This is a genomic window from Curtobacterium sp. USHLN213 (assembly GCF_037144815.1).
GTDB lineage: Bacteria > Actinomycetota > Actinomycetes > Actinomycetales > Microbacteriaceae > Curtobacterium.
In genome coordinates, this window is sequence record NZ_JBBCYQ010000010.1 from 106,598 (window position 1) to 164,268 (window position 57,671).

50 protein-coding genes and 1 pseudogene (2 of these 51 running past the window's edge) are annotated in these 57,671 nt (G+C 72.9%); 35 read left to right on the plus strand and 16 right to left on the minus strand.

Annotated features, from left to right (window positions below; genetic code table 11):
• The 11 genes from WFH25_RS14435 to WFH25_RS14485 form a co-directional block, all read left to right on the plus strand.
• Positions 1–301, plus strand: partial view of an MFS transporter gene (locus WFH25_RS14435; protein WP_071302831.1) — the 3' portion only. It extends 1,241 nt beyond the left edge of the window; 301 of the gene's 1,542 nt are visible here — the last part of the coding sequence; the start codon falls outside the window, past its left edge; the stop codon is at positions 299–301.
• 338 nt (positions 302–639) lie between these two features.
• A complete protein-coding gene (locus tag WFH25_RS14440) occupies positions 640–1,200 on the plus strand; it encodes an MOSC domain-containing protein (protein ID WP_336698285.1) in 561 nt (186 codons plus the stop codon).
• An 83-nt stretch (positions 1,201–1,283) separates the two neighbouring features.
• Positions 1,284–2,177, plus strand: a complete 894-nt coding sequence (locus tag WFH25_RS14445) for a sulfurtransferase (RefSeq protein WP_071296072.1) — start codon at positions 1,284–1,286, stop codon at positions 2,175–2,177.
• 117 nt (positions 2,178–2,294) lie between these two features.
• Positions 2,295–3,362, plus strand: coding sequence for an NAD-dependent epimerase/dehydratase family protein (locus WFH25_RS14450; protein WP_336698286.1), 1,068 nt, complete (start codon positions 2,295–2,297; stop codon positions 3,360–3,362).
• A gap of 4 nt (positions 3,363–3,366) precedes the next feature.
• Positions 3,367–3,939: an ATPase gene (locus tag WFH25_RS14455; RefSeq protein ID WP_336698287.1), complete on the plus strand. Its 573-nt coding sequence runs from the start codon at positions 3,367–3,369 to the stop codon at positions 3,937–3,939.
• A 38-nt stretch (positions 3,940–3,977) separates the two neighbouring features.
• Positions 3,978–5,822 (plus strand): thioredoxin domain-containing protein, encoded by a 1,845-nt coding sequence (locus tag WFH25_RS14460; protein WP_336698288.1) that lies wholly within the window; start codon positions 3,978–3,980, stop codon positions 5,820–5,822.
• A gap of 19 nt (positions 5,823–5,841) precedes the next feature.
• Positions 5,842–9,702: an ATP-dependent RNA helicase HrpA gene (hrpA, locus tag WFH25_RS14465; RefSeq protein ID WP_336698289.1), complete on the plus strand. Its 3,861-nt coding sequence runs from the start codon at positions 5,842–5,844 to the stop codon at positions 9,700–9,702.
• An 18-nt stretch (positions 9,703–9,720) separates the two neighbouring features.
• On the plus strand, positions 9,721–10,494 hold the full coding sequence (locus WFH25_RS14470; RefSeq protein ID WP_336698290.1) for a CPBP family intramembrane glutamic endopeptidase: 774 nt from the start codon (positions 9,721–9,723) through the stop codon (positions 10,492–10,494).
• Positions 10,491–10,859: a VOC family protein gene (locus WFH25_RS14475; RefSeq protein ID WP_070418086.1), complete on the plus strand. Its 369-nt coding sequence runs from the start codon at positions 10,491–10,493 to the stop codon at positions 10,857–10,859. The genes WFH25_RS14470 and WFH25_RS14475 overlap by 4 nt, the downstream gene beginning before the upstream one ends.
• A gap of 6 nt (positions 10,860–10,865) precedes the next feature.
• Positions 10,866–12,173: an HAD-IA family hydrolase gene (locus tag WFH25_RS14480; RefSeq protein ID WP_336698291.1), complete on the plus strand. Its 1,308-nt coding sequence runs from the start codon at positions 10,866–10,868 to the stop codon at positions 12,171–12,173.
• A complete protein-coding gene (locus tag WFH25_RS14485; protein WP_071296078.1) occupies positions 12,170–12,826 on the plus strand; it encodes a CatA-like O-acetyltransferase in 657 nt (218 codons plus the stop codon). The genes WFH25_RS14480 and WFH25_RS14485 overlap by 4 nt, the downstream gene beginning before the upstream one ends.
• 22 nt (positions 12,827–12,848) lie before the next feature.
• Here WFH25_RS14485 and WFH25_RS14490 read toward each other — a convergent pair whose 3' ends face one another.
• The 5 genes from WFH25_RS14490 to WFH25_RS14510 all read right to left on the minus strand — a co-directional run bounded on the left by WFH25_RS14490 (position 12,849) and on the right by WFH25_RS14510 (position 17,932).
• Positions 12,849–13,520, minus strand: a complete 672-nt coding sequence (locus tag WFH25_RS14490) for a DUF4166 domain-containing protein (RefSeq protein ID WP_070418084.1) — start codon at positions 13,518–13,520, stop codon at positions 12,849–12,851.
• Positions 13,517–14,146: an SRPBCC family protein gene (locus tag WFH25_RS14495; RefSeq protein ID WP_336698292.1), complete on the minus strand. Its 630-nt coding sequence runs from the start codon at positions 14,144–14,146 to the stop codon at positions 13,517–13,519. Before WFH25_RS14495 ends, WFH25_RS14490 begins: the two co-directional genes overlap by 4 nt.
• Before the next feature lie 227 nt (positions 14,147–14,373).
• Positions 14,374–15,993 carry a hypothetical protein gene (locus WFH25_RS14500; RefSeq protein ID WP_092385924.1) on the minus strand — a complete coding sequence of 540 codons (1,620 nt, stop codon included), beginning with the start codon at positions 15,991–15,993 and terminating at the stop codon, positions 14,374–14,376.
• A 2-nt stretch (positions 15,994–15,995) separates the two neighbouring features.
• Positions 15,996–16,922, minus strand: a complete 927-nt coding sequence (locus WFH25_RS14505) for a carbohydrate ABC transporter permease (RefSeq protein ID WP_175496031.1) — start codon at positions 16,920–16,922, stop codon at positions 15,996–15,998.
• Positions 16,919–17,932 (minus strand): ABC transporter permease, encoded by a 1,014-nt coding sequence (locus tag WFH25_RS14510; RefSeq protein WP_254790898.1) that lies wholly within the window; start codon positions 17,930–17,932, stop codon positions 16,919–16,921. Before WFH25_RS14510 ends, WFH25_RS14505 begins: the two co-directional genes overlap by 4 nt.
• Positions 17,933–18,089: 157 nt before the next feature.
• Between WFH25_RS14510 and WFH25_RS14515 the strand changes: the two genes are divergently transcribed.
• The 5 genes from WFH25_RS14515 to WFH25_RS14535 all read left to right on the plus strand — a co-directional run bounded on the left by WFH25_RS14515 (position 18,090) and on the right by WFH25_RS14535 (position 22,560).
• On the plus strand, positions 18,090–19,112 hold the full coding sequence (locus WFH25_RS14515) for a Gfo/Idh/MocA family protein (protein ID WP_336698293.1): 1,023 nt from the start codon (positions 18,090–18,092) through the stop codon (positions 19,110–19,112).
• Positions 19,109–20,134 (plus strand): Gfo/Idh/MocA family protein, encoded by a 1,026-nt coding sequence (locus WFH25_RS14520; RefSeq protein ID WP_336698294.1) that lies wholly within the window; start codon positions 19,109–19,111, stop codon positions 20,132–20,134. Before WFH25_RS14515 ends, WFH25_RS14520 begins: the two co-directional genes overlap by 4 nt.
• A gap of 105 nt (positions 20,135–20,239) precedes the next feature.
• Complete coding sequence (locus WFH25_RS14525; protein WP_336698295.1) at positions 20,240–20,977, plus strand: class I SAM-dependent methyltransferase; 738 nt, start codon at positions 20,240–20,242, stop codon at positions 20,975–20,977.
• Positions 20,978–21,003: 26 nt separating this feature from the next.
• Positions 21,004–22,011: a LacI family DNA-binding transcriptional regulator gene (locus WFH25_RS14530; RefSeq protein ID WP_336698296.1), complete on the plus strand. Its 1,008-nt coding sequence runs from the start codon at positions 21,004–21,006 to the stop codon at positions 22,009–22,011.
• A gap of 162 nt (positions 22,012–22,173) precedes the next feature.
• Positions 22,174–22,560: a VOC family protein gene (locus WFH25_RS14535; RefSeq protein ID WP_071302846.1), complete on the plus strand. Its 387-nt coding sequence runs from the start codon at positions 22,174–22,176 to the stop codon at positions 22,558–22,560.
• Here WFH25_RS14535 and WFH25_RS14540 read toward each other — a convergent pair.
• Entirely contained in the window at positions 22,557–23,372 is an 816-nt protein-coding gene (locus WFH25_RS14540; RefSeq protein WP_336698297.1) for an esterase/lipase family protein, read from the minus strand. The two genes, WFH25_RS14535 and WFH25_RS14540, sit on opposite strands and share 4 nt — an antisense overlap.
• The gene (locus tag WFH25_RS14545; RefSeq protein WP_336698298.1) at positions 23,369–24,142 is read right to left on the minus strand and encodes an alpha/beta fold hydrolase; all 774 of its coding nucleotides are present in this window, start codon (positions 24,140–24,142) and stop codon (positions 23,369–23,371) included. The genes WFH25_RS14540 and WFH25_RS14545 overlap by 4 nt, the downstream gene beginning before the upstream one ends.
• An 89-nt stretch (positions 24,143–24,231) precedes the next feature.
• Between WFH25_RS14545 and WFH25_RS14550 the strand changes: the two genes are divergently transcribed.
• The 3 genes from WFH25_RS14550 (at position 24,232) to WFH25_RS14560 (ending at position 26,791) form a co-directional block, all read left to right on the plus strand.
• Positions 24,232–24,774 (plus strand): hypothetical protein, encoded by a 543-nt coding sequence (locus tag WFH25_RS14550; RefSeq protein ID WP_336698299.1) that lies wholly within the window; start codon positions 24,232–24,234, stop codon positions 24,772–24,774.
• A gap of 16 nt (positions 24,775–24,790) precedes the next feature.
• Positions 24,791–25,339, plus strand: a complete 549-nt coding sequence (locus WFH25_RS14555; protein ID WP_336698300.1) for a dihydrofolate reductase family protein — start codon at positions 24,791–24,793, stop codon at positions 25,337–25,339.
• A gap of 117 nt (positions 25,340–25,456) precedes the next feature.
• Positions 25,457–26,791, plus strand: a complete 1,335-nt coding sequence (locus WFH25_RS14560) for an NAD(P)/FAD-dependent oxidoreductase (RefSeq protein ID WP_336698301.1) — start codon at positions 25,457–25,459, stop codon at positions 26,789–26,791.
• 196 nt (positions 26,792–26,987) lie between these two features.
• On the opposite strand, the gene WFH25_RS14565 is transcribed toward WFH25_RS14560, so the two are convergent.
• On the minus strand, positions 26,988–27,893 hold the full coding sequence (locus tag WFH25_RS14565) for an SDR family oxidoreductase (RefSeq protein ID WP_336698303.1): 906 nt from the start codon (positions 27,891–27,893) through the stop codon (positions 26,988–26,990).
• Positions 27,894–27,988: 95 nt separating this feature from the next.
• On the opposite strand from WFH25_RS14565, the gene WFH25_RS14570 reads away from it, so the two are divergent.
• Positions 27,989–28,561 (plus strand): TetR/AcrR family transcriptional regulator, encoded by a 573-nt coding sequence (locus WFH25_RS14570; protein ID WP_336698304.1) that lies wholly within the window; start codon positions 27,989–27,991, stop codon positions 28,559–28,561.
• Positions 28,562–28,653: 92 nt separating this feature from the next.
• Complete coding sequence (locus WFH25_RS14575; RefSeq protein ID WP_336698305.1) at positions 28,654–29,865, plus strand: acyltransferase family protein; 1,212 nt, start codon at positions 28,654–28,656, stop codon at positions 29,863–29,865.
• 156 nt (positions 29,866–30,021) lie between these two features.
• Here WFH25_RS14575 and WFH25_RS14580 read toward each other — a convergent pair whose 3' ends face one another.
• Positions 30,022–30,774 carry a DUF4184 family protein gene (locus WFH25_RS14580; RefSeq protein WP_336698307.1) on the minus strand — a complete coding sequence of 251 codons (753 nt, stop codon included), beginning with the start codon at positions 30,772–30,774 and terminating at the stop codon, positions 30,022–30,024.
• Between the two features lie 108 nt (positions 30,775–30,882).
• Between WFH25_RS14580 and WFH25_RS19395 the strand changes: the two are divergent.
• Positions 30,883–30,993, plus strand: a pseudogene (locus WFH25_RS19395) (FAD-dependent oxidoreductase); the annotation flags it as partial.
• On the plus strand, positions 30,981–32,048 hold the full coding sequence (locus tag WFH25_RS14590) for an FAD-dependent oxidoreductase (protein WP_442892423.1): 1,068 nt from the start codon (positions 30,981–30,983) through the stop codon (positions 32,046–32,048). The pseudogene WFH25_RS19395 and the gene WFH25_RS14590, both read left to right, overlap by 13 nt.
• 28 nt (positions 32,049–32,076) lie before the next feature.
• On the opposite strand, the gene WFH25_RS14595 is transcribed toward WFH25_RS14590, so the two are convergent.
• The 4 genes from WFH25_RS14595 to WFH25_RS14610 all read right to left on the minus strand — a co-directional run bounded on the left by WFH25_RS14595 (position 32,077) and on the right by WFH25_RS14610 (position 36,425).
• Positions 32,077–32,946, minus strand: a complete 870-nt coding sequence (locus WFH25_RS14595; protein ID WP_336698310.1) for a UbiA family prenyltransferase — start codon at positions 32,944–32,946, stop codon at positions 32,077–32,079.
• Positions 32,947–32,986: 40 nt separating this feature from the next.
• On the minus strand, positions 32,987–33,847 hold the full coding sequence (locus tag WFH25_RS14600; protein ID WP_336698311.1) for a GNAT family N-acetyltransferase: 861 nt from the start codon (positions 33,845–33,847) through the stop codon (positions 32,987–32,989).
• A 19-nt stretch (positions 33,848–33,866) separates the two neighbouring features.
• On the minus strand, positions 33,867–35,432 hold the full coding sequence (locus WFH25_RS14605; protein ID WP_336698312.1) for a long-chain-fatty-acid--CoA ligase: 1,566 nt from the start codon (positions 35,430–35,432) through the stop codon (positions 33,867–33,869).
• An 87-nt stretch (positions 35,433–35,519) separates the two neighbouring features.
• Positions 35,520–36,425, minus strand: a complete 906-nt coding sequence (locus tag WFH25_RS14610; protein WP_336698313.1) for a DMT family transporter — start codon at positions 36,423–36,425, stop codon at positions 35,520–35,522.
• A 70-nt stretch (positions 36,426–36,495) separates the two neighbouring features.
• On the opposite strand from WFH25_RS14610, the gene WFH25_RS14615 reads away from it, so the two are divergent.
• The 10 genes from WFH25_RS14615 to WFH25_RS14660 all read left to right on the plus strand — a co-directional run bounded on the left by WFH25_RS14615 (position 36,496) and on the right by WFH25_RS14660 (position 53,875).
• A complete protein-coding gene (locus tag WFH25_RS14615) occupies positions 36,496–37,344 on the plus strand; it encodes a LysR family transcriptional regulator (RefSeq protein ID WP_336698314.1) in 849 nt (282 codons plus the stop codon).
• Between the two features lie 4 nt (positions 37,345–37,348).
• Positions 37,349–38,206, plus strand: a complete 858-nt coding sequence (locus WFH25_RS14620) for a fructosamine kinase family protein (RefSeq protein WP_442892424.1) — start codon at positions 37,349–37,351, stop codon at positions 38,204–38,206.
• A 98-nt stretch (positions 38,207–38,304) separates the two neighbouring features.
• Positions 38,305–40,467, plus strand: a complete 2,163-nt coding sequence (locus WFH25_RS14625; protein WP_336698316.1) for an ArnT family glycosyltransferase — start codon at positions 38,305–38,307, stop codon at positions 40,465–40,467.
• 35 nt (positions 40,468–40,502) lie between these two features.
• A complete protein-coding gene (locus WFH25_RS14630) occupies positions 40,503–41,225 on the plus strand; it encodes a response regulator transcription factor (protein ID WP_336698318.1) in 723 nt (240 codons plus the stop codon).
• Positions 41,226–41,287: 62 nt separating this feature from the next.
• Complete coding sequence (locus WFH25_RS14635) at positions 41,288–42,760, plus strand: sensor histidine kinase (protein ID WP_336698319.1); 1,473 nt, start codon at positions 41,288–41,290, stop codon at positions 42,758–42,760.
• A 45-nt stretch (positions 42,761–42,805) separates the two neighbouring features.
• Positions 42,806–44,254: an ArnT family glycosyltransferase gene (locus tag WFH25_RS14640; RefSeq protein WP_336698320.1), complete on the plus strand. Its 1,449-nt coding sequence runs from the start codon at positions 42,806–42,808 to the stop codon at positions 44,252–44,254.
• A gap of 126 nt (positions 44,255–44,380) precedes the next feature.
• Positions 44,381–44,650 (plus strand): hypothetical protein, encoded by a 270-nt coding sequence (locus WFH25_RS14645; protein ID WP_071302863.1) that lies wholly within the window; start codon positions 44,381–44,383, stop codon positions 44,648–44,650.
• 203 nt (positions 44,651–44,853) lie between these two features.
• Positions 44,854–46,137 (plus strand): glycosyltransferase, encoded by a 1,284-nt coding sequence (locus WFH25_RS14650; RefSeq protein WP_442892425.1) that lies wholly within the window; start codon positions 44,854–44,856, stop codon positions 46,135–46,137.
• 386 nt (positions 46,138–46,523) lie between these two features.
• Positions 46,524–52,094 carry a glutamate synthase-related protein gene (locus WFH25_RS14655; protein WP_336698322.1) on the plus strand — a complete coding sequence of 1,857 codons (5,571 nt, stop codon included), beginning with the start codon at positions 46,524–46,526 and terminating at the stop codon, positions 52,092–52,094.
• Positions 52,091–53,875 (plus strand): sulfite reductase subunit alpha, encoded by a 1,785-nt coding sequence (locus WFH25_RS14660; protein WP_336698323.1) that lies wholly within the window; start codon positions 52,091–52,093, stop codon positions 53,873–53,875. The genes WFH25_RS14655 and WFH25_RS14660 overlap by 4 nt, the downstream gene beginning before the upstream one ends.
• Before the next feature lie 255 nt (positions 53,876–54,130).
• Here the strand turns inward: WFH25_RS14660 and WFH25_RS14665 are convergent, their stop codons facing one another.
• Positions 54,131–54,517 carry a DUF7882 family protein gene (locus WFH25_RS14665; RefSeq protein WP_070418059.1) on the minus strand — a complete coding sequence of 129 codons (387 nt, stop codon included), beginning with the start codon at positions 54,515–54,517 and terminating at the stop codon, positions 54,131–54,133.
• Positions 54,518–54,576: 59 nt separating this feature from the next.
• Here WFH25_RS14665 and WFH25_RS14670 point away from each other — a divergent pair, with 59 nt between their 5' ends.
• Positions 54,577–54,951 carry an ArsR/SmtB family transcription factor gene (locus WFH25_RS14670; RefSeq protein ID WP_070418058.1) on the plus strand — a complete coding sequence of 125 codons (375 nt, stop codon included), beginning with the start codon at positions 54,577–54,579 and terminating at the stop codon, positions 54,949–54,951.
• On the plus strand, positions 54,951–55,937 hold the full coding sequence (locus tag WFH25_RS14675) for an SRPBCC family protein (protein ID WP_336698324.1): 987 nt from the start codon (positions 54,951–54,953) through the stop codon (positions 55,935–55,937). The genes WFH25_RS14670 and WFH25_RS14675 overlap by 1 nt, the downstream gene beginning before the upstream one ends.
• A 102-nt stretch (positions 55,938–56,039) precedes the next feature.
• On the opposite strand, the gene WFH25_RS14680 is transcribed toward WFH25_RS14675, so the two are convergent.
• Together WFH25_RS14680 and WFH25_RS14685 are read right to left on the minus strand one after the other, a co-directional pair.
• The gene (locus tag WFH25_RS14680; RefSeq protein ID WP_336698325.1) at positions 56,040–57,197 is read right to left on the minus strand and encodes a hydroxymethylglutaryl-CoA synthase; all 1,158 of its coding nucleotides are present in this window, start codon (positions 57,195–57,197) and stop codon (positions 56,040–56,042) included.
• Positions 57,194–57,671 carry the end of a hydroxymethylglutaryl-CoA reductase gene (locus WFH25_RS14685; protein WP_070418055.1) on the minus strand. It continues 587 nt past the right edge of the window, so only the last 478 of its 1,065 coding nucleotides appear in the window; the start codon falls outside the window, past its right edge; its stop codon occupies positions 57,194–57,196. The genes WFH25_RS14680 and WFH25_RS14685 overlap by 4 nt, the downstream gene beginning before the upstream one ends.

The following is a 57,671-nucleotide window of genomic DNA, read 5'->3' on the forward strand; positions in this document are numbered from 1 at the left end:
CTCGGCGACGGTGAACACGATGCAGCAGATCGGCGGCTCGATCGGCACCGCGCTCCTGTCGACGATCTTCGCGGACGTCGTGGCGAACAGTCTCTCGGGGCTCTCCGCGGCGCCGACGAAGCTCCAGCAGGCGCAGGCCGTGCTCGACGGGTACCACGTGGCGTTCGGCATCTCGGCGGGCGTGCTCGTCCTGGTCGCCCTGGCCGGTGGGCTCCTCATCAACCGCCAGTCGGTGCGGCTCGCGAAGCTCGAGCACGCCAGCGCGGCGACGACGGGCAGCATCCCGACCGCGGCGCACTGACCCGCACCGCTCGACACGAACGGCCCGTCCCGGTTCTCCGGGGCGGGCCGTTCTGCGTCTCCGGGCTCGGGTGCGGCGGGGCGGGGCGGGCGGGGCGGGGCGGGCGGGGCGGGCGGGGTGGGGGCGCCGAGGCCGACGCCGACGCCGACGCCGAACGACATGGTCGACGTCGCACGACATCGGCGTTGTCGCTCGTTGCGCTCGCGAGCATTCGCGGTCCGACGGGAGCGACATGATCGAGGTCGTACGACAACGGGTTTGTCGTTCTGCGTCGACACTCCAGGCACTCCGCGCGGGCCCCCCTCGCGCCCCGACCCGATCCGCGCCAGGATCGAGGGGTGACCGAACACCAGGAAGACCACGCCGCCGTCGTCTCCGTCAGCCGCGACACCGACCACCGGTTCAGCAAGCCGGTCGTGGACGAGGTCGTGCTCGTCGCCGGCTGGGGCATCGAGGGCGACGCACACGCCGGCACCACCGTCCAGCACCGGTCCCGGGTCGCGCGCGACCCCTCGCAGCCGAACCTGCGGCAGGTCCACCTGCTGCACACCGAACTCTTCGACGAGGTCGCCGCGGCCGGGTACGAGGTCGCCCCGGGCCAGATGGGCGAGAACGTCACCACCCGCGGCGTCGACCTGCTCGGGTTGCCGACCGACACGCTCCTGCACCTCGGCGACGACGCGTGCGTCCGCGTGACCGGCCTGCGGAACCCGTGCCAGCAGATCAACGACTTCGAGCCCGGGCTCCTGCGCGCCGTGCTCGGTCGCGCCGAGGACGGCTCGGTCGAGCGCAAGGGCGGCGTGATGGCCGTCGTCGTCACCGGCGGGGTCGTCCGCCCCGGGGACCGTATCCGCGTCGAGGTCCCCGCCGGCACGCCGGAACCGCTCCGTCCGGTCTGACGATCCGCCGCAGGACGCGGCCCGGTTGCGCCGTGTGTCGGTTTCCCTCGCACACGTCAGGGGTGCCGATTACCCTTTCCGGCATGGCCCCCGTCCTGACCTCGCCGCTCGTGTCGACGCAGTGGCTCGCAGACCACCTCGGTGCTGACGAGCTCGTCGTGCTCGACGCGTCCGTGCACACCGCGGGGACCGGTCTCGAGACGACGTGGCAGACGGCGCGGGACTCCTACGAGCAGCGCGGACACGTCCCGGGTGCCCGGTACGCCGACCTCGTCGAGGCGTTCTCCACGCCCGACGCCGACGTCCCGTTCACCCGACCCGGTGCCGAGCGGTTCGAGTCCGCCGCCGGCGACCTCGGCGTGACGAACACCTCCACGGTCGTGGTCTACGACGACAGCGTCGGCGAGTGGTCGGCGCGGCTCTGGTGGATCTTCCGCTCGTTCGGCTTCGACTCCGTCGCAGTGCTCGACGGGGGCTTCACGAAGTGGCGGGACGAGGGCCGCCCGGTGCGCGTCGGTGCGCTCCGATCGGCGCCGAAGCCAGCGTCGACCCCGGCGTCGCACGTGGGCGACGCGACGGCGACCACGACCTTCCTCGCGGGCGAGGAGCGTCCGCTCTGGGCCGACCACGAACGAGTCCTCCGTGCCGTCTCGGGCGAGCAGCCCGCGTCGCTGGTGTTCGCCGCGCCCGAGTCCGCCCTCGGCGCCGAGCACCCGCCGATCGTCCCCGGCAGCACCCCGATCACCGTGGACACGCTCGTGGACCCCACGACGAACGCGTACCTGCGCCGTCCCGCCCTCGAGCAGGCCTTCGCATCCGTGCTCGACGCCGACGAGATCGTCACGTACTGCGGTGTCGGCAGTGCCGCGTGCGTCGACGCCCTCGCGCTGACGGTGCTCGGCCACGAGAAGGTCCGGGTCTACGACGGGTCCCTGCTCGACTGGTGGCGGCGCGAGCCCGAGGCGCTGGCCTCCTAGCCCGACGACACCGGCCGCCGACGCCCGTCACACCGGCGGCCGACACCGGTCACACCGGCGGCCGACACCGGCGGCCGTCTCGGGTGGCCCCGCGCCCGCGCCGACTACCGTTGACCCATGAGCACCAGACGCGCGGTCGTCCTCGGCGGTACCGGCGGGATCGGTTCGGCCGTCGCGCGTGCGCTCCTCGACGCCTCCGGACGCGGCGGCGACGACTGGCAGGTGGACGTGGTCGCCCGCCGCGGTGGCCCCGTCGCCGACGAACTCACCGCGGCGGGAGCGACGTTCCTCCCGGGCGACCGTCGCGACACTGCCGTCCTCCGCGACCTCCTCCGCCCCGGCGCCGACCTGCTGGTGGACACGGTCGGCCTCACCCGCGACGACGCCCGGCAGCTCCTGCCCTTCCTCGACGACGTCGGCTCGACCGTGTTCGTGTCATCGAAGGCCGTGTACGCCGACGAGCAGGGTCGGCACGCGAACTCGCTGGACAAGCCCGTGTTCGGCGGCGCGGTGACCGAGCTGCAGCCGACCGTCGCGGCGGGCGACGGCGACCCCACCGGTCGTGACGGCTACGGCGCCGCCAAGATCGCCGCCGAACAGGTGCTGCTCGACCACGGCGCCCCGGTCACCGTGGTCCGGCCCTCGAAGGTGTACGGCGTCGGCATCGGTCGGCCGCGCGAGTGGTTCGTCGTCCGGCGGGCGCTGGACGGTCGGGAGCGCATCCTCCTCGCCGACCACGGCCGCAGCGTCGACCACACCACGGCCGCCAGCGGCATCGGTTCCCTCGTCCGCCTCGTCGCCGACGCACCGGACCGCCGCATCCTCAACGTCGCCGACGACACCGCGCCGAGCGTGCTCGAGATCGTCCGCACCATCGCCGGTCACCTCGACCACCCGTTCGACGAGGTCCTGCTCGACGCCGACGCCCCCGCGTTCGTGGGCACCACCCCGTGGACCACGCCGACGCCGTTCGTGCTCGACACCACCGCCGCACGCGCCCTCGGGTGGGAGCCGCCCGTGTTCGCGACGGCGGTCCGGCCGGAGCTCGACTGGCTCGTCGAGACGGCACACGCGGTCCCGGCCGGCAGCGACGTGCCGTGGGCCGACGACCCGTTCTGGGACCGGCTGTTCGACTACGGCCCCGAGGACGCCGCCCTCGCCCTCCTGTCGCTCAGCCGGGACTGATGCCGTGCCCCGCTCAGAAGTCCTCTTCATCGGGGGCAGGTCCGGCGTGGGCAAGTCGACCGCGGCGGAGGCACTGCACGACCTGCTCGTCGCCGCCGACGTCCGGCACGCCGTCATCGAGGGCGACTTCCTCGACCTCGCCCACCCCGCGCCGCACGTCGAACACCCGGAGGCCCGCGTCGCCGAACGGAACCTCGCCGCGATGTGGGCCCGGTACCGCGAACTCGGCCACCACCGGCTCGTGTACACGAACACCGTGTCGGTGCTGGAGCAGGACGCGTTGGCCGAGGCGATGGGCGACGATCCCGTCGTGACCGCCGTGCTGCTCCGCGCCGGCGACACGACGACCGCCGACCGGCTGCGCCGTCGTTCCGGTGGGCACCTCCCCGAGGCGCAGCTGGCGCACAGCACACGGACGGCCAGGAGGCTCGACTCGGCTGTCCGAGGCGACGTCACCCGGGTGGACACCGACTCCCGGTCGCCGGTCGACGTGGCCGCGCAGCTCGCGTCGCTCGTGGGCTGGGTCGGTCTGCGGCAGCCTGTGGACACCGCGGATCCGTCCACAGATCGCGACTGAGGGCAGCGCACCCAGGACGGTCGAGGCAGGCTGGACGCATGACCGACAACCGCCTCGGCTCCGCCGTCAGCCCGTACCTCCGCCAGCACGCCGACAACCCGGTGGACTGGCGTGAGTGGGGCCCGGAAGCCTTCGCCGAGGCCCGCGAACGCGACGTCCCCGTGCTCGTGTCGGTCGGCTACGCCACGTGCCACTGGTGCCACGTCATGGCACGCGAGAGCTTCTCCGACCCGGGCATCGGCGAGCTCCTCCGCCAGGACTTCGTCGCGGTGAAGGTCGACCGCGAAGAACGGCCGGACGTGGACGCCAGCCTGATGGCCTCGGCGAGTGCCTTCACGCAGCAGCTCGGCTGGCCCCTGACGACGTTCCTCACACCGGACGGGCACGTGTTCTTCGCGGGGACGTACTTCCCGCCGTCGCCCGTCGGGCAGGTGCCGGCGTTCCGGCAGATCCTGGCGGCGGTGCTCGACGCGTGGACCGAGCGCCGGCACGAGGTGGACGCGAACGCGAGTGCGATCGCGGCGGCGATCCGGCAGGGGGCCGAGGCGGACCGGACCGCCCGCGGTGGCGCGGACGGTGGCGGGGACGAGCCGCGCCTCCCGAGCGTCGACGACGTCCGAGCCGTCGTCGACCATCTGGCACCAGCCGAGGACACCACCCACGGCGGTTTCGGCGGTGCCCCCAAGTTCCCGAGCGCGCCGCTGCTCGAGTTCCTGTCGGACGTCGCCGCCGACGGCGACGCTCGGGCGTCCGCACTGCTCGAACGTTCCCTGCACGCGATCCGCGCGAGCGAGCTGACCGACGCCGACGGCGGGGTCTTCCGGTACGCGACCAAGCGCGACTGGTCGGTGCCGCACTACGAGCGGATGCTCTACGACAACGCGGGACTGCTCGCGGTGGCCGGGGCGGAGCAGGCCCGGGGCATCGCCGACTTCCTGCGGGACACGCTCCGGCGTGCGGACGGCGCGTTCGTCGCGGCGCAGGACAGCGAGTCCACCATCGACGGCCGGCGGGTCGAGGGCGAGTGGTACCGACTCCCGCTCGACGAGCGTGGGCGGCTCGACCCCCCGCCGCTCGACGACCAGGTGCTCACCGGGTGGAACGGCCTGGCGATCCGGGGGCTCGCCATCGCCGGGGCCCGCCACGGGGACGCCGAGATGATCGAGCTCGCACGGGGTGCGGCCGACGCGATCGTCGCCGGACACCTCTCGGACGGACACGTGTCGGTCCGGTCGAGCACTCCGCGCGGCGCGTCGACGGCGGCGCCCACCATCGAGGACGTGGGACTCCTCGCCGAAGGGCTTCTCGAACTCGCCCTCGTCACCGGGGAGCTCCCCTACGCCGACGTCGCGCGCACGCTGGTCGACGACGGCCTGGTCGGGCGGTTCGACACCGACCCGGTGCTCGCGGCAGCTGGCACCGCCACGGGCGAGCAGCCGCAGACCGCCATGCGCTCCGGCACGGTCGCACTCGCCGCGGCCGCCGCGACGCTCGCCGCGCTGACCGGCGACGAGTCGTACCGGGGGGCGGCGGTGTCGCTCGTGGCCGACCGGGCCGTCACCGGGACGGAGCGGCCGCTCGGGCACGCCGATGCCCTCGGGGTCGCGCTCGCGCTGCAGCGTCCCTCGCGCGAGGTCGTCGTGGTCGCGTCGGACCCGGACGACCCGATCCGTGCGGCGGCCCGCGGCGCTCGGCGTCCGGGGACCGTCGTCGCCACGGTGACACCGGCACAGGCGGCCGACTGGTCCACCGCGGGCTTCACGCTCTTCGAGTCCCGCGACGGACTCGACCCCGCCGGGTACGTCTGCCACGACCGCGTGTGCGCCCTGCCGGCGCGTACGCCAGAGGAGCTAGCGGCACAGCTCAGCGCCCCGGACGCCTGACGGGTATCCTGGAATGCTCATGTCTGCCACCCCCGTCATCACGTACCCGCCCGAACTGCCGGTGTCGCAGCGGCGGGACGACATCGCTGCCGCCATCCGCGACAACCAGGTCGTGATCGTCGCCGGCGCCACGGGGTCGGGCAAGACCACCCAGCTGCCGAAGATCTGCCTCGAGCTCGGACGTGAGCACATCGGGCACACCCAGCCCCGACGGATCGCTGCCCGGACCATCGCCGAGCGCGTGTCCGAGGAGCTCGGGGGCGAGCTCGGCGGCCTCGTCGGGTACCAGGTCCGCTTCACCGACAAGGTGTCCTCCGACACCCGGGTCAAGCTGATGACCGACGGCATCCTGCTCAACGAGATCCACTTCGACCGCGACCTCAAGCGGTACGACACGATCATCATCGACGAGGCGCACGAGCGGTCCCTCACCATCGACTTCCTGCTCGGCTACCTCAAGCGGCTGCTCCCCCGCCGGCCGGACCTCAAGCTCATCATCACGAGTGCGACGATCGACCCCGAGTCGTTCTCGCAGCACTTCGGCGGGGCACCGATCATCGAGGTCTCCGGCCGCACCTACCCGGTCGAGATCCGGTACCGCCCGCTCGTCGCGGAGGACGCCGACGACGCCGACCGCGACGACGAAGGCGACGAGGACGATCCGCGGACGGACGACCACGGCGGCCGCACGGCCGACGACCGCGACACGATGCAGGGCATCACCGACGCGCTCGACGAACTCGCGCAGGAGGACCCGGGCGACGTCCTCGTGTTCCTCTCCGGCGAGAACGAGATCCGCGACGCCCAGGACGCCATCGAGGGCAAGCGCTACCCCGGTACCGAGGTCCTCCCGCTCTACGGTCGCCTGTCCGCCGCCGACCAGCACCGGGTCTTCGAGCGGCGCACCACACCGGGCATCCGACGCCGAGTGGTCCTCGCGACCAACGTGGCGGAGACGAGTCTGACGGTCCCCGGCATCAAGTACGTGATCGACGTCGGCACCGCCCGCATCTCCCGGTACTCGCCGCGGGCCAAGGTGCAGCGGCTGCCGATCGAGGCGATCTCGCAGGCGAGCGCGAACCAGCGCTCCGGTCGCGCGGGCCGCACGAGCGCCGGCATCGCGATCCGGCTCTACTCCGAGGACGACTTCGAACGCCGTCCGGAGTTCACCGACCCCGAGATCCTCCGGACGAACCTCGCGGCGGTGATCCTGCAGATGATCTCGCTGGGGTTCGGCGACATCGAGGCGTTCCCGTTCCTGCAGCCGCCGGACTCCCGGGGTGTGAAGGACGGCCTCGACCTGCTCCGCGAGCTCCGAGCCGTCGACGCCGCGGGCACGATCACGAAGACCGGCAAGCAGCTGACCCGGTTGCCCATCGACCCCCGGCTCGGACGCATGGTGCTCGAGGCCGGTCGGCAGGGCGTCGGGCGCGAGGTCATCGCCGTCGTCAGCGCCCTGAGCATCCAGGACCCGCGCGAGCGCCCCCTCGAGAAGCGCGCGCACGCCGACCAGTTGCACGCCCGGTTCGCCGATCCGACGAGCGACTTCCTCACCCTGCTCAACCTCTGGAACCACATCGAGGACAAGCAGGACGAGCTCTCGTCCAGTGCGTTCCGCCGCCTGTGCAAGGCCGAGTTCCTGAACTACCTCCGCATCCGCGAGTGGCAGGACCTGTACCGGCAGCTCTCCCGTGCGGCGAAGCAGGTCGACGTCCGCATCGGGCAGGCGCGCTCCGACGACGGCGACGCGGTGCACCGTTCCCTGCTGGCCGGACTCCTCAGCCAGATCGGTCTGCGCGACCGTGAGAAGCGCGACTACCTCGGCTCGCGGAACACCCGGTTCGTGGTGTTCCCCGGCAGCGTCCTCGCCAAGAAGCAACCGGACGCGGTGATGGCAGCCGAACTCGTCGAGACGAGTCGGCTCTTCGCCCGGACGGTCGGTCGGATCGACCCGGCGTGGGTCGAGCCGCTCGCCGGAGACCTCCTGAAGCGCACCTACGGCGAACCCCACTGGGAGAAGAAGCAGGGGGCGGCGGTCGCCTACGAACGGGTCACCCTGTTCGGCGTCCCGATCGTCCAGCGCCGCCGCGTGCAGTACAAGCGAGTCGACCCGGAGCACTCGCGTGAGCTCTTCATCCGGCACGCGCTCGTCGAGGGCGAGTGGGACGCGCAGCAGGCGTTCGACCGCGACAACCGCAGGCTGCGGCGCGAACTCGAACAGCTCGAGGAGCGCACGCGTCGCCGCGACATCCTCTTCGACGACGAGCGGGTCTTCGAGTTCTACGACGCCCGCATCCCGGCCGACATCGCGACCACGCGCGACTTCGAGGGCTGGTGGCGCCAGACGAGGCGCGAGCAGCCGGACCTGCTCACGATGCGCCGGTCGGACCTGCTGGACGAAGACGCGGCCGAGGCCGCACAGGACCAGCAGGAGTACCCGACCCAGTGGCGGAGCGGCGACCAGCGCCTCGCGATCAAGTACCGGTTCGAACCCGGCGCACAGGACGACGGCGTGAGCGTGCAGGTGCCGCTCGCGCTGCTCCCCCGCATGCGCGAAGAGGGCTTCGACTGGCAGGTCCGCGGCCTCCGCAAGGAGCTCGTCACGGCGCTCATCAAGTCCCTGCCGAAGCAGATCCGGAAGAACGTCGTCCCCGCTGCCGACTGGGCCGAGAAGATCGTCGCCGAGCTCCCCGACGACGCCCCGACCGAGCCGACCGAGTCGTTCCGCGCCACCCTCGCCAAGGCGATCCAGCGCATGACCTACGTGCCGGTGTCGGAGTCGGACTTCGACCTCTCGCGGGTACCGGCCCACCTCCTGCCGACGTGGGCGGTCGTCGACGAACGCGGCCGTCGGGTCGAGGCCGGCAAGGACCTCTCGGCCCTGCAGACGAAGCTCAAGGACCGGACGCAGCAGAGCGTCGCCTCGGCGACGACGCGCGCCGCAGGGCGTCCAGGAGGCGCGGCTCGCGTCGCGTCCGCTACCTCCGGTGGCGCCGTGGAGCGGTCAGGGCTCACCGCCTGGCCGTCCGACGACCTGCCGCAGGTGCTCGACACGAAGCAGGCGGGTGGCGTGATCCGCGCGTACCCGTCCCTCGTGGAGGAGGGCGACGGCCCGAAGGCGACGGTCGGCGTCCAGCTGCTCGCGACGCCGTCCGACCGGGCCGTGCGGATGCCCGCGGGTGTCCGGCGGCTGGTCATGCACGCGGTGCCTTCGCCGGTCTCGTACATCCAGTCCCACCTGACCGCGCAGGAGAAGCTCGCGCTCGCCGCCAGCCCGTACCCCTCCACCGCGGCGCTCTTCGACGACGTCCTCGCGGCGGTCGTGGACGCCGGGATCCGCCGGGCGCACCCCGACGGGCGGGTGTTCACGAAGACCGACTTCGAGTCCGTGCGCGACACCGTGTCCGCGACCGTCGTCGACACGATGTTCACCGCCGTGTCCGAGGTCGCCGCGGTCCTCGCCGCGCACCGGGCCGCGGAACGGTCGCTCAAGCAGGCGAACTCGATGTCGCTCCTGCCGGCGCTCACGGACATGCGGCTGCAGATGGAGCGGCTCGTCTTCCCGGGATTCGTCTCGGTCGCCGGACTCGATCGTCTCCGGCGCATCCGGGTGTACCTGCAGGGCGTCGACGCACGCGTGCAGAAGCTCCTGCAGAACCCCGGGCGCGATGCCACGTGGATGCGCGAGGTCACCGTGGCGACCGACCGGTACGTCGACGCGGGCGGCACCTTCCCGCCGTCCGTCGGAGCGCACCCCGAACTCGTGCACGCCCGCTGGATGCTCGAGGAGTTCCGGCTCAGTCTGTTCGCGCAGGAGCTCGGCACCGCCGAGACGGTCTCGCTGCAGCGCATCACGAAGGCCCTGGCCGCCGCCCGCTGATCCCGCTAGCCTCGGGGCATGGTGGGGACGACGGCGGGGCCGGAACGGGTGCAGGCGCGGTACGGCAGGGCGATCGAGCGCGGGGACGGGCGGGACTTCCCGTACTACGACGGTGATCCGCTGCCGTTGTCGATCCTGCAGTGGGTGGCGGTGATCGCGGCGTGTGCCGTCGGGTTCCTCGTCCTGAGCTTCACCCCCGCGGCGGACAACGTCCAGTCGCTGGTCCCCCGGTTCCTCTTCGCCGCGATCCCCCTCGCGGTGTTCATCGCCTTCACCCGGCGGCACTGGTCGCGGATCTTCCAGCGGACCACGGGGCGGGACGTCCTCACGATGGTGGGGTTCGCGGTGGCGAACCTCATCGTGACCTTCGCGGTGGGCATCGTCGTCAAGTACGTGTTCGGCGCGAACTCGAACGGTGCGACGGACGGCATCCACGGCGCGGCCGAGGTGACGGCCTTCTACGTCGGCACGGCGATCCAGCTGTTCGGCGAGGAGCTCTTCTCGATCCTGCCGTTCCTCGCCGTGCTGTCGTTCTGCGCGCGCGGCGGGATGTCGCGGAAGGGCGCGATCCTCGTGGCGTGGCTCGTGACGGCGGTCTGGTTCGGCGCCGCGCACCTGCCCACGTACGGCTGGAACCCCGTCCAGGCGTTCCTCGTCATCGGTGTCGCACGGCTCGTCCTGACGCTGGCGTACATCCGCACGAAGAACATCGCCGTCAGCACCGGCGCGCACATCATCAACGACTGGGTCCTCTTCACCTTCGCGATCGTCACGGCGGGAGCACTCCTGTGATCGGCACACTCGACGTCATCGTCCTCGACTGCGCGGACCCTCGCGCGCTCGCCCGCTTCTACGCCGAACTGCTCGGCGGCGAGATCGTCGGCTTCGACGAGGACTGGACCGAGGTCGCGCTCCCCTTCACGGACCACCGGCCGATCCTCGCCTTCCAGCAGGTGGCGGAGTACCGCGCCCCCGAGTGGCCCGGCCAGGACGTCCCGCAGCAGAGCCACCTCGACGTGAAGGTCGACGACCTGGACGCCGGCGAGACCGCGGTCCTGGCCATCGGGGCGACGGCGACGGGCTCGGGGACGGACACGTTCCGCGTGTATCTCGACCCAGCCGGGCACCCGTTCTGCCTCATCCGTCCGAACGACTGACGGCTCGTGACGGGCATCCGCGCGGTCCTGTTCGACCTGGACGGCGTCATCCGGCACTTCCACCCGGAGCAGGTCGCGGCCATCGAACGCGCGCACGGCCTGCCACCGGGAACGATCGAGGCGGTGGCGTTCGCCGCGCCCCTGATCGACGAGGTGACGACCGGCCGGATCACCCGGGCCGAGTGGGTTAGGGCCGTCGGCGAGCGCATCGGCGACCCGGCCGCCGCCGAGGCCTGGGGCCGACAGCCGTTCACCCCGGACGCCGAGGTACTGGCCCTCGCGGACGAGCTCTGTGCCGCCGGGTACACGACGGCGGTGCTCACGAACGGCACGGACGGCATCCCGGCCGAGGTGGCCTCGTTCGGCCTGCACGACCGGGTCGACGCCGTGTTCAGCTCGCACGAGATCGGGTTCGCGAAGCCCGACGTCCGGGCCTTCCGGCACGTGCTCGACGCGCTCGACCTCGACGGACCCGAGGTGTTCTTCACGGATGACTCGGAGCGGAAGCTGGCCGGGGCGGAGGAGCTCGGCATGCGGGTCCACCACTTCACCGGGGTCGACGGACTCCGTGCTGCCCTGCGCTCGAGCGGCATCGACCTCACCGACGCCGGTGGATCCACCTACCGGGCCCGCATCGACCTGCTCGCGGAGGCGGTCGACGGGTTCGAGGCCGTGCTCCGGACGGGCGACCACAGCGCCGTGGTGCCGTCCTGCCCGGGGTGGACGCTGGCGGACCTCGCCGGGCACCTGACGGACGTCCACCGCTGGGCCCTCGGCCAGCTCACCGGGACCGACCCCGACGACCCGGAAGCGCCGGAGCCCGCCGACCTCGCCGACCGGTTCCGCGCCGGCGCGGACCGCCTCGTGGCCGCGCTCCGCGGGCGCGCCGCGGACGCCGCGTGCAGCGCGATCTACCCACCCGACACGGCCGGCACGTGGGCACGACGGCAGCTGCACGAGACGACGATCCACCTGTGGGACGCGCAGCAGGCGATCGGGGGCGAGCCGCGCCTCCAGGCCGACACGGCGGCAGACGGCGTGCGCGAGGTGGTCGCCGACCTCTACCCGCGCCAGGTGCGCCTCGGCCGCGTCGACCCGTTGTCGGAGACCGTCGTGTTCCGGTTCCCGGACGCCGACGGCGAGGCGGAGCTCGTCGGGACGGCGGGTGCCGGGCCGGCGGTCCGGGTGACGGGGCGGGCGGAGGACCTGCTGCTCGTCCTCTGGGGCCGACGCCCGCTCGACGCGGTCGCCGTGACGATCGACGGGGACCGCTCGGCACTCGACCAGGCGCTCGCGACGAAGCTGGTCCCATGACCGAGCTCCGCCCCGTCGACCTCGACCGCTGGCCCCGACGCGAACACTTCGAGCACTACCGCGACCGGGTGCCCTGCACGTGGGAGATGACCGTCGAGCTCGACGTCACGGACTTCGCCGAGACCGTGCGCGCCACGGACCGCCGCACGTACGCGTCGCAGATCTGGGCGATCGCCTCGGTGGTGAACCGGCACGCCGAGTTCCGGATGCAGCTGCTCGACGACGGGTCGCCTGCCGTCTGGGACGTGGTGCACCCGATGTTCACCGTGTTCCACCCCGACACCGAGACGTTCTCGGTGCTGACCGTCCCGTACGACGACGATCCGGCACGCTTCCACGAGGCCGCGGTCGCCACGATGGAGCGCTACCGGGACGACCACCGGATGTTCCCGCAGGAGGACCGCCCGCGGAACGTGTTCGACATCTCGACCCTGCCCGGGGCGTCCTTCACCGGGTTCGCCCTGCACGTGCGCGACGGCTGGGACCACCTGCTGCCGATCTTCACCATCGGCCGGTACCGGTTCGTCGAGGGGCGCACGCTGATGCCGCTCGCGCTCCAGGTGAACCACGCGGTCACGGACGGCTTCCACGGGTCCCGGTTCGTCGACGAGCTCCAGACGGTGCTCGCCGAGGCGGGGTGGCTCCGCCGCTGAACACCCCTGGTGGCCGCCGCGGTCAGGTCCGGAGTTCGGTCCGCCGCGGCTTCAACCGCTCGGGGGCGTCGGTCGCCGGCGTCCACTCGCAGGTGAACGTCCCGCGGTAGCCGAACAGGAACCCGAAGACGCGGTTGTGCACCTCGAGGTCGACGTGGAACGCCTGGTCGTCGTCCGACCACCACTCGTGCAGGGTCGCGCGACCGCTGAACAGCATCGGGAAACGGAACGCGATCGGCCCCTCGTAGAACCGCTGCGCGTCCGAGGTCAGGACGAGGCCACCGCGGTCGTCGACGGTCAGGTCGAGGTCCACCGCGAGGTGCTGGTGGGAACCGAGGTAGTCGAGCACCCGGCCGTCGACGAGCACCATCGTGGCGTCGAACCGAGCGGTCCGCCCGGGCTTGGTCGTGTAGGTCCGGACGAACGTCACCGTCTCGCGGCCGTACCGGTCGCGGTAGGGGTAGTTCTCGATCGTGAACGGCACGTCCGTCCCGACGTCCGGGACGAGGATGTTCCGCAGTCGCCCGATCTGCAGGAACGGCACGGTCCACCACGGTCCCCGGCGGATCGACGTCATGACCCCGCGGCCGGTGCACGCCTCGGCGGCGTCGAGACCGACGCCGAACCTGCGGCGCATCTGCGGGTGCAGCCGCTGGAAGTCGGCGCCGAGCGCCTCCTCGAACACCGAGCTCATCGGTCGCCTCCCGGGTCGGGCAACGCCGCCAGGGTGGCGGGCGCGTCGTGCAGCTGGTCGCCTCGCCGGGTGCCTCCGACGGGTGCGCGGCGGGTCCTGGAGGCGCGGGGCCGGTCCCGCCGCCACGGCTGCAGCACCGAGGTGAGCGGCCAGGCCTCCGGCTCGGCCCCGCCTTCCAGCCAGATCCGGAGCCGGTCGAAGCTCCACGCGGTCGCCCAGCCGAGGAGCGGCCGGACCACCAGGTCGAGCGGGCCCCAGCCGGAGTCGTAGTCGTAGCCGGTGACGAACCGGGTGCGCCCGTCGTCCGTCGGGACGTACCGCCAGTAGCCGCGGCCGGCCCGGATCGGCGACAGCTGGTCGTCGGTCGCGAACCGCAGCGCCGACGTGCGGGTGCCGTCCGCCCGACGTCGCTCGCCGATGCTCACGCCGGTGCCGTGCACGTCGTGCACCGGGGAGCGCCGGACGTACGTGAAGCGGGCGGCACCGTCGGCGTCCGCCGGCTCGGGGACGATCTCGGAGAAGCGGACGTCCCACCGGACGTGCTGCTCGGGGTCCTGCGTCGCCGCCCACACCCGGTCGACGTCGGCGTCGATGACTGTCTCGACGTAGATGCCGCGCTTCCCCACAGGGCTGAGCGTAGGGCACGGAGCGCGCCGGGTTCGGGCAATCCGCGCGACCCGTGACCGTTCCGGTTCGCGATCCCCGGGTTCCGCGAACCGGAACGGTCACGGCCGGAGGCGGATGCGAACGTCCGCGAGCCAGCGGGGTCCGGTGGGGGGGTGGACGCGCCGGTCTGGGGGACGGGAGGCGCGGGGCGGGGCCGACCCGCGCCTCCCGTCCGTCAGCAGCCGCGTCAGGAGGCGCGCGCCTCCAGCGCCTGCTCGTACTCGCGGCGGATCGCGTCGCCGCCCCGGCGGCGCCAGTCGCGCACCGTCGCCCGCCACGACGAGACCGTCGCCCGCCCGAGCAGCACGTCGTTGATCGCGTTCGTCGCGAACGTGCCGACCGCCGGTCCCTTCGTCGAGTTCGTCGGCGAGTACAGGCCGTAGACGGGGTTCGGCAGGCCGCGATCGAGCCAGGACGCCAGCGATTCGTACACGGTGTCGGTCATCGTCGGGTTGCCCGCGTAGTAGAGCGGCAGCGGGCACTCGGTGAAGTACTGCAGCGGGAACTCGCCGAGCGCGGTCTCGCTGTTGCCGGTCTTCGTCAGGACCGGGGCGCCGTCGCGGTACTCGAAGTCGCGCCCCTCGATGCCGAACTTGCGGTAGGTCCAGGCCTCGGTGCCGAATGGCGAGGCGCACCAGTTGAGGACCTCGAGGAGCATCCGCACCCGGGACTCAGAGCCGGCGGCCACGGACGTGATCGTGTTGTTCGGGTCGCCCAACCAGGGCTTCGCGGCGCCTCCCGACGGTCCGACGAACGGGGCGATCGTCAGCTCGAACCCGGAGCCGGGCGTGGCCTGCTGCAGGAGTCCCGGGATCGCGCTGTACGTGTCGGACAGCATCAGCGCGGAGCCCTGCACGAACCAGACCTTGCCGTTGTAGGCCGTGACGCTGTCGGGGTGGACGAGGTCCTCGGCGATGAGCCGGCGCGACACGTCGAGGAGCTCCACGTACTCCTCGAGCTCGTACATGTGGGTGAGCCGCCCGCCCTGCTCCTGCCACTGGTTCGGCAGGCCGAGCATCGGCGCGAGGATGCTCGTCGGCACCGAGGCCAGGGCCCATCGGTTCGCGTGCGGGTCGGAGACCTGCCGGCAGAGCTGCACGAACTCGTCGACGCTCGAGAACGACGGGTCGACGCCGAGCCGCTCGAAGCGGTCCTGGCGGCGGTGCAGCGCCTGCGAGGTCAGCGGCCCCCGCGGCACCGGGACGCCGTAGATGCCGCCGGAGAACACCGTCCCGCGCCACGACGCCGTCGGCAGGTTCGCCAGGTACGGGTAGTCGCGGACGCCGCTGCCGGAGAGGTACGGGCTGAGGTCGGCGGCCTTCGCCTCGAGGAACTGCGGCAGGTACGAGAACGCCTGGTTGATCGTGAAGACGTCGCCGAGGGTGTCGCCCGCGACCTGGGTGGCGAACTTGTTGCCGAAGTCCGCGTTCGGGGTGATCGTCAGGTCGAGGTCGATCCCCATCCGCTCGTCGAGGCCCTGCCAGTACGGGTTGCTCCCCTTCGAGGGCGGGACGGGCGAGTTGGTGGGCACGCTGCCGTGCACGGTCGAACCGTCGCCGGGCTTGCCCCTGGTGGGCACGAGCGTCGCCGGGATCTTCCGGAAGGCGCTCGGCATGAGCGGGCTCGTCTTCGGCAGGACGGGCTCGGGGCCGCCGGTCCACGGGACGTAGTCCGGCAGCTGGACGGCCTTGTTGATGGCCCGGACGTCGGTGGACCGGGTGACGGTCGAGCAGCTGGCCAGGAGGGTCGTGGCGGCGATCCCGAGTCCGCCCGCGACGAGCGCGCGGCGGCTGATGGAGGTGGTCATGGTCAGCCCTTCACCGCGCCGGTCAGGACACCCTTGGCGAAGTGCCGCTGCAGGAACGGGTAGACGATGAGGATCGGCACGATCGAGACGACGAGGATCGCCATCTGGATCGAGGCCTGCGGGGGCAGCGCGTCGGAGGACGTGCCGAGGTCGGCGCCGCCGAGCTGCGCGTTGTTGATGACGTAGGTGCGCAGCACGAGCTGGAGCGGCCACTTCGCGGTGTCGTTGATGTAGAGCAGCGCGTTGAAGAAGGCGTTCCAGTAGCCGACCGCGTAGAACAGGCCGATCACGGCGAGGACGGCCTTGGACAGCGGGAGCACGATCCGCCAGAAGACCTGGAAGTCGCCGGCGCCGTCGATGCGGGCGGACTCGATGAGCTCCTTCGGGATCGCCATGAAGAACGACCGCATCACGATGACGTTGAACGCGCTGAGGGCCGTCGGCAGGATCAGGGCCCAGTACGAGTCGAGCAGCCCGAACTCCTTGACGACGAGGTAGTTCGGGATGAGCCCGGGCGCGAACAGCAGGCTGACCAGCACGAGGCTCAGGACGAACCCGGAGCCGTACGACCCCGGACGGCTCAGGGCGTAGGCGAGCATCGCGCTGACGAACAGGCTGATGAGCGTCCCGACGACGGTGATCCCGATGCTGACGAGCATCGCGCGGGTGACGACGCCGCCGGCGAAGATGCTCTGGTACGCGCCGAGGTCGAGTCCCTGCGGCCACATCACGAACCCGCCGGCGTCGTTCACCTGGGCGACGGGCGCGAGGCTGGTCGACACGATGCCGACGAACGGCAGGATGACGACGAGGCAGATCACGAGCAGGACGAACCCGGTGAGCAGCCGTCCGGGCAGCGGGGGTGCGTCCGGGCCACCGCGGCGGCGCTTCTTCGTCCGGGGGACGGTCACGGTGTGCGTGGCGGTCACTTCGCCTCCTTCTGGTAGACGCCCGCTTCGCCGAAGACGTGCGCGAGCTTGTTGGCGCCGAGGACGAGCAGGACGCCGACGACGCCCTTCACGAGCCCGACCGCTGCGGCGACGCCCCACTGCCCGCCGAGCACGCCGTTGTTGTAGACGTAGGTGTCGAGGACCTCGCTCGCGGCCCGGCCGACGGCCTGCTGCTGCAGGAGGATCTGCTCGAACCCGACGGTCAGGGAGTCGCCGAGCCGGAGGATGAGCAGCAGGATGATGATGCCGCGCATGCCGGGCAGCGTGACGTGCCAGAGCTGCCGCCAGCGACTCGCGCCGTCCATCTTCGCGGCCTCGTACAGGCTCGCGTCGATCTGGCTGAGGACCGCGAGGAACAGGATCGTCGCCCACCCGGTGTCCTTCCAGATCACCTGGCTGGTCAGCAGGGCGATGAACCCGTTCGGGTTGCCGAGGAAGTCGATCGCGTCACCGCCGGCCGCGCGGATGGCGTTGTTCACGAGCCCGGAGCCGCCGAGGATCTGCTGGAACACCGCGACCACGATCACCCACGACAGGAAGTGCGGCAGGTACAGCACCGACTGCACGACCTGCTTGATCCGCTCGGAGAGCAGCGAGTTGAGCATGAGCGCGAGGATGATCGGCGCCGGGAACACGAACACGACCTGCACGAGCGTGATGAGCAGCGTGTTGCCGAGGGCGCGGAGGAACTCGGGGTCACCGTCGAAGATGACGGAGAAGTTCTCGACGCCGACCCAGGGGCTGCGGCCGAGCGGCACGAAGGGCAGGTACTCCTGGAAGGCGATGAGGTTCCCGAGCAGCGGCAGGTAGTGGAACCCGAGCAGGAGCGCGACGCCGGGCAGGCCCATGAGCAGGAGGACGCGGTCACGGCGGATCCGCTGCCACGTGCTGCGCCGACGGAGCCCGGGGTCGGGTGGTGGTGCCGCTCCCGGGTCGCGCTGTGCAGCGGTCCTCGTGCGGTTCGTCGCACGGTCGTCGAGCTTCGTCACTCGGTGGCCCCCTCCGTTGGATTCCTGGAGCGACCCTGGCGGTGACGGCAACCGTGCGGCAACCCGTTGCCAAACGTTTCCATCGTTGTAACGGTCCATCGGGACGAAGCCGGGTCGCATCGCCGCACGGCGTCCGGCGGACCTCTACGCTGGCTCCATGACGCTGCAGTCAGCACCCCGACCACGCCGGCGGATCGGACTCGTGGGCGCCGGCGGCATCGCGGTCGCGCACGTCCCCGGGCTCCTCCGCCTGGGCGACCTCGTCGTGCACTCGCAGGACGGTGCGCCCGCGCTCGCCGCCGCCTTCGCGGACGAGGCCGCACGGGTCGGCAGCACGATCACCGTCGCCGACTCGCTCGACGAGCTGCTCGCCGCGGTCGACGTCGTCGACGTGGTCGTGCCGACACCGGCCCACGCCGCCGTCGTCCGCGCGGCACTCGCGGCGGGCAGGCACGTCGTCTCCGAGAAGCCCCTCGCCCGCACCGACGCCGACGCCGACGACCTCGTCGCCCGGGCGGCGGACGCGGGCCTGCAGCTCTACCCGGCGCACGTCGTCCGCTGGTTCCCCGCGTACCGGCGCCTGCACGAGGCCGTCACCACCGGTCTCCTGGGCGACCTCGCCGTCCTGCGATTCTCCCGCTCCGGCGCGTTCCCGACCCGAGTCGCGTGGTTCGGCGACCGGGCACAGTCCGGCGGCATCGTGATGGACCAGATGATCCACGACCTCGACATCGCCCGCTGGGTCGCCGGTCCGGTCACCCGGGTGTCCGCCGTCACCGTCCGCACGGGCGACGACGAGCACCCGGTCGAGGCCGCGCACGTCCTCCTCACGCACGCGTCCGGCGCGATCAGCCACGTCGCCGGACTCTGGGGACCACCGCACCTGGCCTTCAGCACGGAGTACTCGGTGACCGGCACGCTCGGCAGCCTGTCGCACTCGTCCCTCGCCGAGGAGGACACCCGCGCCGACCTCGCGACCCCGACCGCTGTCGACGGGTTCCTGCCGTCCGTCGACCCCGCCGAGGACCCGTACGCCCTCGAGCTCGCAGACTTCGTCGCCGCGTTCGACGGCGGGCCGCTCCCCCGCGTCAGTGCGGCGGACGGTGCCGTCGCGGTGCGCCTCGCCAATGCCGCCCTGGCGTCGATCGAGTCCGGACAACCCGTGGAGGTGACGCTGTGACCCTCCGCGTCGGCGTCCTGTCCTTCGCCCACACGCACGCGATCGGGTACCTCTCGGCGCTCGCCGCGATGCCCGACGTCGAGGTGCGCGGGACGGACCCCGGCGGCGTCTCGACCGGCACGACCCTCGGCGAACTCCGGGGCGCTGACCTCACCGGAGCGCTCGGCGTCGACCACGCCGACACGGTCGACGACCTCCTCGCCTGGGGACCGGACGCCGTCGTGGTCACCAGCGAGAACGTGCGGCACCGCGAGTTCGTCGAACGGGCAGCCGCCGCCGGCGCACACGTGCTCTGCGAGAAGCCGCTCGCCACCTCGTGGGCGGACGGCCTCGCGATCCGCGACGCCGTGCAGCGCGCCGGGGTCACGCTGATGATGGCCTACCCGGTGCGGTTCGCGTCGGCGTTCGACCGGTTGCGGGCCACGTACGCCTCGGGTGCGCTCGGCACGGTGTTCTCGGTCCGCGGCGCGAACAACGGCATGCTGCCGCTCACGCGCGACTGGTTCACGGACCCGGCGCTGAGCGGCGGCGGCGCGATCGTCGACCACGTCGTGCACGTCGCCGACCTCGTCGACGGACTGACCGGCGCGCGACCGGTGTCCGTCACCGCCGTCGCGAACCGCGTGCTGCACGCCGAGCGCGCACGGGCCGAGACGGCCGGGCTCGTGACGGTGAGCTACGACACCGGGATGGTCGTCGCGATCGACTGCTCGTGGAGCCGCCCGGACACGGCGCCGGCGTGGGGCGGCCTGACGCTCGACGTCGCGGGGACGGGCGGCACGGTGTCGGTCGACTTCTTCGGCGCGGCGGCCAGGGGGCTCGACGCGGTCGGCGGCCGGCCGATCGAGCTGCGGTACGGGGCGGACCACGACGTGCCGATGCTGCGGACGTTCCTCGACATGGTGCGGGCCGGCGCGCAGCCCCAGCCCGACGTGCAGGTCGGGTTGCGGACGCTGTCGATCGTCCTCGCGGCGCAGGAGTCGGTGCGGACCGGCAGGACGGTGCCCGTCCCGACGGCGTGAGCGACGCGTCGCCCGGCGACCCCGCTGCGGACGGGAGGCGCGTGGCGGCCCCGACCCGCGCCTCCAGTCCGCCACACGGCCGGCCGGGCGGGGCATGCTGGACGCATGACCCTCGAGCAGTACGCCAACTCGTTCGGAGCCGCTGCCGACGCCTACGAGCGCGGACGGCCGGGGTACCCGGACGCGGCGGTCGACTGGCTCCTGCCGGCGGACGCCCGACTCGTCGCCGACGTCGGCGCGGGGACCGGCAAGTTCACGCGGAGCCTCGTGGGACGCGCCGCCGAGGTCGTCGCCGTCGAACCGGACCCGGCGATGCGCGACCGGCTCACCACGGTGCTGCCCGACGTGCGGGCGCTCGCGGGGACCGGCGAGTCGATCCCGCTGGCCGACGGGAGCGCCGACGCCGTGACCTTCGCGCAGGCGTGGCACTGGGTCGACCCGGTGCGGGGGTCGCAGGAGGTGGCCCGGGTCCTCCGCCCCGGCGGCGTCCTCGGTCTGGTGTGGAACGTCCGCGACGAGACCCGGCCCTGGTCGGCCCGGATCAGCGCGATCCTGTCCCAGCCCGAGTCGCGGGCGAGCGTCCAGAGCGCGCCGGTCGTCGGAGCACCGTTCGACGACGGCGCCGTCGAGCACGAGCGGTTCCCGTGGGTGCACGAGCAGGACCGGTCGGCGTTCCTCGACATGGTCGCCTCGCGCAGCTACGTCATCGTGCTGCCGCCGGACGAGCGCACCGCCCTCCTCGACCGGGTGCGGCGCGTGCTTGACGACGATCCGGAGACCGCCGGGAGCGCGACCGTCCCCGTCGGCTACACCACGTACGTGCACCGGTACGTGCGTCCCTGAGCCGCAGCCGCGCTACGCTCGTGGCGATGCGCGCGACCGTGCGGGACGTGGCTGCCCTCGCCGGGGTGTCGCCGAAGACCGTCTCCAACGTCATCAACGGCGGTGTCGTGGTGCGCCCGGAGACCCGCGCACGGGTCGAGCAGGCACTCGCCGAGCTCGACTACGTGCCGAACCTGTCCGCCCGGGGTCTGCGCAACGGACGCTCGGGCGCGATCGCCCTGACGCTCCCCGAGATGGCCAGCGCCTACTCGGCCGAACTCGCGCAGTGGTTCGTCGAGCTGTCGCGGGAGCGCGGCTGGACCGTGCAGCTCGACCAGACCGCGAACGACCCCGCCCGCGAGCGCGACCTCGTCTCGCGTGCCCGGGCGCACCTCGTCGACGGGCTGATCCTCAACCCGGTGTCGCTCAGCGCGAGCGTCCTCGCCTCGACCGAGGGGCTGCCCCCGACCGTCGTCATCGGCGAGGTGGAGCCCGAGCACGTCGACCAGGTGCACGTCGACAGCCGTGCCGCGGCCGAGCAGGTGACGTCGTACCTCGTCGGCCGGGGCCACCGTCGGATCGCGATCGTCGGTGCCGCCCGGGACGTCGAGGCCACCGCGACGAGCGAGTTGCGGGAGCGCGGGTACCTCGCGGGTCTCGCGGCGGCGGGCATCGGTGCGGACCCGGACCTGCGGGTCCCGCTGCCGGCGTGGTCGACCAGCGCGGCGGCGTCGGCGTTCGCGGCGTGGCTCGACGAGCACCCGCTGCCCGACGCGGTGTTCGCGTTCACCGACTCGATCGCGTTCGGGGTGCTGCACGTCCTCGCCGCGCGTGGCGTGCGGGTCCCCGAGCAGGTGAGCGTGATCGGGTTCGACGACGTCGACGGGGCCGCGTACGCGATCCCCGCGCTGAGCACGGTGTCGTTCGACCGACGGGCGTTCGCAACGGCGGCGCTCGACCTGCTCACCCGGCGGATCGAGGACCGCGATGCTCCGCCCGAGACCGTCGTGGTGCCGCACCGGATCGTCGAGCGCGCGAGCGTGGCCACGCGCTGACCGGGGCGGGCGGGTCCGGCGGCGCGGCGGCGCGGCGCAGTGTGCGAGGTTGCGCGCAGCGTGCGACGCCCCGCGGCCCACACGGTGCGCGGAACCTCGCACGCTGCGGACCCGAACGACCCGGCCGACCCGGGCGGGCGGGTCCGGCGTACGCTCCGCCGCATGACCGCTGCTGACCCGTCGATGCCGACGCTCGCCGCCACCGTGCTGCAGTCGCCGGACCCCCTCGCGCTCGCCCGGTTCTACGGCGCGCTGACCGGCTGGACCGTCCACGAGGACGACCCGACCTGGGCGCGCATCCGCCCCGAGGACGGCCCGGGCCTCTCGGTGCAGTACGAACCCGCGTACGTCGCGCCCACGTGGCCCGGCACGGAGGACGCCCCCGGCATGCAGCTGCACCTCGACTTCCAGGTGGAGGACCTGCCGGCGGCGGTGACCAGGGCGGAGGGGCTCGGCGCTCGTCAGGCGGCGTTCCAGCCGCAGGAGGACGTCCGCGTGCTGCTCGACCCCGACGGGCACCCGTTCTGCCTGTTCCTGCCGGGCGCCTAGGGCTCAGGCCGGGGTCGGGCCGGGCCAGGCCGGGGCTCGGCCGGGGTCGGGCCAGGCCGGGGCTCGGCCGTGCCCGGGTGGTCCGGATCCGCCGCGGCGAGCACCGCCGCACGCGTCCGCGGGTCGCCGAGGATGCGGAAGTGCCCGCCGACCGGGACCCGCACGTTCGTCGCCCCGGCGAGCGCACTGCCCTCGGGGATGAGCGTGTCGAAGACGCCGTACACGCTGGTGATCCGGGCGTTCGCGTCGAGCTCCCGTGCGAGGCCGGCGAGCACCGGGTCGCTCGACCGGAACGCCCGCAGGTGTCGGACGGGTGCGAGCCGCGCGTACCCGGAGCCCGCGAACGGCGTCGACACCGCCACCATGCGGTCGATCCGCCCGTGGTCGTCGAGGCGCGTCATCGCGTACTTCCCGATCAGCCCGCCCTTGCTGTGCGCGACGAGCAGGACGTCGCGGAGGTCGTGCTCGTCGAGGTACGCGAGGACCTCCGCCGCGGACTCCGGCACCGGACGCAGGTTGTGCCGCAGCACCGGCAGCACGTGCACGGGGTGTCCGCGGTCGTGCAGGGCGTCCATGAGCGGACGCATGAAGTGCCAGGTCTCGTAGACGCCGGGCACGACGACGACGGGCTGGCCGTCGCCGCTCCGGTAGTCGTCGGCGGTCGTCGGCCCGAGGCTCCGCACCTGCCAGCGGATCGCGTACCACCAGTCGAGGACGGCCCACCGGGTGCGGCGGAGCAGGGAGACGCGGACGGGAGGCGCGGTGCGGTCCGTGCGCGCCCCGTCCGTCCCCGACGTGGTCGCGTCGGTCACCGCAGCCCCTCCAGGGTCTGCGCGCGGCGGAACTCCCCCACGAGCCGCGCGAACGCCACCGGCTGGCGCTCCTGCACGTGGTGCGGCCCCGGCAGCTCGACGAACGCGCCGCGCGGGGCGGTGGCGGCGACCCGGGCGGACCAGTCGTGGCGTGCGATCGGGTCCTCGGTGCCACGGACGACGAGCACCGGCTGCGCGAGCTCGGCGACGGTGTCCTCGAGGCGGTAGCGGAGCATCGGTCGGAGTTCGGGCACGTACTGCCGCACGCTCCGCAGGTAGTCGGTCACGAGGACGGCGTTCATCCGGGCGCCCTCGACGAAGCCGTCCCGCCCGAGGTCGAGCGCCTGCGTGAGCAGCCGACGACGACCGGCCGCGATGACCGGGCCGACGAGCACGACCGAGGCGACGACGTCCGGGTGCCGACGGGCCGCCTCGGCGACGACCTGCGTCCCCATCGACTGCCCGACGAGCACGAGGTCCCCGGCCCCGCGGGACCGCACGGCGCGGACGACGAGGTCCCCGAGCTCCGTCATGGTGAGGCTCCGGCCGGCCGCCGGGAGCCCGCCGAAGCCCGGCAGGTCGACGCTCACGGTCCGGTGCGTCGCGGCGAGCGCCCGCTGCGACCGTGCGAACGACCGGTGCGACATCCCGATGCCGTGCACGAGCACGACCGTCGGGGCGAGGGCGTCGTGCACCCTGCCGGCCGGCGCGAGGGTGTGCAGGCGCACGGGGAGCCCGTCGATCCGGACGGTCTCGACTCTCGCGCGCACGATGCGAGGCTACGCGGACGGCGCTGTGCACAGTGACGCACCAGCGTCGTCATCGCCCGCACATAGGTGACCGGTCTGTACTCGTCCTCATGACCGAGCGCACCCCCGTGAACCCCGAGTCCCGCGAGTCCCGCGACGACGTGGACCCCGCAGCCCACCAGCCCACCACGCCGTACCCCGCCAGCCCGGCCGGCTGGGGCGCCGCACCGACGCCCACCTCGACCGCGACGCTCGACGCCCCGGCGCCGGCACCCGAGCACCCGTACGCGACACCGGCACCCTCCGCGGGCTCGTGGAACCCGGGCGCCCCGAACGGCGCGACGCCCTGGTACGGCTCCGCGGCGACGCCCCGGCGCGGGCGCGGCCCGCGACCGCCGTGGTTCTGGCAGGTGCTGGCCGTCGGGGTCGGCCTCGCGGCGCTGCTGGTCGGCGGCGGCATCGGCTTCGCCATCGGACACGCGATCGGCGGCGGCACGAGCCAGTCCACGACGCAGGTGCCGGGCACGAACGGCGGCACGAACCAGTTCCCCGGCGGCGGCACCGGCCAGTTCCCGGGCAACGGCACGCAGGGTGGGACCGGCACCGGCTCCGGCACCGGATCGGACACGAGCGGTTCCTCCGCCAACAGCTGAGGGCTACGCTCCGACCATGCGCAAGGTCACCGCTGGACTCTTCACGTCGGTCGACGGCGTCGTGCAGGACCCGTACACCTTCCAGTACGACTCCTTCGACGACGAGCTCGGTGCGGGCATGGGCGCGTTCATGGCCCGCACCGACACCGTCCTCCTCGGCAGGAACAGCTACCTGGAGTGGTCCGAGTGGTGGCCCGCCCACCCCGACGACCCCTTCGGCCAGTGGATCAACCCGATCGAGAAGCACGTGGCGTCCACCACGCTCGGCGACGACCTGGCGTGGGAGAACAGCACCCGGATCACGGGCGACGTCCCCGAGTTCGTCCGCGGGCTGCAGCAGCGGGACGGCGCCGACATCGCGGTGTGCGGCAGTGTCACGCTCGTGCGCAGCCTGTTGTTCGCGGGGGTCCTCGACGAACTGCAGCTCATGGTGCACCCAGCGATCGCCGGCTCGGGCCGCAGACTCTTCGAGCCGACCGACCCGCCCACGCGCCTGCGCTTGGTCGACAGCACCGCGACGAGCAAGGGCAACGTCGTGAGCACCTACGCACGGCTCGACGCCTGACGGAGGCAGTCCTCCCTCGCAGGCTCGGTCGGCGCGACCCGCGCAACGCTCCGCGTTGCCGCCAGCGGTTCGCGCCCGGCCGTCGAACGACTGTCCGAACCGCGCGTACCCTCGGTGGTGACCATCTCACCATCCGAGGAAGCCGGAGTCAGCATGCCCCAGGACACCCGCCCGCACGTCGTCATCGTCGGCGGTGGATTCGCCGGTGTCGCGGCCATGCGCGAGCTCGCCGACGCACCGGTGCGGGTCACCCTGGTCGACCGCCACGTCTACAACATGTTCCAGCCGCTCATGTACCAGGTGGCGACCGGTGGGCTGAACGCCGGCGACGTGACGTACTTCCTCCGGAGCCTCCGCGCGAAGCAGAGCAACGCCGAGTTCCGGCACGGGCTGCTGACCGGCATCGACCCGGTCGAGCGGGTCGCCGAGATGTCCGACGGCGAGCACCTGCACTACGACTGGCTGATCCTCGCGAACGGCGTGAACACGAGCTACTTCGGCACGCCCGGCGCGTACGAGTACGCGTACTCGATGTACTCCCGCTCGCAGGCGCTCCGCATCCGCGACGAGCTGTTCACCCGCCTCGAGGAAGCCGCCGCCAACCAGGGCCCCGACGAGATCAAGATCGTCATCGTGGGCGGTGGCGCGACCGGCGTGGAGATGGCCGGTGCGCTCGCCGAACTCCGCGACCAGGCCCTCGTCGGCGCGTACCCCGAGATCGAGCGCGGCAACATCTCGATCACCCTCGTGCACCGCAGCGGCGAGCTCCTCAAGCCGTTCGCCCCGCGGCTGCGTCGCTACGCGGCCAAGGTCCTCCGCAAGCGCGGTGTCGTCCTGCGCCTCAACACCGGCGTCTCCGAGGTCAAGCCCGACGGTGTGATGACGGCCGAGGGCGAGTTCATCCCGGCGTCGCAGGTCATCTGGGCGACCGGTGTGGCCGCGCACAAGGAGGTCTCCGGCTGGGGCATGCCGCAGACCCACGGCGGACGCATCCAGGTGAACGACGACCTCAGCGTGAAGGGCGTCGAGCGGATCTTCTCCGCCGGTGACATCGCCGCGCAGGACGAGGCCCTCGCGCAGCTCGCCCAGCCGGCGCTGCAGGGCGGACGGCACTCGGCGCGGCAGATCGTGCGGCTCATGGCGGGCAAACCGACCGAGCACTTCAAGTACTTCGACAAGGGCACGATGGCGACGATCGGCACGAACGCCGCGGTGGCCCAGCTCCGCGGGGGCATCACGATGGTCGGACCCGTGGCCTGGGCGGCGTGGGTGGCCGTGCACATCGCGTCGCTGCTCGGGAACGGCAACCGCCTGTCGACGCTGTCGCACTTCTTCGTGCGGTACCTCTGGTTCATGCGGAAGCGGGCGATCCCGATCGTCGGCGACGTCCGGCCCGTGCGGCCGAACGGCGACCGCGAGCCCGAGCCCTGGCAGATGCAGAAGGCGGAGTAGGCGCGCGCGGGCGCGCCGCGCGCCCCGCGGGCGCGCCCCCGCGCCCTGCGCGCGCACTTGGTGAGCAGAAATGGTCGGGTCCGGAGACGGGACCCGACCAGTTATGCTCACCCAGGGCGGGGGGGTCCGGCCCGGCCGCGGGCGGGGGGGGGCGGGGGGGGGCCCCCCCGCGCCCCCCCCCCGGCGGTGGGTCGCGCTACGCCACCCGCACGTCGGAGTAGGCGCCGGCGGCGATGTCCTCGAGCAGCCCCGGCCCGGTGGGCTCCCAGCCGAGGAGCTCGCGCGTGGCCTCGGACGTCGCCGACATCTCCATGCCGAAGAACTGCCCGATGAACCCGAAGTGCGACACCGCGTCGGCCGGGTCGACCGAGGTCACGGGCAGCCCGAGGGCGTCGCCGATGGCCTCGGCGATGGCCCGGGTCGGGATCGCGGTCTCGGCGACGGCGTGCAGCCTCGTGCCCGCGGGTGCGTGCTCGAGGCCGAGCCGGACGAGCCGAGCGGCATCGGTGACGTGCACGGCGGCCCAGCTGTTCGTGCCCTCGCCGATGTAGCCGGAGACGCCGGTGCGCTGTGCGGCGGCGACGATCGCGGCGATGAACCCGTGGTCGCCGGTGCCGTGCGTGGTCGGGCTGAAGCGGGCCGCGATGGTGCGCACGCCCTGGTCGACGAAGTCGAACCCGCGGTTCTCGCTGCCGCCGCGCATGCTGTCCGGGCCGACGAACGGGTTGGGGTCCGCCTCGGTCGAGGGGCGCCCCTGTGCGAGTCCGGCGACGCCCGAGGCGACGACGAACGGCCGGTCGGTGCCGACGAGCGCATCGCCGATGGTCTCGACCGCGGCGCGTTCGCTGGCGTTCGTGGCGGCCGGGTTCGCCCAGTCGTGCTTGTTCGCGAGGTGCAGGACTCCCTCGGACGCGGCGGCCCCGCGGCGGATGGCGTCGAGGTCGTCGAGGTCACCGCGGACGACGGCGACGCCCTTCGCCTCGAGCGCGGCGGCCGACGAGTCGGAGCGGGCGAGGCCGGTGACGGTGTGCCCGGCGGCGAGGAGCTCGTCGACGGTGTGGGAGCCGATCCATCCGGAGGCCCCGGTGACGAACACGTGCATGTGCTTTCCCTTCGCAGGTGTCCACGGCGGTGATGTCATGAACTGACATCACCGTAGCACTCGATGTCAGTCACTGTCATCAGTAGACTGCAGACATGGCGAGATGGCAACCCGGGACCCGTGAGCGACTGCAGGCCACTGCCCTGGAGCTCTTCGCGGAGCAGGGGTACGACGAGACGACGGTCGCCGAGATCGCCGCCGCGGCCGAGGTCACCGAGCGCACCTTCTTCCGACACTTCGCCGACAAGCGTGAAGTGCTGTTCGCCGGGCAGGACGACTTCCTCGGCATGTTCACCACCCCGATCGAGGCGGCACCGGCCGGCACCCCGCCCTTCGACCTCGTCCGGCTCGCGCTCGACGCCAGCGGCGCGTTCTTCCCCGACGAGCGCCGCCCGTGGTCGCGCGCACGCCAGGGCATCATCGACGGCAACCCCGCACTCGGCGAACGGGAGCTCGGGAAGCTCGCGACCCTGAAGGTCCGACTGGGTGAGGTCCTGCGCGACCGCGGCGTCCCGGAGCCCGCCGCGACCATCGCCGCCGAGACCGCCGTCACCGTGTTCCACCTGTCGTTCGCGCAGTGGATCGCCGACGACGAGGAACGCCCGTTCGCCACGATCGCCCACGAACGACTCGACGCCCTGACGACCCTGGTGCACCCCGGTCGTTGAGACGGCTCTTACCTTCCGCGAGCATCATGTAACGATCCGGTCACGGCCCGACGGCCCGTGACCCCATCGACAGCATCGCGCAGGAGGCGTCCGTGGCCATCACCACGACCTCGCCGGAGCGGACCCGCACGACATCCGCACCGGCCGACACCGACGGCAGGCACGCACGACCGACGCCCCCGCCGCCGCTCACGAACCGTGCTCCGGCGCTCGACGGGCTCCGGACGGTTGCGATCCTCATCGTGATCCTCTACCACCTGCACGTGCCGCAGTTCGAGGGTGGGTTCATCGGCGTGACGGTGTTCTTCGTGCTCTCCGGGTTCCTCATCTCGACGCTGCTCCTCGGCGAGCACCGCCGCACCGGGCGCATCCGGCTCGGCTCGTTCTGGACGAAGCGACTCCTCCGCCTCTACCCGGCACTGCTCGCGCTCGTCATCGTCGGCCTCGCGCTGTGGAACTGGGTCGGCGACTACAAGGGCGCCTCGTTCTCCCCCGGCGAGGCGGCGTTCATCGCGCTGAGCTACACCGGCAACCTCTTCCGCTCCTTCTGGGACACGACGCAGGGCGTCTTCGCGCACACGTGGAGCCTGTCGATGGAAGAGCAGTTCTACCTCGTCTGGCCGCCCGTCCTCGTGCTCCTGTTCGCACTGCGGTCGCGTCGGCGCTGGCTGATGACCGGGCTCGGCGTCGTGATCGTCGGTGCCGCAGCGGCGTCGTGGCTGAGCTACCGGACGCCGAACAGCGGCGCGACCCCGGACGTGTACTTCTCCCCCGTGCTCGGCGTCGTGCCGCTGGCGACCGGGTGCCTGCTCGCACTGCTCCTCGACGACGAGCGCTTCCGGACATGGGCCTCCGGGATCGCCGGACACGTCGGCACCTGGCTCGGCATCGGGCTGCTCGCCGCGGTCCAGTTCTGGATCGACGACGACTGGACGCAGCACGCCTGGTCGTTCGGCGTCGTGCTCCCGGTGACCGGGCTGATCTCGGCGCTGCTCATCGGTGGCCTGGTGTCGGTGCGGTCCCCGCTGTCGGCCGCGCTCGCGTGGACGCCCGTGTCGTGGTTCGGTCGTCGCGTGTCGTACTCGGCGTACCTCTGGCACCCCGTGGTCATCGCGCTGCTCGGCACGTTCGCGATCGGGGCGTGGGGCACGGTGTGGCTCGTGGGGGCGGCGCTGCTGGTCGCGGTCGGGGCGGCCTACGCGGTCGAGGTGCCGGTCGAGCGACTGCGGAAGCGCTTCCGTGAGGCCCGGCGGCTGGTCGCCGCGGACCGGTCCGCGCGCGAGACGGCGGACGCGACCGCCTGACGGACGGGAGGCGCGGGTCGGCCCCGCACCGCGCCTCCCGACCCACGGTCTGCCGGACGCGCGACGACCGACGGCGCGTGCACCGCGCCTCCCGACCCGCGGTCCGCCGGACGCGACACGACCGACGGCGGACGCACCGCGCCTCCGGCGTCCGCGTCAGCGGGTGCGACGGCGGCGTCCGACCAGCAGTCCGACGGCGCCGACCACGAGCACCAGCGCGACGACCACCGGCAACCGGAAGGCGAGCTCGGTGACGATCCCGGCGACGCCACCGCCGCCGAGGAGCACCCGACCGGCGATCCCGAGCACGGCGAGGACGACGATCGCGCCCGCGGCCACCACGACCGCGGCCTCCGGCCGAGCGACCGGTGGCATCCGACGCGGCGTGCTCCGTCGCCACCACACCACGGCCGCGACGACGAGCCCGAGCAACCCGAGCACGCTCGAACCGTCCTGCACGCCGGCCCAGACCGGGTAGGCCGCCGGGCCCTCGCGGAGGAACGGGATCACCTGCACCGCCCACCCGGCCTCGTGCGAGAACGCGTCCCACACGACGTGCGTCACGCTCCCGACGAGACAGGCGACGACGACCGCGATCGCCCGGCGGACCGGCCGGTCCCCGGCACGCGGAGGGGACGACCAGCTCGCCGGCAGCCGCTCGCGGACGCCCGGCACGGCCGCCGCCCACGCCGGCCGCACCAGGTACCACCAGGCCACGAGGACGACCAGCGCGACCACCAGGTCGATCGTCACGACGCCCACCCACGAGTGCGCCACGACGTAGGGCGGCAGGAACGGCGCGAACAGGACGGCGTCCGGCGCCATGGCTCCGACGGCGACCGCCGCGACGGGCAGCGGGGTGCGGCGGGCGGCCAGGGCGACGACCGCGTGGCTGACGGTGAAGGGCACGACCCCAGCATCGCGGACGGCCCCGGTGGAGCGCTTCGGTCGAGCGGATGACCCCGGGGCGCCGATCGGCTGGGTGGGCGCTGCGCCGACCGTCCGTAGGCTCGGGCCGTGACCACGGAGCGCGTCGACGTCCTCGTCGTCGGCGGTGGGCCCGTCGGCCTCTTCGCCGCGGCGCTCCTCGCGGCCCGCGGGCTCGAGGTCGTGGTGTGGGAACGGCGCGAGGGTGCGCCGACGGCTCTCGCGCGATCGGGATCCACCCGCCGTCCCTCGACGCGTTCGCCGCGATCGGGCTGGACGGGCCGGTCCTCGCGGAGGCCGTCCGGGTCCGCCGCGGGGTCGCGCGCAGCCGTGGCCGGGAGCTCGGCGCCCTGACGTTCGACCACGCGTCGGCCACGCACCCGTACGTCGCGACGCTCGACCAGCACCGGACCGAGACCCTGCTGCGGGAACGGCTCGCCGCGGCAGCGCCGGACGCGCTCCGGACCGGCACGGTGCTCTCGGCGCTCGAGCGGCACCCGGACCACGTCGACGCGGTCGGGACCGGCCCCGACGGCGCGGTGGCCGTGCGGGCCCGGTTCGTCATCGGGGCGGACGGCTCGCGGAGCACCGTGCGGGACCTGCTCGGCATCGCCACCACCGGTCGCGACTACCCGGACCGCTACGCGATGGGGGACTTCGCCGACGTCGAGGACCCCGCTGCCCGGACGGACGCGCTCGTCGACGTCGGACCGGCCGGCGTGGTCGAGTCCTTCCCGTTGCCCGGCGACCGTCGTCGGTACGTCGTGCTCCTGGCGTCCTCGGACGATCCGTCGCCGAGTGCCGCGGACCTCGCGGCGATCGTGGCGGCACGCACCGGTGTCCGGCCGGACCCGACGTCCTGCAGCATGCGCAGCGGGTTCGGTGTCCGACGCCGGGAGGCCGAGCGGGTCGGCGTCGGCCGTGTCGTCCTCGCCGGGGACGCGGCGCACGAGATCAGCCCGATCGGCGGGCAGGGCATGAACCTCGGGTGGCTCGACGCGGCCGAGCTCGCGCCGCTCCTCGCGGAGGCGGTCGCCTCGGGCAGCGCCGGCCCGTGGCCGGAGTACGCGCGGCGGCGGCAGGCTGTCGCGCAGCGGGCGGCGCGGCAGGCGGAGGTGAACATGGCGCTCGGACGTCCGTTCGGCCGTCCGCTCGGCAGGGTGGGGGCGGCCGGACGGGAGGCGCTGCTCCGGACGGTCCTGTCCCTCCCGACCGCGGATGCGCTGGCCGGTGTGTACGCGATGCGGTGGGCGTGACGGGTCGCGGGAGCGCGGGAGCGCCGGGTCAGGCGACCAGGCGGGCGCCGGCGAGGCCGAGCTCGACGACGAGCACGAGCGACGACGCGATGACGAGCCGGAACAGCACCCGCGATGCCCGCCCGGCCAGCACGAGCCGCACCCCGACCCCGGCGAGCGCGACGACCACCACTGTCCCGAGCACCGCGAGCACCACCCCCGCCCCCCGGACCGGATCGTCCCCGAGCACCTGACCACCGAGCACGAGCAGCGCCGCCACGACGAGCGACCCGAACGCCGTGACGCCCGCGCCCCGGAGCCCGAGTCGGTGCGGGAACCCCCGGACCCCGGTGGCCGCGTCGTCGACCAGGTCCGGCAACACGTTCGTGCAGTGGATCGCGACGCCGAACACCGCCCCCGTCGCGATCGCCCACCACGCCGGCCAGTCGCCGTCCGGCCCGGCCGAGACCGCCACGACCGGGAGCAGCCCGAACGCGACCACGAACGGCACGACGGACCAGACCGTGCGCTTGAGCCCTGCGTCGTACGCCCACCCCGCGGCCACGAGCACGAGGTGCGCGACGGCGGCGACCGGCCCGAGCAACACCGACAGGACGACGGACGCCCCGGCGGTGCCGAAGGCCGCGCGACGGACCGTGCCGACGGCGATCGCCCCCTGTGCCACGGGCTTGTCCGACCTACCGACCGCCCGGTCGCGGTCGGCGTCGATCCAGTCGTTCGCGAGCCCGATCGAGAGCTGCCCGGCGACGACGGTCAGGGCGACGAGGACGACCGTCCACCACGCGTGCCCGACCGCCACGGCGATGACCGTCGCGAGCACGGTCACGGTGACGGTGGGCCCCGGGTGCGACGACGCGAACAGCAACCGTGCGGTCGAGGGTCGGCGTGGCCGGGTCACAGGTGCCAGCGTACGTCCGGCACCCGCCGAGTCACTCGCCTCAGGCCTGCCGGACGCAGTCGAGCCGTTCCGGGAGCTTCGTGAAGCCGGCCGCCCGGTAGGTCGCGACGGCGCTGCCGAGGTCGCTCGGGGTGCAGACCCACGCGGTCGACGCTCCCGTCTCGCGGAGCAGTGCCGCACCGGCGACGCAGATCGCGGTCCCGTGCCCCGCACCGCGGTGGGCGGCGTGGACGCCGAGCGGCTCGATGAGTCCGGGACGGCCGCGGCCCGCCGACCAGACCGTGATCCCGGCGACCGGTTCTCCGGCGTCGTCCCTGCCGAGCAGACAGCGAGCCTCCGCGAACGGTGCACCGGCGGACATCGCCCTCCAGCGCTCGTCGGTGAACGACCCGTTGTCCCAGGCCGAGCGGTGGACCGCCGTGAAGTCGGACGTGTCCGCGCCGTGCACGATCTCGACGTGCAGCGACGACCCGCGTGCTCCGACCGGCGCGGCCAGGTCGAGGGACAGCGGCGTCCAGGACTCGCCGGCGCCCCATCCCGCAGCCTGCAGCGCTCCGCGCAGGGCGGTGCCGTCCGGTACCTCGATCGACGCAGGGCCGCTCGGGAGCACGCCGGTGCCGGGGTCGGAGGCGTCGGCCGCCAGGGCGCGCGCGAGGTCCGGGTCCGTCCAGCGCTCGGGCGCCACCGTCATGCGGAGCGTGGTCGGTCCGTCGAGGAAGCCGAAGGCGACGATCTGCCCGTCGGCCTCCCAGAGGCGCACCGCACGCGCGACCGCGTCCGCCCCGTGGCGCCACGCCCACCCGAGGTCGCCGGGGTGGAGCTGCACGAGTGCGTCGTCGCGCTGCCACGACCGCAGCGCCGCCAGGCCCCGAGCGAGTTCGGACAGCGATGGTGACCGCACGACGGTGTCCACGTCCACGTCACCCGGCCGCCGGGACCTCCGCGCCGAACCGGTCGACGAGCTCGCGCTTGAGCACCTTGCCGCTCGGGCCGAGGGGCAGCGCGTCGAGGACGTGCACCGCCCGGGGGTACTTGTAGGCGGCGATCTCGGCGGCGACGAAGTCGATCAGCTCCTGCGGCGTCGCCGTCGCCTCGGCACGGAGCACCACGGCGGCCTCGATCTCCTGCCCGTGCAGCTCGTGCGGCACGCCGAACACCGCGGCCATCGTGACGTCGGGGTGGGTCGCGAGGACCTCCTCCACCTGCCGCGGGTACACGTTGTAGCCGTTGCGGATGATCATGTCCTTCGTCCGGTCGACGATCGTCAGGTAGCCGTCGTCGTCCTTCGTCCCGAGGTCGCCCGTCCGGAACCACCCGTCGACGATCGCGGCGTCGGTGTCCTCGGGACGGTCGAGGTACCCGTTCATGAGGTTGTGCCCGCGGATGACGAGCTCGCCGATCTCGCCGTGGGGCAACATCACGATCGCGTCGTGCTGCTCCGGGTCGGCGATCTCGACGTCGACGCCCCACACCGGGGTGCCGATCGTGCCGGGGCGCGGCGGCCGTCCGACGTGGTTGAAGGTCGCGACCGGCGAGGTCTCGGTGAGGCCGTAGCCCTCGTGGATCGGCGCGTCGTAGACGTCCTGGAACCGCTCGAGGACCGCCAGGGGCAGCGAGGCGCCGCCGGAGATCGCGTACCGCAGCGTCGGACGGGCATCGGAGCGGGTCGCCGCGTCGAGCAGCGCCATGTACATCGTCGGGACGCCCATGAAGATGCCGCACCCGTGCTCGACCATCGCGGCGAGCGCCGTGTCGCCGTCGAACTTCGGCAGCATGACGATCGTCGCGCCGACCCGGAAGCCGGTGTTCATCGTGCAGGTCTGCCCGAAGGTGTGGAACAGCGGCAGGGCCCCGAGCAGGACGTCCCCGCGGTGCATGTCGAACGTCGTCATCAGGTTCGTGTTGACCTGTTCGAGCAGCGAGAAGTGCGACCCCTCCGCACCCTTGGGCTTGCCGGTGGTGCCGCTCGTGTAGAGGATCGTCGCGGTGTCGAACGGGTGCCGGGGGACGTAGGTGTCGAGCGGTTCCGCCTGCTGCGCGAGCGCTTCGAGCCGGTCCGGGGAGTCGGCCGGGGCGAGCACCGTCACCACGTCGACCTCGGCGAGCTCGGCACCGGCCGCACCCTCGCCGAGCAGCGGTGCGGCGCAGACGAGCAGCGCGGCGCCGCTGTCGCGCAGGACGTACTCGATCTCGCGTCGCTTGAGCAGCGCGTGCACGGGGACCGCCACGGCGCCGAGCGCGAGGGTCGCGTAGTAGACCCGCGGGAAGTCCTCGACGTTCGGGACGAGCATCGCCACACGGTCGCCCGGTCCCACGCCGCGGGCCCGCAGCGCACCGGCGTACGCGAGCGTCTGGCTCCAGAGCTCGGCGTAGGTGGTGTGCCGGTCGCCGACGATGACGGCGACGTCGTCCGGGTACCGCGCTGCGGACTCGGCGAGGATCGCTGCGACCGAGGCGGTGGCGCTGGTGTGGTGGGTGGCGGTCATGACCGGTCTCCGTCTCCGTCGACGACTCCGTGGACGACTTCTCGGCCCGATCCTACGGCCGCGGTCGCTCTCGGATCCGGCCCCCGTTCAGGCGGGAGCCCGCACGCCCAGACGCCGCCGGCCCACCACGCCCGACGCCAGCGCGATGCCGAGCAGCACCACGAGTCCCCCGACCGGCTCGTTCCAGCGGACGTGCTCGCCGAGGACCAGCACGCCGAGCACCACCCCGACGACGGGCGTCAGGTAGGTGACCGTCGAGGCGCGACCCGCTCCCCACGCCTGCACCAGCCGCGTGTTCCAGGCATAGGCCAGCCCCGTGCCCACGCAACCGAGTGCGACCATCGCCCCCACGATCCTCCAGTCCAGCCGTACCGGACCCGTGGCGATGACGGGCGCGACCAGCAGGAGCAGTCCGGAGGCCAGCGTCAGCTGCACCGTCGCGAGCGTGACCGGGTCGTACGCGCTGCCGACCGCCAACCGCCGCAGGTACGCCAGGCCGATGCCGTAGCACGCGGTCATCCCGAGCAGCGCGACCTGCCCCGGCACGCTCGCCAGGACCTCCGGGTCCCCGATGACGTTCCACGGACCGACCAGCACCAGGACGCCGACGATCCCGAGCACGATGCCCGCGACCTGCCGTCCGCGGAGCCGCTCGGACGGCACGAGCACCGCGAGGGCCGCCAACGTCATGATCGGCGTCGTCGCGTTGTAGATGCTCGCGAGACCGGACGGCACGGTCTGCTCCGCCCACGCCATGAGCGACGACGGCACCGCGTTGAGGAACACCGACACCACGAGCAGGTGTCCCCAGACCCGTGGCTCCCGCGGCCAGCGCCGGCGGGTCGCGAGCAGGACCGCGACGAGCGTGAGCGCGCCGAGGACCGTGCGCACCGTGGCGACCAGCTGCGGTGCGAGCCCGTCGAGCCCGATCTTCGCGAACAGGAAGCTCGAGCCCCAGGTCAGTGCCACGAGGAGGTAGAGGACCGCGTTCATGTCGCCTAGTGTCGACATCCTCGGCGCATGCGGCAAACGCATGTCGCTCATGAACGGATGAGGAAGACGCATGACCGTCTCGGTGCCCCAGCTGCGCGCGTTCGTCGCCACCGTCGACGCCGGCTCCTTCACGGGCGCGGCGTCCGTGCTCGGCGTCGGGCAGTCCGCTGTGTCGCACGCCCTCGCGGGTCTCGAGCGCGAGGTGGGCGGTCCGGTGGTCCGGCGTGGGGCGGCCGCCGTCACGACGCCCCTCGGCGACCTTCTGCTGGCCCACGCCCGCAGCGTGCTCGCCTCCGTCGAGGCCCTGGAGGCAGTGGTCCGGCCCGCCACGGCGCGCGGCACCGTGCGCCTCGCCGCCGTCCCCACCGTCTGCCAGGGCCTGCTGCCGCGGCTCCGCGAGCTGTGGGCGGTGACGCTGCCGGACGTCGACGTGCAGGTCTACGAGGGCGACGACGACGAGATGCCCGAGTGGCTCGAGGCCGGCACGGTCGACGCCGCCGTGCTCGTCGACCCGACGCCGGTGCCACCGGGCGGTGTGGTCGTCGCGCAGGACGAGATGGCCGCGGTGGTCCGCCGCGACCACCCGCTCGCCGACCTCCCCGCGCTGACGCTCGACGACCTGCACGAGGACGGGCTCGTCGCGGGCGGTGGCGGGTGCGAGCACCAGATCCAGCGGCTGCACGAACTCGACGGGCAGCCGTTCCGGTACGCCCACCGGGTGCGGGAGATGAGCACCATGTTCGGGATGATCGAGCGGGGCGAGGGCGTGTCCATCGTGCCGACGCTCGGGCGGGTGATGCTGCCGCCGGACCTCGTCATGGTGCCGATGGCCCGGCGGCTCTCACGGACGCTCGTGCTGAGCGGGCCGACGTCCCGCGAGTGGCACCCGCTGGCGAGGGCGCTCGTCGACGCGGTCTGACCCGGTGCGGAGGCGACAGCGGCAGGATGGGACGATGGCCGAGACGCACGTGAAGACCTTCGCCTCCCCCGACGAGGCCGCCGCCGAGGCAGCCGGTCTGGACTGGCTCGCCGAGGCCGAACCCGACGGCGGCACCCGGATCGCCCGCGTGCTCGGTCGACCCCGCCCGACGGTCCTCGACCTCGAGTTGATCCCGGACGGTTCGCCGTCGACGCGGCAGGCCGAGCGGTTCGGGCGGTCCCTGGCGCACACCCACGCCGCGGGCGCTGAGCACTGGGGCGCGCCGCCGTCCGGCTGGCCGACGGGCACGCCCCTGCGGATGGGACGCTCCCGCACGCCGTTCGTCGCCGCGGCGGACGCACCGGCGACCTGGGGCGAGTTCTTCGCGGAGTACCGGATCCGCGACTTCGTCCGCCGCATCGTCGACGCCGGCGGGTTCGACCACGCCCAGGCAGCCGTGTTCGACCGGGTCGCCGACCGGGTCCAGGACGGGACGCTCGGGTCCCCGCAGCCCAAGCTCGTCGGGGACCGGCCGGCGAGGCTGCACGGCGACCTCTGGGCGGGCAACGTGCTCTGGCCGACGGACGCGGACCCGGTCGACGGGACGACGCCCACGGGAGCGGTGCTCATCGACCCCATCGCGCACGGCGGGCACGCCGAGACGGACCTGGCGCTCCTCGGGCTCTTCGGACTCCCCCGACTCGAGGCCGTGCTCGCCGCCTACGACGCCGAGTCCCCGCTCGCCGCCGGGTGGCAGGAGCGGGTCGAGCTGCACCAGCTCGCGCCGCTGCTCCTCCACGTGTTCCTGTTCGGCGGCTCGTACACGGGGGCGGCCCTGCATGCGGCGCAGCGGTACGCGTGAACTGCGCGCCGCCCGTCTTAGGGCGCGCATAGCCGACGCAGGGTGACAGTCGGGGAACGCCCGGAATCCTCACTGCCATGACCACGTACCCGATACCCGTGACCGATCGACGCGAGACCGCGCGCACCGACGCGCGGGATCGGCGCCGCAAGCCCGTCGCCCGCCTGTTCCTCGGCGAGCGCGAGGACGCCCGCTGGCTCCGGCCCGCGTTCTGGGCGCTCCTCGCCGTGACCGCCGTGGTGTACCTCTGGGACCTCAGCGTCTCCGGGTACGCGAACAGCTTCTACGCCGCCGCCGTGCAGGCCGGCACGAAGTCGTGGGAGGCGTTCTTCTTCGGCTCCCTCGACTCGTCGAACTTCATCACGGTGGACAAGCCCCCGGCCTCGCTGTGGGTGATGGTGCTGTCCGCCCGGCTGTTCGGCTTCTCGAGCTTCAGCCTCCTGCTCCCCCAGGCCCTCATGGCCGTCGGGTCCGTCGCGCTCGTGTGGGGCACGGTCCGCCGCACGCTCGCCCGGCTCGGGGCCACCACGGCGAACGTCGGCGCGCTGCTCGCGGGCTTCGTCGTCGCGGCGACCCCGGCCGCCGCGCTGATGTTCCGGTTCGACAACCCGGACGCGCTGCTCGTCCTCCTCATGACCGCCGGCGCGTACTGCACCGTGCGGGCGCTCCCGAGGGGCAGCTGGAAGTGGATCGCCCTCGCCGGGGTCGCCCTCGGGTTCGCCTTCCTGACGAAGATGCTGCAGGGGCTGCTCGTCCTGCCGGCGTTCGGCCTCGTGTACCTGTTCGCCGCTCGCACCACCTGGGGCAGGCGCGTCGTCGGCCTGCTCGTCGCCGCCGGGTCCCTCGTCGTCGCCGCAGGCTGGTGGGTGGTCGCCGTGTGGCTGTGGCCCGCCGAGTCCCGCCCCTACATCGGCGGCTCGACGAACAACACCGTGCTCGACCTCGTGTTCGGCTACAACGGCCTCGGTCGGATCTTCGGCGGCTCGGGCAACGGCGGCGGAGGCGGCGGCATGACCGGCGGCACCGCGGGCGGTTCGTTCGGCGGGTCGACGGGTCTGAACCGGCTGTTCTCGTCCGAGATGGGCCTCGAGATCTCGTGGCTCCTGCCCGCCGCACTCATCGCGCTGGTCGTCGGCCTGGTCGTCGTCGGCCGCCGTCACCTGGCCGACCCGGCCCGCGCCGGACTCGTGCTCTGGGGCGGCTGGCTGCTCGTCACCGGACTCGTCTTCTCGTACATGTCCGGCACGATCCACCCGTACTACACGGTCGCGCTGGCCCCGGCGATCGCCGGACTCGTGGGCACCGGCGGCGCGCTGCTCTGGCACGCCCGCGAGCGCTTCACCGGCCGCATCGGCCTCGCCGCCATGATCGGCGTCACGGCCTTCTGGGGCTGGTGCCTGCTCAACGAGAACCCGACGTGGCTGCCCTGGCTCCGCTGGGTGATGCTGGCCGGCGGCCTGCTGTCGGCAGCGCTCGTCGTGATGGGCAGTGTGCCGTCGCTCCGCAGGCTCGTCACGATCGGCGTCCTCGCCGGCACCCTGTTCGGGCTCAGCGGCACCACGGCCTACGCCCTCGCCACGACGACCGTCGCGCACTCCGGCTCGATCCCGAGCGTCGGTCCGGCGGGCGGCAGCTCCGGCGGCATGGGCGGCGGTGGCACGGGTGGCATGCCAGGAGGCGCGGGTGGACCCGGCGGATCGACCTCCGACTCCGAGACTGGCGGCTCCAGCACCGACGGCGGCTCCCAGCAGGGTCCCGGCGGGACCCCGCCGGAGGGCATGACCGGCGAGGCGCCGGAGGGTGCCGACGGGACGGCGCCCGGTGGCGCCTCCGGGACCGCCGGGGGCTCGACCGGGACGACCGACGGCACCGCCGAGGGATCGACCGACGGCGCCCCGAGCGGCATGGGCGGTGGCGGGTCGACGACCTCGTCGGCGTTGCAGAAGCTCCTCGAGGCGTCCGACGCGAAGTGGGCGGCCGCGGTGAACGGCTCACAGTCGGCAGCACAGCTCGAACTCGACACCGACACCGCCGTCATGGCGATCGGCGGCTGGTCGAGCGACCCGGCACCGACGCTCGCCGAGTTCCAGGCGTACGTCGCCGACGGGGACATCGGGTACTACGTGTCCTCCGGCTCGGGTGGCGGCGGGATGGGCGGCGGATCGTCCACGGCGTCGGCCATCCAGGAGTGGGTCGCGGCGAACTACGAGTCCACGACCGTCGGCGGCCAGACCGTCTACGACCTGAGCAGCACGAAGTGATCGACGACGAGGGCGCGGTGGATAGGCTCGCGGGCGTGACCGGGCAACCGCTGCAGCGCACCGACGGCTCGCCCGTCCGCGCCCTCGTCGTCGACGACGAGCACGCCCTCGCGGACGCGGTCGCCCTCGCGTTCACGGGCGACGGCTGGGAGGTGCGGTCCGTGCACCGCGGGCGCGATGTGCTGTTCGCCGCCCGGGACTTCCGACCCGACGTGGTCGTCCTCGACGTGATGCTGCCGGACATCGACGGGTTCGAGGTGCTCGAGCGCCTCCGGGACGCCCGGGACGACGTGCGGGTGCTGTTCCTCACGGCGCGGGACGCCCCCGAGGACCGGCTCGCCGGACTCACGGGCGGCGGCGACGACTACCTGACCAAGCCCTTCGGCATCGACGAGCTGCTCGTCCGGGCGCGGATCCTGGCCCGGACGTCGCCCCGGGTCGCGGCCGTCGGGAGTCCGGCCGGGACGAGCGTCGGCGACCTCCGGCTCGACGAGGACGCCAGGACGGTCACGCGCGCCGGTGAACCGATCGACCTCACCCCGACCGAGTACGAGCTGCTGCGGCACCTCGCGCGGAACGCCAACCGCGTGCTCTCCCGGGAGCAACTCCTGGCGAACGTCTGGGGGATGGACTTCGGCACGTCGTCGAACCTCGTGGACATGTACGTGTCGTACCTGCGCAAGAAGCTCGACGCCGGACGGGAGCCGATGCTGCAGACCGTCCGCGGAGCTGGGTACGTGCTCCGGCCGACGACGTGAGCCGACCGCGGACGCCGAGCCGCGCCTCCCGGGCCCGGAACGGAACCGACCGTCGGCGGCGCGTGCCGTCGCTGCGGTGGCGGATCGTGGCAGCCGTGGCGCTCCTGCTCGTCGCGACCAACGTCGTCGTCGGAGCGGTGACGGTCGTCGCGTTCCGCGGGTACCTGGTCGACCGGCTCGACGCGGAACTCGCGACCGCGGCCGAGCGGACCGTCGGCGGGCCGGACGGCGAACGGCCACCGCCCCCGTCGACCGGTACCGACTCCGGCTCGGACCCGGACAACGCGTTCATCGGCGCTCCCGGACAGTCCGCCGGCACCGTCGTCGCGATCCGGCGCGACGGCGCGACCGTCCTCGGCGGGTACACGGACAGCAGCGGTCGGCAGCACGGGCTGTCGTCGGCGCAGGAGGCGACCCTGTCGCGCATCGCCAGCGACGGCGACCCCGTGACGGTCGACCTGGGGAAGCTCGGCACCTACCGGGCCCAGGCCGTCGGCGACGACGGCGACGTCTTCGTGACCGCGCTGCCGCTCGGCGACCTCGACGCCGCCATCGCCCGCCTCCTGCTCGTCATCGGTGTCGTGACGGTCGTCGGGCTGCTCGTCGCGGCCTGGGCGCTGACCCTGCTCGTCCGGCGATCGCTCCGCCCGCTCGAACGGGTGGCGGCCGTGGCGTCCGACGTCACCGAGCTCGACCTGGAGCGCGGCGACACGGACATCCCGGTGCGGGTCTCGGCCGGGGACCTCGCGGCGAACCGCGAGGTCGAGCAGGTCGGCACCGCGCTCAACCGCCTCCTCGGACACGTCGCCCGGGCGCTCACGGTCCGACGCGAGGCCGAGACGGGCATGCGGACGTTCGTCGCCGACGCGTCGCACGAGCTGCGGACCCCGATCGCGACCGTGCGGGCGTACGCCGAGCTCTCGGCGTCGTCGGACGACCCCGACGCGGTGCGCCGCAACGTCGACCGGATCGGGCGCGAGGCGGTGCGGATGGGCGACCTCGTGGAGGAGCTGCTCCTGCTCGCACGGCTCGACGCCGTCGCCCTGGCGTCCGGCCCGGCACCGGCGCGCGAGCCGGTCGACCTGACGTCGATCGTCGTCGAGGCGACGATGGACGCGCGCGCGACCGCACCCGGGCACCGGTGGACGCTGCAGGTGCTGGACGACCACCCGCTCGTGGTGTCCGGAGACACGACGCAGCTGCGGCGGGTCGTGACGAATCTGGTGGCGAACGCGCGGACGCACACGCCGGAGGGCACGTCCGTGGTGGTCTCCCTGCAGCGGACCGGCGACGTCGTGCGTCTCGTGGTCACGAACGACGGACCGGTCATCCCCGCCGAGGTGCTCCCGACGCTGTTCGACCGGTTCACCCGTGGCGAGGCGTCCCGGTCCCGCGAGCACGGCACGAGCGGCCTCGGGCTGGCGATCGTCCGGGCCGTCGTGACCGCGCACGACGGGCTCGTCCGGGTCGCCTCGGAGCCGGGGCGGACGGCGTTCACGGTCGATCTGCCGGGTCGGACACCGGACGCCGGCTGACCGGGCTGGTTCGCTCGGGAGCGGCCGAGCAACTAGGTTCGGACGGTGCCCTCACGACTGTCCGCACTCACCGGTGACCTCCGCATCCGGGCAGGAGTGGCGGCCGTGGTCCTGCTCTGGGCCCTCTACCAGTGCTTCTGGAACATCGGCGGGCCCAACATCACCGGCGACGAGGACATCTACCTCCGCGCGGGTTGGCAGTACGTGCACGGCGACTTCTCGTTCAACCGCGAGCACCCCCCGACCGCGAAGTACCTGTTCGGTCTCGCGCAGCTCGTCGCCGGGCAGGGGCCGATCGGTCCGCGGGTGCTCGTCGCCCTGCTCACCTTCGGCGTCGGCGGCGCGCTGTACTGGTGGTTGCGGCGCGAGATCGGCTACTGGGGCGCCCTGCTCGCCGCCGCCCTCTGGTGGCTGACGCCGCGCGGTGGTGCCGGTCCGCGCGTCGACCGTCTGGCACTGCTCGACCCGGTGATGACCGCGTTCGCCGTGCTCGCAGTGGCCACGGCGTGGGTGTGGATGCGCGGCGACCGGTGGTGGCTCGCGCCCGTGTCCGGTGCGCTGATGGCCCTGTCGGTGACGTCGAAGGTCTCCACCGTGGTGCTGCTGCCGGTGTTCCTGCTGCTGCCCGTGCTGTTCCGGGCCTGGCGTCGACTGCTCGTCGGCGGCGCGATGTGGGCGGCCGCGTTCGGGCTGGTGTTCGTCGTGTCGTACGTGCCGATGGGGATCCGGTCCGCGATCCGGTACATGATCGAGTTCCAGGAGGGGCAGAACACCACCGGCCACCCGATCACCATCGGCGGCACCGTCTACCGGTTCGCCCCGTGGTGGGCGAACCTGCACTTCATGGAGGCCGGCACGGGGGTGCTGCTGCTCGTCGTCCTCGCGGTCGGGGTCGTCGCGGCGCTGGCGATCCGGGCCGACCGGCTCGTCGCGTACGTCGGCATCGCCCTGGCGCTGCTCGTGGGCTTCTACGTGGTCGTCGCGAAGATCGCGCTGCCCACGTACTACTCGGCGTGGATGCCGTTCCTGCTCGTCCTGGCCGCGATCGGGCTGGCGCGACTGCCGCGTGTGCCGGTGCGGGGGGCGGCCCCGGTCGCGACGGCGCTGTCGCTCGTGCTGGTCGTCTCGCTCGTCGTGCCGTCCGTCCGGCTCAGCCAGGACATCGCGCGCCAGCACCCGACGGGCATCGCGCTGCTCGGGGACTACCTCGAGGAACAGCACGTGCCGGACGGCAAGATCCTGTTCGTGTCGGCGACCCCGGGGCTCTTCGTGCCGTACGTCGCCGAGCGCGGCACCACCCGGGCCGACCAGGGGCCGTACGTCGCGATCGTGGTCGGGAACGACCGACGCTTCCCGCCGTCCGGGGCCGTGACGCAGCTGTTCGACTCCGAGCGGTCGCGGTTCTCGGTCGCCGAGGTCGGCGGACTCCAGGTGTGGCTGCCGAAGGACGGGCGGGTCGTCCTGCAGTCGGGAGCGCTCACCGTCGAGGGCTGACCCGCAGCTCGGCCGCCGGTGGGTGCGCGGCCGGCAGCTCGGCTGCCGATGGGTGCGCGGCCGGCGCGGAAGCCGTCGGTGCTGTCGGTGCCGTGGCACACTGGACGGGAACGGACGGGGGCCCGCATGCCGAACGACTTCGCACGACTGCCGGAGCGGCCGCGCGCCGACGACCTCGTGGTCGAGGTGCCCGCGTTCGAGGACGACCGGCCCCAGCCCGAGCCCGCGCCGCCGGCCGCGGCCCCGGAGCTCGTCGCGGCGACCGAGTTCGCCCGGACGTCGCACGCGCCGGCCACGATCCGGCGGACACAGGTGCGCGCCGGGGTCTGGATCGCGGGCGTCCCCATCGCGGTGCTCGTGGTCATCGCGGTCGTGCAGGTGCTGTTCGCGCGCTGACCCGCTGCGCGCTGTCCGCTCCGCGCTGCCCTGCCGCGGTGCGCGCTGTCCGCTCCGTGCTGCCCGGCCACGGGTGCGCGCTCTGACGACGACTGCTCGTGGTCCACCGTGCGCAGTCGTCGTCGGACTGCGCGGTGGCCGCCCGCGCGTTCTTAGACGCGACACAGCGGGCTGCTGCGGTCCCCGTATGCCCGGTCCCGAGCATGTGCGGTATGACGGAGACGAACCACACCCTCGACATCGACATCGTCGTCCCCTGCTACAACGAGCAGGACACGCTCGCCGCCCACGTCCGCCGCTTGCACACCTTCTGCCGGACGTCGCTCCGGAACACCTGGCGCATCACGATCGCGGACAACGCCTCGACCGACGACACCGCACGCATCGCCGACGACCTCGCCGCGATGCTGCCGGACGTGCACGCGGTGCACCTGCCCGAGAAGGGCCGGGGCCGTGCGCTCAAGGCCGTCTGGGCAGCGTCGCCGGCCACCGTGCTGGTCTACGTCGACGAGGACCTCTCCACCGACCTCGCCGCGCTCGAACCCCTGGTCGCCCCGCTGCTGTCCGGGCACTCGGACGTGGCGATCGGCACCCGGTTGGCGGGCTCGTCACGTGTGGTGCGCGGCGGGAAGCGCGAGTTCATCTCCCGCTCGTACAACCTGCTGCTCCGCACCACGATGGGGGTGTCCTTCTCGGACGCGCAGTGCGGCTTCAAGGCGATCACCCGGCAGGCCGCGGAACACGTCCTGCCCCTCTGCGAGGACGACGCGTGGTTCTTCGACACCGAGCTGCTCGTGCTGGCCGAGCACGCCGGACTGCGGATCCACGAGGTCCCGGTCGACTGGGTGGACGACGTGAACTCGTCGGTGCACATCGCCTCGACCGCGACCGAGGACCTCAAGGGGATGTGGCGGGTCTCCCGCGGGCTCGCGACCGGACGGGTGGCGATCGGTGCGGTGTACGACGCCATCGGCCGCCGTCCGTTCACGCCGCCGCACGTCGGGATCGTCGGGCAGGTGCTGCGCTTCGGGGCGATCGGCGTGCTGTCGACGATCGCGTTCGCCGTGCTCTACGCCCTGTTCCGCCCGGCGATCGGTGCCCAGACCGCAGACTTCCTGGCGCTCCTGGTCACCGCGATCGGCAACACGGCACTCAACCGACGCTTCACGTTCGGGGTGCGGGGACGTGCCGGCGCAGGGCGGCACCACGTGCAGGGGCTGGTGGTGTTCGGGATCGCGTGGGCGATCACGTCCGGGTCGCTGGTGATCCTGCACTCGGCGGCACCGGGATCGTCGCACGGTGCGGAGATCGTGGTGCTCACGGCCGCGAACCTCGTGGCGACGCTGGTCCGCTTCGTCCTGTTCAAGGCGTGGGTGTTCCGGTCGCGGCGTCGTCCGGAGCTCATCCGCCCGGGCACGACCCCGGCGGCGGACGCGAGCACGGCGGCGACCGAGCCGATCGCGGTCGACGAGCGCCACGCCGCCTGACGCCGCCGGCCGGCGGCACGGCGGCGCGGCCGCCCGGCCGGCCCGCGGCCGCCGCGCGGCCGGCGGCCGGGCCGCGCGCTCGCACAACGGAAGTCACTCCGCACCACGGGGATCCGCGGCGCGGAGTGACTTTCGTTGTGCGCAAGCGAACCGCGCCGCACGCCGCGCCGCACCCCGGCCGCACCCGCGCCGCACACCCCCGCCGCGCCCGCGCCGCGCACCCCGGCCCCGCGGTGTTGCGCGGGCGGTATACCGCGCCGTAGCATCGCCTCACCGCACCACAACCCCACAGGGCCCGACTGCCACCATCGGTCTGCCCGCGGCGAGCGCTCCACTGATGCAGCCTGGCCGTCCGCTGCCGGCAACGCCCCACTGGACCTGCACACGTGAACCCCTCCTCCTTCGGTCTCTACGACCCTGCCCGCGAATCGAGCGACTGCGGCGTCGGTTTCATCACCCGACTCGACGGGACGCCGAGCCACGACGTCATCCGCAAGGGCGACGAAGCGCTGTGCGCCATCCCCCACCGCGGCGGCAAGTCCGCCGAGGGTGTCGGTGACGGCGCGGGCGTGAGCATCGACCTGTCGGTGGAGTTCTTCAGCGCGATCACCGGCGAGGAGCTCCGCGCGGGCCACTTCGGCGTCGCGAACTGCTTCGTGCCGAGCGGCGCAGGCCCGACTGCGGACGCCGAGCGCGCCCGCGCGCAGCAGACCGTCACGGACGCCATCGAGCAGCAGGGCTTCGAGCTCCTGCTCGTCCGCGACGTCCCGGTGGACCACTCCGTCGCCCGTCCCGAGGCCGAGCAGTACCAGCTGCCGATCGTGCAGTGGGTCTTCCGTGCCCCCGAGGCGTGGACCCGCGCCGAGGTCGACGCCGCCGCCAACCGCGCCCTCCTCGCGATCGAGGCGGTGTCGTACGGCCAGGCCGCCGCCGACCGCGCCGAGCACGCCGCCCTGTACCCGCTGTCGCTCGGCGCCCGGACCCAGATCCTCAAGGGGCGGCTGAACTCCGGCGAGGTCATCGGGTACTTCACCGACCTGCGCGACCCACGCCACTCGGTCCGGACGCTCTACTTCCACACCCGGTTCTCGACGAACACCGAGCCGCACCCGACGATGGCGCAGCCGTTCCGCCTGATGGCGCACAACGGCGAGCTGAACACCGACCGGAAGAACCGGCTGTCCGACGAGGCCCTCGCCCGTGCACGCACCCGCAGCATCGTCCGCCCGCCCGGCCAGTCCGACTCGAGCCGCCTCGACCAGACCCTGCAGAGCCGGGTGTTCGACGACGGCCTCGAGATCGTCGAGGCCGTGGTCTCGCTCATGCCCCCGGCGTGGGAGAACGACCGCACCCTGACCCCGGCGGTGCGGGACATGCTCGAGTTCTTCTCGCTCTACGAGGAGAAGAACGACGGCCCGGCCGCCGTGATCTTCAGCGACGGCGACGTGGTCGGCGCCCGGCTCGACCGACTGGGCCTGCGCCCGCTGCGCTCGGTGCAGACCGCCGAGTACCTGATGGTGTCGTCCGAGGCCGGTCAGGTCGAGTTCGAGCCGGAGGACGTCGTGCACCGCGGCCGCATCGAGGCGGGCGGCATGCTCGTCGTCGACCACCGCACCGGCACGCTCATGCGCACGCGCGAGGTGCTCGAGATGCTCGCCGCGCGGAAGCCGTACGGCACGCTCCTCGACGCCGCCCGCGTCAACCTGGACGACGTCCCGGCGCCGGAGTACCAGCGCACCACGACCACGCTCGGCTACGAGGGCGACCTGTCGCTCGCGGGCCGCTACGTGGCGTACTCGCTGAACCAGGAGAGCTTCCGGTTCATGCTCGACCCGATGCTGCAGAACGGCTCGGAGCGGATCTCGGCGATGGGCTACGGCAACGCCATCAACGCCCTGAGCGACACCGAGGGCGGCATGGCGAAGTACTTCTCGCAGCGCTTCGCCCAGGTGACGAACCCGCCGCTCGACTCGATCCGCGAGGCCGACGGCATGTCGATGCGCGTCGCCCTCGGCGCGAAGCCCGACGGGACGGGTTCGGCGACGCGGCAGCTCGTCGTGGAGTCCCCGATCCTCGGGCACCTCGACATGGTGCGGCTGCGCGAGCAGGACATCGTGCCGCTCGAGCGCTTCGACATGCTCTACGTGCCGGTGCTCGGCGACGAGCAGGCGAACGCCGACGCGGTCCGCACCGCGACCGAGCACCTCGCCGACGCCGTCGCCGCCTTCGCCGAGCGCACCGGCGGCATCGCCGTGCTCACCGACCGCAACGTGTCGTCGACGCACGCGCCCCTCCCCGTCATCCTCGCCGTGGCCGCCGTCAACCAACGGCTCATCGAGACCGGCCTGCGGCTGCGGATCTCCGTCGTCGCCGAGTCCGGTCAGCTGCCATCGTCACACCACGTGGCGACGGCGCTCGGCTTCGGCGCCGCAGCGGTGTACAGCCTCTCCGCACGTCTCCGTGCGGAGGAGAAGTACCCCGCAGCGCCCGCCCCGGCCGGCGAACTGACCGCGACCGACCTCGCCCTCAAGCGCTTCCGGAAGGCGGCCGAGAAGGCCCTCGCGAAGACGATGGGCCGCGTCGGGCTCTGCACGGCCGAGAGCTACATCGGCGGCGAGTTCTTCGAGCCGAACTACCTCGACACCCGCGACGACCTGCTCGCCCGGGTCTTCCCGCACATGCAGGCCCCGGTCGGCGGCGTCGGGTTCGCCCGCATCGCCCAGGCGGCGACGGACTGGCACGAGCGCGCCCGCACGGTCGAGTCCGAGGGCCAGGTGCCCATGCTCGGCCTCTTCAAGGAGCGCTCGGACGGTGCCGGGCACTCGTTCGGCGTCGCGAGCGTGCGCGGCTTCGGCGGCATGACCGAGGAGCGTCCGGCCTTCGAGCGCTCCGGCGACTCCGAGGCGCTGCGGCTCCTCACGCTCGGCCAGCTCGACGACGCGTTCGGCATCACCGACACCGCCTACCGCAACACGGGCTACGACCGGCTGAGCGACGCCGAGATCGACGCGCACCGGATCACCCCGGGCTACGTCACGTTCCTGCAGACGACGCACGACGAGCGGTCGCGCCGTCCCGCGGCCCTCCGCGACGTCCTCGCGCTGCCCGCGGACGTCACCGGCATCGACACGGCAGAGGACTTCGCCCGCGAGCTCGGCCGCTTCTCGACCACCGGCAACGCGAGCGTCACGGTGCGCGGGCTCTCCGGCTCGCGTCCGGCCGACGACGGGGACCTTCCAGGAGGCACGGCTCGCTTCCGCCTCGAACTCACGTCGACGGGGACCACGGGTGCACTGCGCCACGCGGCCCTCGCGGACGGCCTCGCGCTGCTGCACCCCGGCCAGGTCGACGTCGACTCCGTCGACGACACCCAGGTGACGCTCCGCGCCACCGGCTCCGCCGTCGAGCTGCTCGCACTGCTCGACCACGCCCCGGCGAGCGTCGCGCTCGACGAGGTCCAGCCGGCGCACGAGATCACCCGGACCCTGGCGTCCGGCGCGATGAGCCACGGCGCGCTCGTCGCCACCGCGCACGAGGCGGTGGCGCACGGCACGAACATGGTCGGCGGCATGTCGAACAGCGGTGAGGGCGGCGAGCACCACTCCCGCTACGGCACGATCCGCGGCTCGCGCATCAAGCAGTTCGCCTCGGGACGGTTCGGCATCTGGGCGGGCTACCTCGCCGACCCGATGCTCGAGGAGCTCGAGATCAAGATCGGCCAGGGCGCGAAGCCGGGCGAGGGCGGCCAGCTGCCCGCGCCGAAGGTCACGGTGGACATCGCCGCGGCCCGTGGTGGCACCCCCGGCGTCGAGCTCATCTCGCCGCCGCCGCACCACGACACGTACTCGATCGAGGACCTCGCGCAGCTCATCCACGACTGCAAGGCCGCCCGTGTCCGGGTGATCGTGAAGCTCGTGTCCTCCGAGGGCATCGGCACCATCGCGGTCGGCGTCGCCAAGGCCGGCGCGGACGTCATCAACGTCGCGGGCAACACCGGTGGCACGGGCGCTGCGGCCGTCACGAGCCTGAAGTACGCCGGCCGCTCGGCGGAGATCGGCGTCGCCGAGGTCCACCAGGCGCTCGTCGCGAACGGCCTCCGCCAGAAGGTCACGCTCCGCTGCTCGGGCGCGCACCAAACCGGTTCCGACGTGGTCACGAGCGCGCTGCTCGGCGGCGACAGCTTCGAGTTCGGCACGACCGCGCTCATGATGCTCGGCTGCGTGATGGCGAAGAACTGCAACGTGAAGTGCCCGGCTGGTCTCACCACGAACGCCGAGGCGTTCGAGGGCGACCCCCGCGCGCTCGCGCAGTACCTGCTCAACATCGCCCACGACGTGCGGCAGATCCTCGCCCGCCTCGGCCTGCGCTCCCTGCGCGAGGCCCGCGGTCGCACCGACCTGCTGCAGCTCCTCGACCACCCGGCGAGCGTCGGGCGCCTCGACGTCCGGGCGCTCCTCGCGCAGGTCCCCGAGAAGCTCGTCGAGGACCCGGAGTACCTCGAGAAGGACTTCCACACCGACGACGCGCTGCTCGAGCGGGTCCGCACGGCCCTGGTCGACCACGAGCAGGCGCACGTGCTCGTGCACGGCGTGCTGCTCGGCAACAGCGACAAGTCCGTCGGCGGCCAGCTCGGCATCGACGTGGAGCGCCTGCTCAACCACGAGCTGCGCGGCTCCGACCTGTCCGGGCTCCCGGCGATCACCACGGACGACCGCGGACGCCGCCGACTCGTCGACGGCGCGGTCACGATCCGCACGCTCGGGTCGGCCGGGCAGTCGTACGGCGTGTTCAACAACGACGGCATCGTGCTCGAGCACACCGGCACCGCGAACGACGGCGTCGGCAAGAGCCAGAGCGGCGGCCGGATCATCGTCCGCGCCCCCGGTGGTGGCAGTGCCGGACAGGGCGGCAACGTCCTCGTCGGCAACTTCGCGCTGTTCGGGGCGACCGGCGGCCGCACCTTCGTCGAGGGCGAGGCCGGCGACCGGTTCGCCGTGCGCAACTCCGGCGCGACGGCCGTGGTCGAGGGCGTCGGGGACTTCGGCTGCGAGTACATGACGGGCGGTGCCGTGTTCAACCTCGGCACCTTCGGCAAGGGCCTCGGCAACGGCATGTCCGGCGGGTTCCTGTACCAGTACGACCCCTCCGGCGAGGTCACCGAGCGCGCGAGCACCGACTCGCTCCTCGTGTTCCCGGTCACCGACACCGAGCGCGGGGCCTTCCACGAGGCAGCGGCGCGCCTGCTGCTCGAGTGGCACCTCGAGGCGACGGGCTCGGCGCTGGCCGAGCGTCTGCTCGCCGAGTGGGAGACCACCCGCCAGCACGTCTTCGTCGGCATGCCCCGGGCGCTCCTGCTCACCCAGGACGCCGGCGAGATCCTGGCCGCGGCGAGCCGGAACGAACTGCTCGACGAGCTGGCGACCTCGATCGCGACGGACAAGCTCCGCGCGTTCAAGGTCGACTACCGCGACCAGCGCGCCGTCCTCGGCGGCCGTGCCCCGTCGCTCGGCGACCAGGGCGACGACATGTTCTCGCTCCTGTCCTCGTACACGGTGCTCGGCGTCGCCCAGGACCTCGCGCTCGAGCGGGTCCCCGGCGCGGCCGGCCCGAACGACCCCCGGGTGACCGAGGCGGTCAAGAACCTCATCCTCACCGAGGACTTCTTCGTGAAGCAGCGCGTCGTGAAGTACCTGCGCGGCACGCTGGACCGCTTCGCGGACGACGAGCTCGCGACCCTCATCGCGATCAAGCGCCTCGACGACTACAAGCGCGCGCTCACGCAGCGGAACAACCGCAGCATGGACGCGCCGGGCACCACCGGGTGGATCATGCACCAGAACGCCAAGAACGACGGCCGCGTCCGCGAGGCCCGCTTCGACGAGCTGCTCGCGAACGCAGCGCTCGAGGACATCGCCCGCCGTGCACCGCAGGCGCCGACCGAGGCGGTGTCCGCGTGAGCCTGCTCCCCCCGACCGGATCGCTGATCCCGGTCGACGCACCGTTCTCGCAGGCCCAGGAGTCCTGGCTCGCCGGGTTCATCGCCGGCATCGCCGCCGCGGGCAAGCGGGCCTCCGGCGGCACCCCGACGACGACGATCGACGTGCTGTTCGGCACGCAGACCGGCAACGCGGAGTTCCTCGCCGACGAGCTGGTCTCCGGCGCGAAGGCCCGCGGGCTCGGCGGTCGTGCCACCGCGCTCGACGCCGTCACGCCGGAGCAACTCGCCGGGATGTCGCACGTGCTCGTGGTCACCTCGACGTACGGCGAGGGCGAGATGCCCGACAACGCCGGACTGTTCTGGGACGCGATCCAGGCGACCACCGTGCCGCGGCTCGAGGGACTGCAGTACGCCGTCCTCGGGCTCGGCGACACGAGCTACGACGAGTTCTGCCAGGCCGGCAAGCTCCTCGACACCCGGTTCGAGCAGCTCGGCGCCACCCGCATCCACGACCGCGTCGACTGCGACGTTGACTACGAGGACCCGGCCGCGCTCTGGACGGCTGCGGTGCTCGACCGTCTGGCGGCGGAGGCGGGCGTGCAGCCCGGCGCGGCCACGGCGGTGGCGGCGACCGGTGCGACGACCGCGGCCGGCGGGGCGGGCGCGAGCCGTGCCTCCAGGCCCGGTGCCCAGTGGAACAAGCGCAACCCGTACCCGTCGACGCTGGTCGAGAACCGGCTGCTCTCCTCGCCGCGCAGCGCGAAGGAGATCCGGCACTACGAGTTCGACCTCGGCGACTCCGGGATCGAGTACTCGGCGGGCGACGCGCTCGCGGTCGTGCCGGTCAACGACGAGGTGTTCGTCGGCGAGCTGCTCGAGCAGGTCGGCGCGAACGGCTCCGAGACGCTCGACGGCCGCCCGGTCACCGAGGTACTGCGGACCGACCGTGAGATCCGGACGCCCTCGAAGGACCTCATCGCGGACCTCGTCCAGCGCGCACCGTCGTCGGAGCTCGCCGCCGTCGTCTCGCACGGTGACAAGCACGAGCTCGACCGCTGGCTGTGGGGTCGCGACGTACTCGACCTGCTCCGCGACGCCGGACCCGCGGCACCCGGACTCGACGAACTCCTGCCGAACCTCCGACCGCTGCAGGCGCGCCAGTACTCGATCTCGTCGAGCCCGCTCGCGCACCCGGACCGCATCCACCTGACGATCGCGTCCGTCCGGTACGGGGACCCGCACCGCATGTACGCCGGCGTCGCGTCGACGTTCCTCGCCGACCGGGTCGCCCCCGACGGCACCGTGGACGTCTACCTGCAGCCGAACGCGTCGTTCGGGGTCCCCGCCGACCCGTCCGCGCCGATGATCATGGTCGGCCCGGGGACCGGCATCGCACCGTTCCGCGGGTTCCTGCACGAGCGTGCGGTCTCCGGGGCGACGGGCCGGAACTGGCTGTTCTTCGGCGACCAGCACCGCGACACCGACTTCGTCTACGAGGACGAACTCACCGAGCTGCAGGAGCAGGGCGTGCTGGACCGCCTCGACCTGGCGTTCTCGCGCGACCAGGCCGAGAAGGTCTACGTGCAGACCCGGATGCTCGAACGTGCCCCGGAGCTCTACTCGTGGCTCGAGGACGGCGGACACCTGTACGTGTGCGGTGACGCCTCACGGATGGCGAAGGACGTCGAGCAGGCGCTCCTGGCCGTCATCGCGAGCCAGCGGGGCAAGGGCGAGGACGACGCGCAGGCGTACCTCGCCGACATGCGGCGCGGCAAGCGCTACGTCCGCGACGTGTACTGAGCGGCGCGCGCGGCCGGTGCCACGCCCGTCGCCCCGGTGCGGAACCCGAATCCACGACCGGGGCGACGGCGAGGGGGCGCTGTGGGCCGGGAGGCCCCTGATCCGGGACTCCTCGCGCGTCGCGTGGTTCCCCCCTCCGACCGCGGAGCCACCGTCACCGGCTCCCTGGGCCGGAGTCGATCACTCGCGCGGTACGCCCACCGTACTCAGACTGCACGGACGTGCGCGACCCGTTGACCGTTCACGGACAGTGTGCTACCCGGCGTCGTCGGTGCCGGAGTCGTCGTCCGCGTCGCCGGGCACCACCGCACGGGACCACGCCGAGTCGTCCGCCGTGCTCGTGTCCGACGGCTCCGGGGTGAGCACGAGACCGGAGCCCGAGGTGGCTGCGGCGTAGAGGTCCTCGAGCCAGCTGCGGTTGATCCGGGGCACCCGGCTGCCGGAGAACTTGAAGTGCAGGCTCACGTTCGGGTGCATCCAGATGGTGCTGCGCCCGTTGCCGTGGACGGCGTCGTCCTTCCACGAGAACGCGAATCGGTGCTCCCGCCGGAGCATGTTCACGATGACGATCTGCAGGTGTGTGAGCGCTCGGTCGTCGATCCGGAGGTCGAGCGGCTCTCCGTCGTAGATGAGCTGACCCATGCGTCCTTGTACACCGCGGGGGTTGTGCGGCGGGCAGGACCGTCGTAACGTACAACCAAATGGTTGCACGAACCGAACTGAGCGATGCCGAGGTCGACCGGGTCTTCCACGCCCTGGCCGATGCGACCAGACGCGACATCGTCCGTCGCACCCTGGTCGGCGAGGCGTCCGTGAGCGCGCTCGCGGACGCCTACGCGATGTCGTTCGCCGCCGTCCAGAAGCACGTCGCCGTCCTCGAAGGAGCAGGACTCGTGACCAAGGAACCCCGGGGCCGCACCCGCATCGTGCGCGCCGAGCCGGGACAGATCGATCGCGTCCGTGGGCTGCTCGACGGCTACGCGGACCTCTGGCGCGGCCGGATCGACCGGCTCGACGCACTGCTGGGAGCAGACCGCGCGCCGCGCGGCGACGACCGAACGCAAGGGAGCCACTGATGCCGACCACGTCCGTCCACACCGACCCCGAGGAGCTCACCATGACCCTCGTGGCCGAGTTCCCCGTCCCCGTCGAACGCCTCTGGGCAGCGTTCGCGGATCCCCGGCAGCTCGAACGCTTCTGGGGCCCGCCCGGGTTCCCCGCGACGTTCACGTCGTTCGACCTCCGTCCCGGCGGCGTCGCCCACTACCGGATGACCTCGCCCGAGAACGAACGGTTCCACGCACTCTGGCAGGTTTCCGAGGTCGACGAGCCCCGCCGGATCGCCTTCCGCGACCTGTTCTCCGACGCCGAGGGCACGGTCGACGACTCGCTGCCCGCGAGCGAGACCGTGCTGTCGTTCGACACCGTCGACAGCGGGTCACGGGTGACGGTGCTGACGTCGTTCGCGTCCTCCGCCGACCTCGACGCCATGCTCGAGATGGGCATGCTCGACGGCTACGAGCAGGCGTTCGGGCAGCTCGACACGGTGCTGGCCGACCTCCGCGAGTACGCCCTCGGCCGGGGCACGGTCACCGAGATCGTGGACGACACCCACGTGGTCATCACCCGCGCGTTCGCGGCGCCGCGGCGCCTGCTCTGGCGTGCGCACACGGAGCCGGAGCTGATGCGCCGATGGCTGCTCGGCCCGGACGGGTGGGAGATGACGGTGTGCGAGAACGACCTGGTCGTCGGCGGCTCGTTCCGGCAGGCCTGGGCGCCCGTCGGGGACACCGAGGGCGAGGCGTTCGGGTTCGAGGGCGAGAACCTCGTCATCGAGCCGGAACGCCGCATGGTCACGACCGAACGGATGACCGGTGCGCCGTTCCCGGCCAACGTCAACGACCTGCAGTTCGACGAGGCCGAGGGCGTCACGCTCATGACGCTCCGCATCACCTACCCCGACCGGGAGCAGCGGGACATGATCCTCGCGACCGGCATGACGGACGGCATGGAGACGAGCTACCAGCGTCTGGAACGCGAGGTCCTGTCCGCAGCGGCGTGAGTCGTGACGGACGGGAGGCGCGGTGCCGGCCGGCACCGCGCCTCCCGTCCGTCAGCCTGTCGCGTCAGGGACGCGCGGTCACGTCAGGGACGCGCGGTCGCGTCAGGGACGCGTCGCCTCGTAACGGCGTGCGCCGCCGCGGACGCCGGCGAAGCGGTACGGCGCATCCGTGACCTGCGGACGCTCGACGTCCTCGCTCGTCGCGGCACCCGCGGCGTGCAGCTCGCGGTAGGCGTCGACCGAGAGCGGCACCCGGGCGGCGAGGAGCTCGCGGACCCGACCCACACGGCGGTGCTCGCGGTACGCCGGCTGCACGATGCCGGTGATGAGCTCCCCGACGCTGCCGGACCCGTAACTGAACAGGCCGATGCGCTCCTCGGCGAGGTCGTCGTCGAGGTCGAGCAGTGCGGCCAGCCCGATCCAGAGCGACGCCGTGTAGGTGTTGCCGGTCTGCTTGTTGTACGTGAACCCGAGAGCGAGCTCGGACTCGTCGAAGGGCACCCCGACGTGCTGCGTGAGCTTCCGGTGCGCCTTGAGCGCCATCTTCGTGAACGGCTGGTGGTGGACGAAGCGCACGATGTCCTCGTACGCCGGGCCCCCCTGCGCCGCGAGGTCGTCCCACGCCCCGACGAACGCGTCGACGTAGGCGCTCACGGACAGGCGGCCGTCGACGAGCGCGGTGGAGCGGTCGTTCGGCCGCCAGAAGTCGTCGACGTCGGCGGTGAAGACACCCGCGGCCGGCTCGATCTCGATGAGGTCGGGGTCAGCGGCGATCAGGATCGCGGCGGCGCCGGCACCCTGCGTCGGCTCGGCGGCGGTGTCGACGTCGTAGCGCGCGACGTCGGCGGCGATGACGAGCACGCGCTCCCGCGGAGCACGCGCGACGATGCCGAGGGCGAGCTGGACGGCAGCGGTCCCGCCGTAGCAGGCCTGCTTCAGCTCGACGACGCGGACGTTCTGCGGCAGCCCGAGCAGGCCGTGCACGAACACCCCGGCGGCCTTCGACTGGTCCACCCCGGACTCGGTGGCGAAGAGCACCGTGCGGATGCCGTCGGCACCGTGGCGGTCGATGAGCTCCTTCGCGGCGGCGGCGCCCATCGTGACGATGTCCTCGTCGGGAGCGGGCACGCTGAACGCGTCCTGCCCGATGCCGACGTGGTACTTCGCGGGGTCCACCCCGAGGCGCTCGGCGAGGTCGTCGAGCTCGAGCACGTGGTGCCCGGTCGCGACGGCGAGGTCGTGGATGCCGATGCGGGTCACGCTGCACCTCCGGCGGGCTTCGCGCCGCGACGTTCCATCGCGACGTGGGCGGCCATCAGCTCGCCCGGGTTGGTCTGCGCGGCGAGCAGGGAGAGTTCCCCGCACAGGACGGTCGCGGCGCAGAGGGCGGCGAGCCGGCGTGCGTTGGCACCGGGCTCGCGGTCCTCGCGGCAGCCGAGGCGCACGAGGGCGTCCTCGACGACGGGCAGGTCCCCGCCCTTGCCGTTGCCGACCGTGCCGACGATGAGGTGCGGGAGCGACGTGGCGAAGTACAGGTCGCCGTCGCGGTCCTCGGCGCTCGTGATGCCCTGGGACCCCTCGACGATGTTCGCCGCGTCCTGCCCGGTGGCCAGGTAGAAGCCGAGGAGCATGTTCGCGTAGTGGGCGTTCGCAGAGCGGATGGCCCCGGCGATGGTCGACCCGACGAGGTTCTTCGCGACGTTGAGCTCGGCGATGCGTGCCGCGCTCGACCGG

Excerpts from the sequence above, each read along its gene's own strand:
- WFH25_RS14445 (WP_071296072.1), top strand. The coding sequence starts at position 1,284 with ATGGCCCCCGTCCTGACCTCGCCGCTCGTGTCGACGCAGTGGCTCGCA.
- WFH25_RS14450 (WP_336698286.1), top strand. The coding sequence starts at position 2,295 with ATGAGCACCAGACGCGCGGTCGTCCTCGGCGGTACCGGCGGGATCGGT.
- WFH25_RS14460 (WP_336698288.1), top strand. The coding sequence starts at position 3,978 with ATGACCGACAACCGCCTCGGCTCCGCCGTCAGCCCGTACCTCCGCCAG.
- hrpA (WP_336698289.1), top strand. The coding sequence starts at position 5,842 with ATGTCTGCCACCCCCGTCATCACGTACCCGCCCGAACTGCCGGTGTCG.
- WFH25_RS14470 (WP_336698290.1), top strand. The coding sequence starts at position 9,721 with ATGGTGGGGACGACGGCGGGGCCGGAACGGGTGCAGGCGCGGTACGGC.
- WFH25_RS14485 (WP_071296078.1), top strand. The coding sequence starts at position 12,170 with ATGACCGAGCTCCGCCCCGTCGACCTCGACCGCTGGCCCCGACGCGAA.
- WFH25_RS14490 (WP_070418084.1), bottom strand. The coding sequence starts at position 13,520 with ATGAGCTCGGTGTTCGAGGAGGCGCTCGGCGCCGACTTCCAGCGGCTG.
- WFH25_RS14500 (WP_092385924.1), bottom strand. The coding sequence starts at position 15,993 with ATGACCACCTCCATCAGCCGCCGCGCGCTCGTCGCGGGCGGACTCGGG.
- WFH25_RS14515 (WP_336698293.1), top strand. The coding sequence starts at position 18,090 with ATGACGCTGCAGTCAGCACCCCGACCACGCCGGCGGATCGGACTCGTG.
- WFH25_RS14525 (WP_336698295.1), top strand. The coding sequence starts at position 20,240 with ATGACCCTCGAGCAGTACGCCAACTCGTTCGGAGCCGCTGCCGACGCC.
- WFH25_RS14530 (WP_336698296.1), top strand. The coding sequence starts at position 21,004 with ATGCGCGCGACCGTGCGGGACGTGGCTGCCCTCGCCGGGGTGTCGCCG.
- WFH25_RS14535 (WP_071302846.1), top strand. The coding sequence starts at position 22,174 with ATGACCGCTGCTGACCCGTCGATGCCGACGCTCGCCGCCACCGTGCTG.
- WFH25_RS14550 (WP_336698299.1), top strand. The coding sequence starts at position 24,232 with ATGACCGAGCGCACCCCCGTGAACCCCGAGTCCCGCGAGTCCCGCGAC.
- WFH25_RS14555 (WP_336698300.1), top strand. The coding sequence starts at position 24,791 with ATGCGCAAGGTCACCGCTGGACTCTTCACGTCGGTCGACGGCGTCGTG.
- WFH25_RS14565 (WP_336698303.1), bottom strand. The coding sequence starts at position 27,893 with ATGCACGTGTTCGTCACCGGGGCCTCCGGATGGATCGGCTCCCACACC.
- WFH25_RS14570 (WP_336698304.1), top strand. The coding sequence starts at position 27,989 with ATGGCGAGATGGCAACCCGGGACCCGTGAGCGACTGCAGGCCACTGCC.
- WFH25_RS14605 (WP_336698312.1), bottom strand. The coding sequence starts at position 35,432 with ATGACCGCCACCCACCACACCAGCGCCACCGCCTCGGTCGCAGCGATC.
- WFH25_RS14610 (WP_336698313.1), bottom strand. The coding sequence starts at position 36,425 with ATGAACGCGGTCCTCTACCTCCTCGTGGCACTGACCTGGGGCTCGAGC.
- WFH25_RS14615 (WP_336698314.1), top strand. The coding sequence starts at position 36,496 with ATGACCGTCTCGGTGCCCCAGCTGCGCGCGTTCGTCGCCACCGTCGAC.
- WFH25_RS14645 (WP_071302863.1), top strand. The coding sequence starts at position 44,381 with ATGCCGAACGACTTCGCACGACTGCCGGAGCGGCCGCGCGCCGACGAC.
- WFH25_RS14650 (WP_442892425.1), top strand. The coding sequence starts at position 44,854 with ATGTGCGGTATGACGGAGACGAACCACACCCTCGACATCGACATCGTC.
- WFH25_RS14665 (WP_070418059.1), bottom strand. The coding sequence starts at position 54,517 with ATGGGTCAGCTCATCTACGACGGAGAGCCGCTCGACCTCCGGATCGAC.
- WFH25_RS14670 (WP_070418058.1), top strand. The coding sequence starts at position 54,577 with ATGGTTGCACGAACCGAACTGAGCGATGCCGAGGTCGACCGGGTCTTC.
- WFH25_RS14675 (WP_336698324.1), top strand. The coding sequence starts at position 54,951 with ATGCCGACCACGTCCGTCCACACCGACCCCGAGGAGCTCACCATGACC.